The sequence below is a fragment of the Pseudomonas sp. SJZ078 genome (genome assembly GCF_007828255.1).
In the GTDB taxonomy this organism is placed as follows: domain Bacteria; phylum Pseudomonadota; class Gammaproteobacteria; order Pseudomonadales; family Pseudomonadaceae; genus Aquipseudomonas.
Genome location: NZ_VIUG01000003.1, coordinates 56,330 through 109,219, shown reverse-complemented (window position 1 = coordinate 109,219; position 52,890 = coordinate 56,330). Strand labels below are relative to the sequence as shown.

Here is a 52,890-nt window from a genome sequence, read left to right as displayed (position 1 = left end):
TTTCTCGTCTTCAGTGGCCAGGCTTTGCAGACGCCTGATGATGTCCAGGTAACGCAGGCGGACTGCCGATTCGGCCCCGGCTTTTTCCCCGTACAGGTGAAAGCGGGTCAGTTCCGGCAAGTCGTCCGCCACCCAGCCCGGCGCATCCTCACCGGGCTTTCGGTAGCGGAGATAAAACTGCACCTCGCTTCGGGCGCGGGTGGCGGAATCGGCCATCCGAGCCATCGCCGCCACAGCCGCCGCAACGTCCTCGGCATCCCAACCAGCCAGCGACTCCCCCCTTACCGCTGCCTCCAGCAACTCGGGATCAATCGGCCGACTGGTGGCAGGCACGGCCAGATCGGCCATCTCCTTGGCGCCGAAGCGATTGACCAGGATCAGTGCGGTAGGCAGCGAGAGGTTCATTTATCGGCTCCCTTTCCCGAACCACGCTTGGAGCGACCAGCAGGTTTATCAGCGTCCTGCTTATCGGTCGCTACAGCTCCTGAGTCAGTACCCGACGGCGAAGTACCTGGCGCAGCCTGCGACGGGCTCTGCGACGCTTCAGCACCGCTGGAGTTGTCGAGCGTTGTATCGCTTTCATCGTTGGGCGCCTCCGGGCTGACCTGTACGGGCTTGAGGTGTTGGCTGATCAGCGACAGCAACGCGTCCCCTGCGATGCAGATCACACCTTCAGCCGTAGGGTCTGCTGGTTCCAGTGCTCGGGCTTCGGCGACGATCTGGGCTGGTGCGGCCAGTTGCTGCTCTCGGAGAACGCTCAGCAATACGCTTGCGGCGTCGTACTGGTCGTTTGCGATGTCCAGCGCGTGCTCCAAGGAAGCGATGGTTTCGCCCATCTCCCTCAGCAGCGAGCCATTCTGATCAGCGCTGCTGAACTGCTCAGCCTGCTCGATCACAACCAGTTGGCGTTCCTTGCGGAATGCATCCAACTGCTCCTCGCTGAGCTGGCCATCTTCGTACCAGGTGCCTTTGGCGCGATGCGCGATGCCACCGCGACGAAAACCGTCCGTTACCGCCTTGATGAGTACGCCCATGACTTAGGCCCCTTCGCCGGTGGAGCCGAACGCCAGTTGCCAGAAACCGTAACCACCAGCGGCACGAGCCTCGGCCCCGAACTTGAACTTCTTGCGGTTGAATACGCCGTCGGATTCAGGGTCGGTCTGCTGAACGAAATCCGGTGCCTTGCGCTCCTGGTAGATGAATGGGCGCACCGGCTTGGTGGTATCCAGGACAAACCAGGCAGTACGCGAGAGCAGACGGGGTTCAACGACCACCTCGACGACACCCTTGTATGGGTTCTCTTCACCGTTTCCGAATTTCTCGGAGCTCACCAGTCTGCGAGCGGTATCTCGCAACGCTGGAGGCACCAACAGTACGTTGGGCAGGACATTGATCGGGCGACCATCTTCGTCCTTGACCTCCTGCATGGCAGTCAAAGCGGCGCCCAGGCTTGCTTCAGCAGCATCCAGCGAGGCTGCGGACAATGGCATCGTGCCCTTATTGCTGACGCTGCTACCCGCGACAGGATGATCAGTGTCGAAGAAATACTGGCCGTCGTAGCATGGGGTAATGAACGACTTGTTCACCAGTTCATAGACGATTTCGTCGGGTAGTTGCTTTGCGGAATGGCCAGCCATCTGCGCTTGCGGCTGGTAGATCCCCAACTGATCGTCTTCGATATGGTTGCGGTCCACCTCGACGGTCGCTTCGAAATCTTCGTTTTCGACCGAATAGGTGTAGGCCTTCAGGTTCTTGATGTGTTTCTCGCCGACCCAGCGGCGCATCTTCGGAAACGCCGACAGCCAGGCATAAAGGTTGCTGCCCGTACTCGACGGCACCTTCATTGCAATCTTGTCCCAGGTGCTTGGCGCAGCCGCGAAGGCATTGTTGAACAGGGTTTTCAGGGCGACGAACGCCGCCTGGATGGAAGCTTTATTAACCAGCATGCGCGATGCGCTCCTATATAGAGGGTTACTCGACCCAGACGCCGTCCGAGTCAATGCCTACAATCAGCCCCGAAGCCGAACGCGTTCCGCCGCCGTCAGTGGCACTGACAGTTGCGTCGTCGACGATGTAGGCGGTTTTGAACATCTGGGCCTGGGTGACGGTCCCGTCATTGGCCCACTTAAACGCGCTGCCTCGACTGATGAGGACTGTCTTGGCACCGTCAGCGCCCATGGAGTTGTCTACCGACTCTTCGGCGCGGCCGGCGTACTTCAGGCCGGTCGCGGTTTTGCCGGGGATCGCGAAGCCGGTTGCCGACACCGCCATCTGCGCTCCAGCGAAGATGCGCACTCCGGCACCAACGGCGATGGCGAGCATTTGGGTTTGCTGTCTTGGGGTATTGCGGTCAGCGGTCAAAGCCACGATCAGCCCTCACTCTTCAAGGATTTTGCGAACTCCACCGGATCAAGGCCTAACTGTTTGCAGACAGCTTGCTGCTCAGCATTCAGCGCAGTCGCGGTGGCTTCGGGTTGGCGATTGCCCAGGTTGGTCGGATCAGCCACCGATGGAGCGGCCTTCACGAACTCGCGAAAGCGATCCAGACCGGCCTGCTCAGAACAAGCCGCACGGTGATACTCGGCGGTCGCCGGGGTGATCTTCCCGGCAATGAGAGCAGCCTGAATTTCCGTTTCCACGACCTTTTCGTGACCTGCCTTTTGGTGGTCGGCCAGCGCCTTTTCAGCATTGGTCGCACGGTTGACCGCCAAGTCGTAGTCCGCACGCGGCATGAAGCGTGTGATATCCGCCTTCTCACTGTTTGCGGCCTGAGCGGTTTGTTTCAGATCAGCAGTGGCTGCAATGACCTGGTCTTCGGTGGCGGACTCGGGCAGGCCGAGCAGTGCCAACAGCGCAGCAGAGAATTTCACGTAGGTGAACTCCGTTAGTTGGCCCTCTTGATTGAGGGCGGTCAGGGTGAAGTTGGGTTTATTGGTCAGTCCTGCGCTGACCAAACGGACGATTTGTCCGGTGGCCTCGACGTAGTCAAAGACCGGGGAAAGGAAGCGGTATTGACGAGTGGCGACTTGAGCGTTGCCCTCCTGCGTCCAATCCACTTGGCCCCATAGCGCGCCGTCGCGGATCTCCAGTTGCTTGATCCAACCACTGGCAGGAGCCGGTTCGCCCTTTGGGGCGCGGTGTTGAGTTGCGTGCTCCCAATCAATGGGAAGATCGATGCCGCGCCCTACAAACGAGGACAGCACAAACTGCTGGGCATCGGTATCGAACAGCCAATCACGACCGTCGCGACCGGAGACGGTCGGGCCTGCCGGGATAAGTTCAACCCATTGCGGAGCCTGACCGTCAGTTACGGGCAGTACGGAAAGATCAGTATTGAGTGCGAGTAATGTCTTCATGCCGCTAGTGTCAGCGGCGACCCGTGGAGGGTGAGTTTAAGGTCGGCTTAAGGTGTCAGTGTCTGACGGAAACCGATTGGGGATTAGTGCGGGGGCGGCCATTCTATACCGCATTTCATAAACTTCGCTCGAACCATCAACCCCGAATGGTGCTGAGAGCAAATCTAACGCTCGTCTAACGCTACGCACGGACAACAGCCGCCCCGGTTGTACCGTAGAAGGCCCTCAAACGCCTCCTGAGCGCTTAGATTTGATCGGCCTCAAATGACCCCGCCAGGTAGTTCCCGACGATCTCAGCCACTTCCAGTTCGTCTTCGGCGGACAATCCAAGGTAGGGACGTGCTGGCATCTCGGTTGATCGCGCACCATGCGTGACCCACTGGGCAAAGTTGGATGCGCTCTTCTTCACGAAGCGATTGCCGACGCCGTCCTTGCCCGCCTTGAAGTAAACCTGCTGGGATCGGGCGGCGTGATGGATGGCTCCGCCGAACTGGTGGATGGCGCCATAGGGGCGGTCGGTGCCAAAGTCCAACTCGTTGTTGGATACCTGGTGCCGGAACGAGTCCTGCAACATCCCGCTTTCGCGCAGGATCTTTTCCTTGTTGCGCTTCTTTCGGGCCAGTGTCGACGGTGACAGTGGCGCCCAGGGCGAGCCGTCCGGCCCGACCTTGCGCCGAAACCTGTCATCGGTGGAAAGGTGCAGATATTCGGCAATGTCATTGAGTGGGGTGGTGACATCGCCCAGGCGCTCGATCAGCTCCAGCAGCGCCTTGCTCGCCTGGTCGGTCGTGGTGGTGACGGTTAGGATTGAACCTGCCATGGACGCCTCTACTTAGACCGGCGATAAAGACGGACGCCTACCCGTACACTGGCCAGCAGATCGTCCGCGCCCGTGCCTTCGTGGAACGTCGACGTCCAACCATCACTTCCCGCCTCAAATACGACAGCCTCTGGCTCGGCCTGTTCTGCCACGGCGAAGTGCGCGATATAGCGCTTGCGCAAGACTGCACGCTTCTGGTCCTCCAGCCAGTCGAGGCGGGCCCATATCTCGTCAGGTTCACGGATGGCGCGAGCCAACAGCAGCAGATCACCAGGTGGAAGGCGCAATTGGCCTTTAGCCCCCTCGAACAACTCGCGACCGATCACCAGCGGATCTCCCGCCAGATCACGGAACACCGCCGGAGCGTCGGCTTTGGCACCAAACGTCTTCAGGAAGCGCTCCACTTGCGCGGCTGGCTTGAGGCCTTGCGGCATGCGCTCGACCTCAGCAGCAGGCCTGGCGTCTGGCAGCGGGCGCACCGGAGTGCGGCTAGGCACGCCCGGCGCTGGTTCGACCTTTTGGCCTGGCTCCCGGATCTGAGGCACTGCACCGCTCAGCCTGGATTGACCAGGTGCATAGTCGAAGCCTGGATCGATGCCCACCGGCACCCTGACTGAGCGAGGGCCAAGCGGGCTGTTCATGCCCACCACCTTCTCCTCGTACTCAATGGCGGGGGCTGGGCCGACCTTCAGGCCCTGCCGTTCCACGTCGCGTTGGCTGACCATGAACTTCTTGCACTTGCAGCCCCAGCCGTTCTGCGGGCTGTGAGTGGACCACCACGGATCGTCCAGGGGCAACACGGTGCCATTCCAGGACAAGTGCATTGGTCGTGGATGGGCGCTGTCTCCGTGGCGATACAGCCCGTATGGCCTGGCCTTCCTTAACTCAGGGTCAGCCATCTGCGCCTCGCGGCCTGCGTTGTAGCTCTGGCGCAGGTTGGTCTCGTAAATTACGCGGGTACGCCAGCCACGGCCACCGTTGTACTGCCAGCCGTGCTTGGCGACGACCTGGTCAAAGTCCTTGCGGAACTGTTCCAGGGTGCCACCACCGGCTATGGCTTTTTCAACCGAGCCCCGCAGGTCTGTCAGCAAGTCCCGCTTGGATGCACCGGCCACGACAAAGGCCCAGTCGTGCTCTTCTTTATATACGTCCGCCCAAGCCCGTGTCGGCAGGCTGGTCTTGCCACGAAAGAAGTCGATCTGTTCCTGGAACGGGAGAGAGCCGTGGGAGACCGCCATTACAGCCCCCTCAGCACGTCATAGCGCCCGGCGAGGTTGGCCGCGACCAACCCGTCCGCCATGGCGTCGGCCAGGTCGGCACTGTTCATGGCTGGGTAGGCCTCGATCAATCGGTCCCGGAAATCCTCCAGGCTATCCGAGGCGTCCAGTAGCTGCTTGATTGCGTCGACCATGTCATCCATTCCGGCCGCTGCCTGACGTTCCAATGCTTGCACCTGGTTATCCACGATGTCCCGCGTGGACGGAGAGCCCGCAGCCGACTGCTCGCGGTTGGCTGCGGTGGCCAGCGCGGACGGCTGAGCGGCTTGAGCGGTGACGCCAAGGATCTCCGCGCCCTCGGCCGGGGCCGGAAGGTTCAGCCTGTCCCTGATCACCGATTGCTCGACGCGCAGGCCCAGCGGCACCAGATCCTTGAGCGCACTGACCAGGAGCTGGACGTTTTCCGGCTCCGGAACGTCGACGATCAAGCGCGGGTATGGCCGACCAGGTGCATAGTTGAGGTCGCAGTATGGGCGCACCAGGTGCCGGTTGAGCGTGTTGCTCAGGGCCTTTGCATCAGCGGTGAGCAAGTCCAGGCGCACCTCGTTGTGGACCTTGGCTTGTGCCAAACTTGCGCCGTCGTCGGCACTCATCGTCTGGCCGACCACCGCCTTGCTGACTTGCTTGTCCCACCACTCAGCCAATCCCTTGAAGAACTCGCCAGCCCCGGCGACGTTGGCTGCTGCCTGGAAGTCGATGCGCATGGAATCGGGGATCACGGCCGCAGCATCGCTGCCCAGGTTCGCCACGGCCGACAACAGCACGCCGATATCGTCGGCACTGGCACCAGGGCCGTAGCGACCGACGCGCATGGGAATGCCGTAGATGTCCGCAAAGCCCATCCAGTCCTTCCACGTCCAGGCCTTGCACATATAGGCAACGGTCGCCAGCCTGGCCAGGCCGCCACGGATGGGCAAACCTGAGCGGATGCGAGGCAGGTGCGTGATGAACTTGTACGGCGCGAGGGCGAGTCCGTACATAGGATCCGCCTCATCGAGCAGGCGCAGCTCACGCCCGGTGGCCTGGTCGAACTGGAAAAAGCGCTGGTCGCGTTGCTCATAGCGCTCCGGCATCCATTCCTTTCCGCTGCGATCCCAAATGATCTCCGATACGGCATAGCCCTTACCCAAGGCGTCGACCAGGTCCGCTTGCAGCTCCCCGAACTCCGGCTGGGTCACCAGCGCCGTGAGGGCTTCGGCCCGGCGCACATCTTCAGCGTCATCGCTGGCCGCTTCGATACGGACATTCAAGCCAGCGACTGCCAGCTTGCGGGTGCCCAGCACCGACGCATAGTGCAGATCCCGCTCTTCCATCTCTTCGGCAAGGGTCAGATAGTCATGAGCCTGGCCTTCGACAGCGCCCTGCAGGATGGAAGCAAGCCTTTCTGGAGTCAGTCCGCTGGCTACTGACGAATGCCAAACCTGCCGCACGCCGGTCAGCCTTGGGGCGGCCAGCTCTTGAGTAAGCTGGCCGAAGTCGATTGGTCGGCCGTGTTGATCCACGATGCGCGATTGAGCCATTACCAGATGCCTTTTCTGTTGCGCCAGTTACCACCCGATCCGACCTTATGGCCTGATTGGGCGCCGGGCTGGACGCGGTGATATTCGAATATTTCGGTTTCTTGGCGAGATGCGTAGTCGGCCAGGACGGCCGCTATACCGGCGTCACCGTGACGTTTATCGCCGCTTTTAGAGCCGTCGCCCTTTTCGGTGGTGCGCTTCTCCGGGATGCGGGCAACGCCTTTCACGATCCGGAAAGCCCGGATATCGCCGGTCACATCGCGGTCGGCCGGGATCTCGTCGAAAGTGCCGTCCTCAAGTGCTGCCTTGAATGGCGGCATGTTGTCGCGATACCAGCCCTCACTGAGCATGACCCGCTCAATGCGGTTGAATCCGTACCGCACGGCCGCGCTCTCAGCGAGCTGCGATCCGTTGCCCCTGGCATCCGGGGCGCCCTTGAGGAAGTTGGGCAGGCGGTCGACGATGTAGAACAGGATCTGCTCTTGCTGCTTGAACGGCACGTTTCGCAGTTCGACCAGGAAGGGCGTGCGCTTGCGTAGGTTCTGCTCTTTGACCAGCGGCCAGATCACCGAAAGATCGCCACTACGGGCGAAGTCGTGCCCGTAGTAGCTGTAAACGTCGGTCGGGATGTGGGAAAGGAGCGGCAGCAATTCGCGCTCGCACCACTCCAGCGACTCGGCCATGCGCAGATGCTCAGCGATAGTTTCATATCCTGGAGGGTATTTGAGCCGGACCACCGGCACATCCTTACTGGTCCGCTCCTCGATGAGCGCCATGCTCAGGTATGCGCCGCCACCCTGACTGGGGACGCAGTCCAGTTCTTCTTCGGCCGCATCGCCGTAGAAGTCATAAACATCCTGCATCCAAGCTTTCTCTTCCTCCGGGTCGTATGGGATGCCCTTGCGCAGACAGACGCGCTTGTAAAGCCCGTCCGCCACGGCCTCGCGGAAGGTGCAACGGAACAGCTCGCCCTTGCGTTTGCCTGCCCGGATCTCTTCGATCAGGTCATTGAACGGGTTTTCTGCGCCGTCGTGGGTACTGATCACATGCACTTCACCGCCCCAGATCAGCAGAGCGAGCGCCGCCTTGAGCAGTTGGGCCAGATCCGCGTGGAATCCGGCCTCATCAATGACCACCACGCCCTGTCGACCCCGCAGGTTACTCGGGCGGCTGGTCAGGGCCACGATCCGGTGCCCTGATGGGAAGGCGATGGCGTAGGTCTTAATGTGCTTGTCAGGATCGCTGTCCGGCCAAATGCCTTCCTCGATCTCCCCGGCAGCATAGTTGAAGGCCCGCGCCCAAAGGGCGCAAGCCTGGATGTACTCGACCGTCATGTCCTGGTTGTATCCCAGGTAATAGACGTTCTGGCCGCCCGCGGGCTTTTCGGATGCGCACACAAGGACGTTATCCGCAGCCTCAGCCCAGGTCAGGCCGATACGGCGGGATTTCTCACCGACCTTGAGCGGCGCCCTGATACCGATCCAGTTCTTTTGGTAGTCCAGGAGTACGGCCGGAGCGTCCAGGCCTGCGGTGTTGTCCAGGACAACAGGAATGCTCATGCTTTTTTCCTGCGGCCGAGATACCACGCCATCGTAAGGAAAATCGCCACATTAAGGTCGAGGGACAGGAGCTGATTAGCGTTGCTCTCGTTGGCTCCAAGCGCTGTCAGGCCTGCGCAAACTGCAAAGGAAAGGAAATAATTCATGAGGCCATCCCTAGAATCTCGCGGCGGATCTCGTCGACCGTCGCGGCGTTGAGCCCACCTTTCTTGGCGATTTTTTCCACCCGAGCGGCGGCCGCTTCTGCCTTCTCGCTGAATTCGGCCTGCCATTTTTTCTGAACCACGGAAGCGCGGCCCAGCTCTGCAACGGCCTTGGCCACCTTGGGTAGATCGATCTGGTCACCGTCGGACATGAGCAGCTTGAATAGATGTTCCTGGACGAGCCGCATCAGGGCCTCGTTGACGGCACCTTCTTCATCGGGGGCGGCCTGAACCACGGCACGGGCCTGCTCGCTGGCCATCTTCAGGGCGGACAGCTTGTCCTCAAACTCGGTGCCATACCGGTGCAGCGCCGATTTGCCGATGGAATAACCACGGCTTTCCAGCTCGCCGGACAGCAGCTCGTAACCGGAAAAGTTGTTCTCGACCAATGACTGATCAAGCCAAGCCTTCACTTCGGCCGGGAGTGCGGCCACCTTGCTACGGGGCGGCATGGATCACGACCAGTATTTTTCAGGGCGAGCAATGCCCGGATTGCAGGGGATGGTGTACTCGGCGATGTCGACGCCGTAATGGGTCAGCCCGCAGATCCACACACCATTCGGCTGTTTCACCAGGGTGACCAGCGAGCGGTCAGCCAGGTAGTCCAGTTCGCGACGCAGCTCCAGCGCCGTGGAGTCTGGATAAATGCCTTGGATGGTAGAGAGCACCACGGCTTCGTGGGGGTCGACTGGGCGACTGGTGTTCAGGGTCAGCAGGATGTACCAGCGCAGCGATTCGCGGCGGGTTTTGGCTGGGTCAATCATTGGCGCGCTCCTTTGAGTTGGACGTTTTCAAGCTTGAGCGCTAAGGCATCAAGCTTGGCTTCGATCACGGTCTGGTTGCGCACGTAGTCTTCTCGGCGCACGTAGTTCAGGGGCATCTCGCCGCGCAGACGCTCCAGGCCGATCTCGACTTGACGCAACCGTTCCGAATCCTTGGCTACGGCGTTGAAACGGTCATCCATGACGGCAAAACGTTGGTCCAGGCGTCGTTCGGTCTGGGCAAGCAGCAACTTCACCAGCCCGGCGAACATGGCCAGCAAGGTGATGCCGGAGCCGAGCAGTTGCCAGGCTGGTATCTCGATAGTCGGCATCATCGGCGCATCCGCTCCTGGCGATCCTGGCATTCCACACACAGCTCAACACCGGGGATGATCTGCCGTCGTGCCTCTGGAATATCCCCACCGCAGTCCTCGCAGTGCTCCGCAGACGGCCGATCAGATATTTTCTTTTGTTGTGCCAAATGCGCCGCTATGACCGCAGCGCGGTGCTCGTCTTCGCGCTTAGAGGCAATGTCAATTACGTCCATGAGTATTCCAGTCGATCAGGTGATTGAGTTGTGCGCGGCAGGCGGCGGCGCGCTCACCGTTGCGGGTGTGGTTGAACAACAGGGCTGCTTGGGTAAGTCCGGAATCCAGGCTGTCAGTGGCTCCGGCTCCTCCGGTCGACGCAGCAGCTCCGCTGGAGCCGGTGCTGGCTTGCATTGTTGTGGCACTGGCAATTCCAAGGGCGCTGTTCCACACCCGGACAAAGCCATTGGTAAAGACAGCAGGAGGCAACGGCTCAAGCTGCGCATCGAGCGCACGCCGGTAGCTGGTTGTGACATTGGCGATTTCCTTGTTGAGTTTTTCAGTGGTACGGCGCAGCACGTCCTTCTGGTCGGCCAGTTCTTTGGCCAAGCTGTTGCCTCGGTTGGTCTCCGCCAAGAGCCGATCCGATGCCGCTTCAGCCGCTTGCTTCGCCGCCAGGGCCTGACGTGCCACCTCGTCGGCGTGCATCGCCTTGAGGTCGCTGAGCGCCGCATTGCCTTCGGCCTGGGCTTTACCAAACCCGTCGCTGTAGCCATCCTGGTAGTTCATATGTGCCGTCCACTGGAACAAACCCGCGACGGCGGCTATCAGGGCCAGCGGAACAAGCGTCCTCACAAACGGATTCATGAACAACTCCCCTTGCCCCAACCGGCCTGGATGTAGATGGGCTCCCACTGACGCAGAATCAGCCGTGGGTATGCCCGGTTTTCCTTGAATGCCGCTGCTGAGCGCCCCGCGTTGAAGCGCTCAACCGAACCGAACCAAGTCAGCTTGTCGGCGCCCTTAGCCGAGGCCAGCTTGCGGTCACGGATCAGCCACCCGAGGCCGCCGTTGTAGGAAGAGAGGATCATGGCCGCCTGCTCGCAGGAGTCGGCGGCAGTAATCCGGCTGGCCAGCCAATGGTCGTAACTGACAAGTGCCTGCATCGACCAGGTGGGGTTATACGGCTCGTTCTTCCCCAAGACCTTGGGGAACGTTGCGGCCAGCCAGGCGGCGGTCGAGGGCATCACTTGGCCCAAGCCTTGCGCGCCGACAGGCGAGCGCGCATCGAACTTCCAGCGGCTTTCCTGGTGGATCTGGCCAGCAAACATAGCGACCGGTGCGTCCAGCCCCCACTCAGCCTGCGCGATACGGGTGAGGTCGCGCTGGTATCGCTCCGCCACGACGGGAATGTCAGCAAGCGCCATGATTGGCACCAGAGCCCCGATGACCAATCCGATCAGTAAGATTCGCCGCATGGTCAGAGCCCCAGTGTCAGACCGAGGATGCAGGCCATCACGACCAGGGCGCGGCGCAGGCCTGCCCAGGGTTGGTGGACTCGCATTACCTGGTTAGGGCGGGCATAGGGAAACAGTGCCCGGTCGATCCAGTAACCCAGCACACCGCCGCCCGTTACCAGACCGGCCTTGTACAGAACTACTGGGAGTTTGGTTGGCGCGATCAACGCCAGGACGATCAGCATCGCCAGGGTGATGACGATCCAGTTGGTCATGCGAGGCGCACGGGGGCGCCCACGTCCTTTTCGAAAGTTCATGCGCGAAACTCACTTGATGGTTTGATGGATGAACGCAACCCGGCCAGGTGCTGGGCGGCTACTTCGGGATTACCGCGAGAACGCTGGGGCTCGTGGTATGCGGCATACGCGATGGGTTTGGCTTTTGGTGTCGGTCGTAACTTCTCGCGCTGACGGACCGTCTCCGCATCGCGCTCTTCAGCGATGGAAACGTGCTTGAGTGCCAAGTCCAGCCAGTCCGATGGGCATGCCTGGATAGCGGCTTTGCGATCCTCCTGAGATGCAGTTGCATGAATCAGGGCGGCGTACGCACGGGGCGAAGTTGGCTTTGGCTGGGTAGACATGACGCGAATCCGTCTGCGAGAAGTACCCGGCTAGATTCGCGTTTGGGGAAGGGCTGGTGAGTTTCTTAAGCGCACAAGAAAAAGCCCGCTGTTGCGGGCTTAGTTGTTTCGTAGGTTCATGATGAATTTTATATCATCTTCAGAATTGCCTTCACGCCTGAGTTGGGCGGCGACCTCTTCATCAGTTAGAGACTCAGCGGAGTCCGTGCTCTCTGAATGAGTGGCGATCTGACGCTCGCATTCGCCGCCATCGGCAATCCAATTGCGATCTGCGTAATCGGTCTCAATTTTGGTTGGCGCTTTATTAGCGCATGCCCCGTTGATGTATCCAACGTCAGTGAGCATTTGACGACACGCGGAGTAATTGAGCCTGGCTTGAAACTTTGAGTGGTTGATTGGCTGCTCGCGTAGTCGAGCATCGACCATGCGCATGATATCTGACTGTTTCGCGTCATCGCGATCAAGACAAGATTTTTTCGTCTCAGGCCATAAAGCCCTAGCTAAGTTTTGGTTTGCCAGAGCTTCAATTCTTGCTTCGTCATCCGAAACCGCTTTCGCGGGAGCGGCTTGCAATTCGCCTAGAATGAGCAAGAGTCCCGCAAAAGCAACATACCGTTGAATCAATGGATCGTCCTTTCATCGAACCCAAATAAATCGGGCTCGTTGCGACGATGCAAGGCCCTTTGACGGGCGATGATGTCATAAATTGTCGGAGAGGCAAGCCGATACTTCCTGACCAGCTCCGACGGCTGGATGTTGTTGTCACGCCAGTCACGAAATATCGAGGCATCCCGCATGGCTTTCTTCAGCGCCTCACCGCGAGGCAAATAAACCACGCTCCCCCCCATCACGTCGCAAATCGCAAACACCACGAAGCGGGCGATTTCAGGGACATCAGGTCGCTCCCCTAACTTGGCGCGCAACTCAGCTTCGGCGATCTCAACCATTTCCTTAAGCGTGCCTTCCCAACGCAAGAGGACTGCGGGGTCCTCCATGTGTGCCAAGACTTTATTCGGGTCCAGGCTGTCCGAATCATCGGGGAACAGAGATTCGGTCATGATGCTTGAACCCCTCGGCGCTTGGCGTCGTACCCAAGAGCGGCAACTACACCCTGGAGTTGCTTTGGGTTCAGCCATTCTGTGCGCTCAACTTTGTACATCCGCTTGGCCATGCCATCGGCATAGGCCCAAGTGCGGCCAGCGGTAGTCAACAAAGCACTGATCTTGCTTATCAACTTCTCACGTTCCGGGCTCGCCTTTGGTGCAGCTCGGCCGGTGTTCTTCTTGGGCTTCCAGCCCAGCCGCTCAAACTCGCTGAGCACTGCGGCCATTTGTGCGGGCTTCAACCCCTTGGACGATTGTGCGCCTGTGACGCGCATAAGTAGTGCGCGGTAGGTGTCGTCATCAATCCCCAAGTCTTTTTTGGCGATATGGATCTTCGATAACTGCATGTTTCGTGTATTCATAGAGTTCATCCTCCCTGCTTAATATTGACGCCTATCCTGACCAGGAGGCGATTAGTGCAGGCGCGTGATTTCCTTGTTATTGGCGACCAGATGTTTTTTCAGAGAGGTAAAGCTCTTCCACGACCAGTCATACGTGTAGAACTTGATTGCTGCCAGCCGTGTTGCCTCCCGCTTTCCGCGCATTTTTCGGTAGAACTCAATGTCCTTTTTCGTATGGGGAGAACGAGTCACCTTGCGATAAAAACGGCGAGTTTCCTCATGCTCAGGCTCAGCGGTTCTGTTATCGCAGTTCAACCAGATACCTTTGATGTACCCGTTAACGTAGACCGTTGTACCCCAGCTCTTTTTTCCTGGCTCTGTGATCTGGACAATGTCGACTTCGAAGTCATCACACTTCAGCTTCATGGATCCGTATGGGCTATCCATCTGCTCTTTCAGCTCATCCCAGTCTGCCTGTTCCATTGTTATCCTCGGCTGCTCGTCAGTACCGGGCAACCACGCCCGGCAGACCGCCCCGGTTTCCCGAGACGGTTTCGCTTTAATGGAGGGTTGGTTTGAGAATCATCTTCTCGCGCATTGCCATGCAGATATCGCAGTCGCAGCCGCCAAGGTGACGCTCAGAGGTTTCAAGCGGTAGCCGGGCAATCAGCCTGGCTGACTGGACCATCGCAGTTGCGACGCGGCCAGCTTTGCTGCTGTGGATCTTTGCTTGGTTATCAACGGAGATGGAAACGCCATCGGTGCTGTCTTCTACAACGATTTGGAACTTGCTCATTCGCACTACTCGCTCGGTTCGGATGTTGGCTGGCAGATTTATTAGGGAAAGATCAGTGCAGGGTTGATGGCGTGCTATCCGCCACGAAGATGCTGGCGATATCCAACGGGATCGGCGCGTACTGATCCGATTCCCCGATACGCTCATAAACCCTGATATAGCTCTTCGAGCCCACCACCTGGACGGCCTCACCGATGGCAGTCATTGCCCGCTTCCAACGGGCATCCAGGATCTCCAGGCGACGCAGCGCGAGCACGCGACCGGTGCTGATCTCACCGGCCTTATCAGCACGAAAGGCCTCGTTAACCAGAACGCGCACCTCGCTACGTGCATCCTGAGTCCACTCTGCCGCACACTCGTCGATAAGCGCGCGAGCCGCTTTAAGACGCTCATCGAACTTGATGGAGTCCTGGACGGCATGGACAATTTTGTATTGCCCATCAAACGAGAACAGGGTGACGTTCCCTTTTTTGCCACCGATAGTCGCCTTGTACTGCTCCGCCGACATCTCTACGAATGCCTTGATGTCACCGAATGCGGCGACCTTGAACTTTGCCAGCGCGGTGGAGACTGCCTTCGCGCCCGCAACAAGTTCGCTTACCAACTGATCACGGGCCAAGTCGATTGGCTTGATCAGCACTTCCGGAACCAGGTGGCCCTTTGCGTCCTTCCGAAAACCTTCTGGGATGTTGTTCATTGCTGTTGTTCCATGTCTGTTGGTTTAGAGGCCCTGTCTTGCAGCTCCGCAAACGCTGCCATGGCCTGTTTTTTTGACTCTTCGATCTCGTTGTCCGACTTGAGGGCCGCATCTGGATTAGCCCGGCGCTTCATCCTCGCCATGAGCTGATCCAATGCTTCATTCCCCGTCCGGATCTGTTCTTCTGTCCGCTTCTGTTTGATGTAACGCTGTTCAACTGGCTGAGTCGGCAGCTCTCGCAGCAACAGGGCTGGAGGTGGCCAACGCTCACAATTGGCAAACAACGTTTCGAACGCTTTGGCGATGCGTGAGGCGTCCTGTTCTTCGTTCCACTCTCGCCCTTTGGTCATAGCCACAAGCCAGATGTCCGCTGTTTTGGTGGCGGCATCTGCCGCTGGAGCGCCATCGAGCCGTAGAGCGAGCAAGCCAGTTACACCCTTCGCGATTTCGCGCTTGAGCCAACCGTTACCCATTCGCCCAGTTCTCCAGTGCGTTGATCGCTGCTGCGGTCTGGCTTTGCGGACGCTGGCGCGCCGGTAAGGTGTGGCTCTCTGGGGCCAAAACCATCGCTCCACCAACCGCAGCGGGCTGATACTGGGTCATGACCTGGTACAGCCAGCCATGCCCCTTGAGCGGCGTTGTAAGCCTGCCGGACTCACGGGCTATCAATGCTTGATCGATAGCCCACAACCAACACTCCGGCGGAGCTTCGAACACCTGGCCGCTGCGCTCGATGCGCTGTGCCTGGACATCTGGCAACAGCTCTCCGAGCAGCTTCGCAACTCGATCCAATGTCAGCTCGCGGGCCTCGGGACGGAACAACCCGAGATAACGCACCAGGGCATTACCGAGAGGGCCGGACATCTTGAATGCAATCCCCAGTGCATCGCGGGCGCCGTCATGTGCAATGAGCGCGTCGAGCGAAAGTGTGGTGCCACAGTTCGGGCAACGGGTGCGCATCAGTGCACCCCCTGATAACGAATGCGAAGTACACCGCCACAGGCCGAGGCCATGGGGGCCGGATGGGTCTTGAACCAGGCGATCTGCGCGTCCGACCATTCGCCTTCCGCTTCGCTTTCAGGCATGGACCGGTGATACGCCTCTACCTGATCGCGAAACTGGCCAGCTTCCGCCGCTGTAGGGAAGGCAGCAATTTGGAAAGCACCACCTTCGAACTGACCATCCAGCACCTCGACAAGCCATACACCAGCCTTGCGGGAACCAAACGTTAGACTCTCAGTCGTATCTGCCGCAGATACGTCCGGAATTTGAGGATCAACCGAAAAATTGGACTCCAGCTCGCTCGCCCGGATCTGCGCAAAACCGCGCGAAGCGGCGAAGCCAATCACTCGTCCTTCGCTGCATAAGCGAAACATACGGCCGCTCTCATGGATCTGAATCCCAGGCTTAGTGGACGGTTGCATAGCCATCGCCTCCGCAGTTCGGGTTGTTTGGACATTGCTGGCACGCACGCCAGTGCTGCATCGCCATTGGGTTGTGCGTAGGCGCAGAGCGTTTATAGAAGCCTTGGCATTGCTCAACGGTCAAAGTGTCGCCAACGGCTACACACTCGATCCGACCCAGCACTTCCATCACACGACGCTCAACGCCAGCGGTGCTTGGGCTGGTGTACTTGTTTACAAGAATCAGGCTGACCGCTGTGCGACTCATCCCGATTCGCTCACCAGCCTTGGCGCGATTGGTTGCCGCAGCCTCGGCAGCAAGTAGGCGCACGAAGAGCGGCGGTTCGTCACCCCACCCGGAAATTTTTACTTGGCTCATTGCAGACCTCCAGATTCGCCCGGTGTTGCCAGCTCTAGCTGAGTGCGCTGCACCAGATCAGGGGACGGCTTGACTGTCGTCTTGCCACCATCAGTAAGCTTCAACCATTCGCCAAGCAGATCGCGGGTACGCAACAGCGCAACACCTGGTTCCACCAAGCTGCGATCAGCATCTATTGAGCCTGTAGTTTTGGCGTATACCAGCTTGTTCAAGTTCGGGTCATAGACTTGAAGCGAATCGAGCTTACGAATCTCAGGTGGGCGAGGCCCCGTGTGTTTGCCCGGAACAAGTTGGTAAGTCTCAGGGGTGTTCCTGTCGCACTCGGTCTTATCGAGATATCCAGCTTCGGCCAAAGCGTGGAGGTATTGGCGAACCCTGATAATTGTCATAGGAACGCCACCGGCAGATGCTGTATGCAACACGGTGTCAGCAGTGAAGGCTCCCTTGAGAATTCGAATGCTGCGCCAGATATTTTCAGTGATCAGGTGGAGATAGGTGCGCTCACCCTTCCTATTTAGCCGAGGATATTCAACGCCTTCGTCGCGCACTAATGAGTACACACGACTCTCTTTCCCGTCTGGCGATTCAACAAGCTGAATGATTCCAGCCTTTGCCAACACACTGAAAAAGTCGTTGATCTCTCTTGGCATCTGACCACTACGCCTGGCGATATCATTGATCGAGAACGCTGGGCCGAGTATACGAATGGCTTCCCAAATACGCTGACGTGGCTCTTTTCCACCAGTTACGACAAGGTGTGGTTTACGACCGACCATTTAGATAGACCTCCGGACAGGGGCTTCGCCAGTAAACCACCCGCGCTTGCCCCACGTAGCCAGGTCGACCCGGTCCCACATGTTTGCAGAGGCTTCGCATTGCACTTTGTACAGGTTCACTGCAACTCGGCGCAGGCATCCGCGAACGGATTGGCACAGGTCCTGAAGCAGATCCTCGCCAATTTCAAGATCCGGATAATTCGACTTCGACAGCTCAATGACATCTTCGACCGATGCCCGCTGGGCCGGTACCCACTCCACTACTCGATTGTGGAGACGTTCGAGTTTTGCCAAAGAAGTTGGCACGCGCTCTTCACCGATTAGGACGATTGTTCCCTGGCTTGCGTTGTAGAGGTCGGTGAGAATGTTCGCGATTGCTTTGTCCAGCATGTACTGAACATCGTCAACGATCAGTGGCCGCCTGGACCGTGACAGTTGTTCCGCGATCTGCTCCATCATTTCGCCGATGGTGCGACCCGGTGCAACAGCCATGTCTTTAAGGACTGCCATCAAGAAGCCTTTCTTGGACCAGGTTTCTCGACACTCAACGTAGTAAGCACGGTGCTGATTTGCAGCAAAGGACGCCGCGACAGATTTACCCAAGCCACTCGGTCCATACATCACGACCAGACCAGGCAGGCCCGCCGGACGAGCTTGCGCACGCTTTACCGCTCCTGCGAGTAGGCCAACATTGGTAAGGGCTACGATTTTAGTTACACTCATTGTGCTTCTCCTTTCTCTAGCGTGCGTCAACACGCTGGTCTCCAATAAACGCGGGCTCTCAACCCGCGTGTTTTTCAATACCTTCCATCAGCTCACGCTGATAAGTCAGATCCGGGTGGGTGGAATAGCTCTTCCACCAACGCGCTTCAAAATCATCAAGTTCTTCGCCAGATGCTTGGCGCGTATCCAGCTTCTTCCAAAGTCGATAACGCGCTACGTCGTTATCTGGAATCTCAAAGCTTGGCCGTTGCGCGACTACTTCCCTGGCATATTCCAGAGCCGCTGCTCGCTCGTCTTGTTGCAGGGCCGCTGAGGGTGCGGTGGAAGGAGCGATCATTTCCACGTGATGCCCTGTAAGCACTTCCAGCTTGTCTACGGCACGCTTGAACTGGCCTTTTTCACGCTTCTCACGTGCCTGCTCGACCATTGTTCTCGGCATGTAGTCCGTGGTGTTTCCATCAAGCTGGGCGGCACCGATCAGTTCCCCGTCTAACGTGTACGCCCAGATCTGGCTAGCATCTCTAACGTCGTAGGCAATACGTATTTCTTGATCATGAAAGGCCGTTAGATCGGGGGCGAAATAGGTGTTACCTGACCAGGCAATTTCGCCCCGTCGAGATTTCCTGATGACCTGCGGCCGCATCAGTGAATCCACCAACGAGCTAGGTGCGACGATTGGTTCCCATCCTTCAGATATCGCGGCCTGCCATGCTTCATTCGGGGTCATGTGGCGTAATACGCCAGTCTCAGGGTCGCGAAACTTGGAAAGCCCACGGTGCGGTGTGCTGTTGTAGGCGGCGATTTCGTGTTCCATGCCTGACATGAATTCGGCAAACGTCGGCAAGACCTGGCTTTTCCCCATCTCGCGTAGCTCTTTACGGCCGATACGATGCACACGGGTCCCCGCGTGTTTGTCCATATCCGCCCCGATATAGCTGGTTAGTTTCTTTGCTGCGCGTACCCAAATGGTTTGGTGCCCCCGCTCAGAAAGACCGCGGGCCTGACTGTTGTAGGGAAGCGAATGGGTCATCGTTCCGCCGATGCGATCTACGACCTCTCGCACGGTGTCGTTGGCAAAGCCGGACCCGTTGTCGACATAGAAAATGGCGAACATGCACTCACGAATAGCGTCGCGCAGCGCGTCTAGCACGCCGATGGCGGATTCGGATTCTCCGACCGAAACGCCAACAACTTTTCGGGTTGCCACGTCGAGTACCGTTGTGATTTCAGGGCGGTACGGTTTGCCTGTTAAAGGATTGATTACCTCGGCATCGAACTTATGACCGTCCGCTGTGTACACATCTCCAGGAAACAGGTTTTTCGTAGATCGCCGCCGGAACGATTGCAGGGATTTCAACTCCTGGGGGCTCATACGCCCAGCGTTCAAGGCGTCTGGAGATAGTTTTTTCAAGAACCGCTTTACAGCGTGGATACTTGGTACGGTCCCGCCGTACACGCTGGCAAACTCCATATAACTCGCCGCCACGCTTGGCTTTGTTGGACGCTGGTAGCACCGAAGAAACTCTTTAGCCCACTCGGGAATCGCGAGATTTGGTCGCTGCCTCAACGGAGCCAATCCACTCTCACCGTGAGCCTTATACGCAGCTATCCACCGTTTCAGCGTCCGTTCGGATAGGCCTCGATCTCCAGTCTTGCGGTCATTAGCAAGGTCCACACGCTCCATCAGATAGGGACTCAATGCGCAGTCGCGTGCCTGTTTGACCAAAATGTCTATTGCGCGGCTCTGAGACACGGCGACGGACATACGCTCGATCTCACGAACGAAGCAAAGCCGAGCAACCATCACCGCTTTTTGTGTGTCGTTCAGCCGGTCGCTCACTTTGACGGCTTGCGAGGTATTGACCGCTGGAAGGCTCTCTTTTGGTGCCGCTGCATCTCCACTTACCGAAAGAGCAAGCAGCGCCGTCTGGGTTTCTACAGGCAATTGGCTGAACGAGTATTCCACCGCCTTGCTGCCCAATCGGCGCTGTCCTTCCCAGCCCATACGCTCTGCGAGCTTCCTGACTCCAGGCACTGTTCCCGGTAGGCCTGGCAGGCCCGCCAATTCTTGAAGCGTATAGAAACTACGCATCTCGGTTACCCTGTTTGGTTTTACTGTTACCAACCGGACTAGATCCGGTATGCTTTCGATATACCGAATTCGCTTCCGCACGATTCGGGCGTTGGCGGATTGGTGATCCGTCAGCGTTCCACCGCTCGGGCCACAGTTGCTCAGGCTTCAGGCCCAAAGCGTCGGCAATCGCACGCTCCACCCTTGGATAGGGGCGCTGCTTGGCGTTGCGGATGGCTCGCTCGTTCAGATCGTGATCTCTCGCAAGATCGGCAAAGCAGGTGCCGCGTACACGGAGTTGGAATTTGATCCACTCCCACCGGCTTTCCAGATCAAGAGGTATGTCGAAGGTTTTCATTCAATAACCATCATCTAGGGTGGTTTTTTTCGGCTTTCTAACGGCCGGTTTAGGACAATATATCCCGTATACGGGAACCGGTAAACCGAATTCGGGAGTTTTTATTCCTGTTTTCGAGATGCATTAACCCACATTCGGATAAACCCTTTTGAAATCAGGCAGTTACGGCGAAAAAAATAACGTCCCCAGTGGAGCGGATGCAGTTTCTTTTCCGAATTCGGGAATAAAAACTCGCATAGAGCAGGTCGCCAGCCTTTTTGATTCCCGAAAACAGGCTGCGGAGTCTGCGAATGTGGCGTTGTCCTCCCTAATGCGATGGATTTCAGGCGAAGGTATGCCTGCGTTCAACTCGCTGGCCCTTCTGGCATCGGCTAAGGGGGTTTCACTGGATTGGATTGCTTCGGGCAAGGGGCATATGTTTGCAGGCGTACAGCCCCAACAGAGCGCAGAGGACCTGGAGGACATATATGCGTACGTTCCGCTCTATGACGCCAGGATAAGTCAGGGCCATGGGGCGTGGACCGAGGGTGCTCGGGTCCTGACAATGTTGGCATTCACGAAATACAGCCTAAGAAAGAAAGGACTTGTTCCAGCCAACCTGGCTGCGGTGCGTGTAGACGGTGATTCAAACGAACCGGTTATGAAGGATGGGGATACTGTGATGGTGGATCTGTCACGTAACCACATTCAGGGTGACGGCTTCTATGTAATTCGCCTTGATGACTTGCTATACGCCAAGCGTTTACAGCGCCAGTTGGACGGTGGGGTGACGGTGATCAGCGCTAACTCGGCGTATCATCCTATCCACGTTCCAGGCGAGCACCTCGACAGACTGCACATCGTTGGCCGGGTGGTTTGGTCGGGCGGCTGGATGATTTGAACCGCCTATGCCAAAAAGCCCGCACATCGGGGCTTTTTCTCCTTGCAGCTTCTTTTCTCTCAGTGCGCATGCTTTGGCACTGTTTCTTTAGCCAAGCCCTTATTTTCCCGGCTCGGCCCGTTTCTTCCTGGTTCTTCCCACCTGTTTCTTTTAGTGCCAATCACATAACCCCCTCACACATCTGCATCCGCGGTGCCGTTCTCGTTGACTACGCTGCTTATCGAGCCGGATAGCCGTCCAGGGAGCGGTCCAGCATGACCTTGGCCAGATCAATCATGTGCACCACCGAGAATGCCAGGTCGCGGTTCGAACCCTGCAGCCGGTTGGCGGACTCGTGGGCGGTCGCTGCCGCGCAGCGCAGCAGGTCGCACGCATGGACAAGGGCTTCCTCGCCATTGATATTGCGGTTTACGTCGAAAAAGCGGTGTTCCTGTTCATCTGAAACACCTGGTTTCAAGTAATAGTCAAGGGCCCGTTGGGCCGCCGGGCAATCCTGGAGCGAGGGGAACGGGGGGGTGAAAGGGCGGCCGGGCTCGTCTTTGTTGAAGGTATCCATGGTGTCGAGGTTCTCCGTAGTGGGCTGAAATCCTCGATCCAGAATAGTACGCATCGTAATTGTGACGACAATTTAAATACTACAATATGTGTTTTGATGGTCGGAGTCATCCACGTATCGTGCCGCTCATGGATAAATGGATAGAGTTGGTCAAGGCCAAAATGAAGGAGCTGCGCGTCACGCAAGTGGTGCTCGCAGAACGTCTGGGAATGTCACAGGGCGGCGTCGGCCATTGGCTGACCAAGCGCCGGCAGCCCAGTGTCGAAGACATGAACCGGGTCCTGCAGGAATTGGGGATGGAGTTCCTCGAAGTGGCGATGGTGATCCGCGAGCCGGATACGTCGACCGAAGAGGGCATGACCCTGGCGCAGAAGTACAACCCGTACTTCCGTTACCCGGTGAGTGACTGGCACGACGTCGGCGAGATCCGCGAAGTCGATCCTGAGCACTACAGCCAGGCGCGTTATGAGTTGACGGATTACCACGCTCAAGGCGATGCGTTCTGGCTGGTGGTGATGGGCGACGCGATGACCGCGCCGACCGGGCTGAGCATTCCCGAAGGCATGTCGATCCTGGTGGACCCGGCTATCGAGGCGGTGCCCGGCAAGCTGGTGGTCGCCCAGTTGCCGGGCAGCAGCGACGCGACCTTTCGCAAATTGATCGAAGAGAGCGGGCAGCAGTACCTGGTTCCGCTCAATCCGACTTACCCGAAAACCTTGTACACCGAGCAATGCCGCATCATCGGTGTGGTGGTACAGGCCACCATCAGGTTCTGACCGGATCGGCCCTTGGACGGGCCGATGCCTATTCTTCGAATGCCACCAGTGCGCAGCCCTCGCTGACCATTTCCCCTTCCTGGCAATACAGCGCCTTGATCACACCGGTCTTGGGCGCACGAATACTGTGCTCCATTTTCATTGCCTCCAGAACCACCAGTTGTGTCCCAGCCTCTACCGTCTGGCCGGGGCTCACCAGCACTCGCACGATGCTGCCGTTCATGGGCGCGGTCAGGCCGCCCTGATGGCTGTGGCTGGCTTCGGCGGCGGCCAGCGGGTCGTATGCCTCGACGCGATGCAGTTCGCCCTGCCATTGCAGATACAGGCTGTCGCCCTGGCGAATGGCCCGGTGGCTGCGACGCAGGCCGTTGTGTCCGATCACCAGGTGCTCGCCGCGAAGTTCGGCGGCTGCGGCCTGGACGTCCAGTGTTATCGCTCGATCCTGGCCTTCGCAGCTCAAATGCAACGTGGTTTCCCTTGGCAGTCCCAAGCGCAGGCCGGAGGTCGCGGACCACGGGGAAGCAGCGTCGTCGGGGCGTACCCGCGGCGGCAGACCCAAAGCGAAGCCCTGGGCGGCTGCGGACCAGAAGTTGTCATCCAGTTCACCAGGTTCTGGCAGCAATTGCGCTTGGTAACGTGGGATAAATCCGGTGTCCAGCTCCGCTGCGGCGAAGGCCGGGTGGGCGATGATGCGACGCAGGAAGCCGATGTTGGTCTTCAACCCACCGATGGCAAACTCGTCGAGCATGCTCAACAGCCGCAACCGCGCCTGTTCTCGGTCCTCGCCCCAGGCAATCAGCTTGCCGAGCATCGGGTCGTAGAAGGGCGAGATCTCATCGCCTTCCTCGACGCCGCTGTCGACCCGTCGTCCCGGTCCTTCGGACGATTCGCGGTACAGCGCCAGGCGCCCGGTGGCCGGCAGGAAGTCGTTGGCCGGGTCCTCGGCATACAGCCGAACTTCAATGGCGTGGCCCCGCAGTGGGACTTGTTCCTGGGTGATCGGCAGCGGCTCGCCTTGGGCAACGCGAATCTGCCACGCCACCAGGTCCAATCCGGTGATCGCTTCGGTGACCGGGTGCTCGACCTGCAACCGGGTGTTCATTTCCATGAAGAAAAATTCGCCCCGCGAATCCAGCAGGAACTCCACCGTGCCGGCGCCGACGTAGCCAATCGCCTGGGCCGCGCGCACAGCGGCCTCGCCCATTGCCCGGCGCAGTTCCGCAGTCAGGCCTGGGGCGGGAGCCTCTTCAACGACTTTCTGGTGACGGCGCTGAATCGAACAATCGCGTTCGTTGAGGTACAAGCAGTTTCCGTGCTGGTCGGCGAACACCTGAATCTCAACGTGACGTGGTTTGAGCAGGTATTTCTCAACCAGCATCCGCGAGTCGCCGAACGACGATTGCGCCTCACGCTGCGCCGAGGCGAGGGCTTCGGCCAGTTGGCTGACGTCTTCGACGACTTTCATGCCCTTGCCGCCACCCCCGGCGGTGGCCTTGAGCAGCACCGGGTAACCGATGCGCTCGGCGGCGGCACGGAATGTCTCCAGATCCTGGGCTTCGCCATGGTAACCGGGTACAAGAGGCACGCCGGCGGTTTCCATCAGGGCCTTGGCCGCGGATTTGCTGCCCATGGCATCAATGGCCGAGGCGGGCGGGCCGAGGAAAATCAATCCGGCGTTTTCGATGGCCCGGGCGAACCCGGCATTCTCCGAAAGAAAACCGTAGCCGGGATGAATGGCCTGGGCACCACTGGCCTGGGCGGCAGCGATCAGCTTGTCGATTTGCAGGTAGCTGTCGGCCGCTTTGCTGCCGCCCAGGTCGACCCGGATGTCGGCTTCACGGCTATGGCGGGCGTCGCGGTCGGTGGCGCTGTGCACCGCCACCGTGGTCAGGCCCATGGCCTTGGCGGTACGCATCACGCGGCAGGCGATTTCACCGCGATTGGCCACCAGCACGGTGGTGAGAACAGGGGCGCTCATCGACGGGGCTCCTCATGTTTGGATGGGGCAGGTTTCGATCCGGCCTGCCAGTTCGGCGGCCGTTTCTGCAGAAAGGCCCGCAGGCCTTCCTGCCCCTCCGGGCTGACGCGGATGCGGGCGATGGCATTCTCGGTGTAGCGTCGCAGCGCCGGGGTCAGGGCGCCGTTGCCGACTTCGCGCAGCAGCTCTTTGCTGGCACGCATGGCCGCCGGGCTGTTGAGCAACAGGTTATCGATCCATTGTTCGACCTGATCGTTCAGCGTCTCGGGCGGGTAACTTTCCGACAGCAAACCGATCTCTTTCGCACGTTGTCCGCCGAAACGTTCAGCGGTGAGGGCGTAACGCCGAGCGGCCCGTTCGCCAATGGCCTGCACCACGAACGGGCTGATCACCGCCGGCGCCAGGCCGATGCGCACTTCCGACAGGCAAAACTGCGCGTCATCGGCACCAATGGCCATGTCGCAGGCACTGATCAACCCCAGCGCGCCGCCAAACGCCGCGCCTTGGACGACGGCCAGCGTCGGAATTTTCAACTTGGCGAGGTTGTACATCAGTTCCGCCAGTTCCCGGGCGTCATCAAGGTTGGTGTGGTAGTCGAGCTCGGCCGACTGTTGCATCCAGGCCAGGTCGGCGCCGGCGCTGAAGTGTTTGCCACGGCCGCGGATCAGCAGGAAGCGCACGCTTTGATCGCTGCTGACCTGGTCCAGCGCGAGAATCAGCTCGCGAATCATTTCGGCGTTGAACGCATTGTTTTTCGACTCGCGGCTCAACCACAGGGTGGCAACGCCGCGCGGGTCGGTCAGCAGTTCGAGGGTGTTAAAGTGGTCCATGGGCATTCCCCGGTTACATCCGGAACACGCCGAAGCGGCTCGGTTCAATAGGTGCGTTCAGTGACGCGGACAAGGCCAGACCCACTATGTCGCGGGTCTGGGCCGGATCGATGACGCCGTCGTCCCACAGCCTGGCGCTGGAATAGTAGGGGTGGCCCTGTTCTTCGTACTGATCGAGGATCGGTTGCTTGATCTCGGTTTCCTGGGCGGCGCTGAACGGATGACCGCTGCGTTCAGCCTGTTCGCGCTTGACCTGCACCAGCACACCGGCGGCCTGCTCGGCGCCCATCACACCAATCCGCGCATTCGGCCACATCCACAGGAAACGTGGGTCGTAGGCCCGTCCACACATGCCGTAGTTACCCGCGCCGAAACTGCCGCCAATGATCACCGTGAATTTCGGCACCCGGGCGCAGGCCACCGCGGTGACCAGTTTCGCGCCGTGCTTGGCGATGCCGCCGGCTTCGTATTTCTGTCCGACCATGAAGCCGGTGATGTTTTGCAGGAACAGCAACGGGATACCGCGCTGGCAGGCCAGTTCGATGAAGTGCGCGCCCTTTTGCGCGGCTTCGGCGAACAGGATGCCGTTGTTTGCCAGGATCGCGACGGGGTAACCGTGCAGATGGGCAAAGCCGCACACCAGTGTGGTGCCGAACAATGCCTTGAATTCATCGAACACCGAACCGTCCACCAGGCGCGCGATCACCTCCCGCACGTCGAAAGGCTGCTTGGCATCGGCCGGTACCACCCCGTACAACTCGTCGCTCGCATACAGTGGGGCGATGGGTGTGCGTGTCTGCACTTCACCGAGCTTGCGCCAGTTGAGGGTGGCGATGCTGCGGCGGGCCAGGGCGAGGGCATGTTCGTCGTTGTCGGCGTAATGGTCGGCCACGCCGGAAATCTTGCAATGCACATCGGCACCGCCCAGGTCCTCGGCGCTGACCACTTCGCCCGTGGCGGCTTTGACCAGCGGTGGGCCGGCGAGGAAGATGGTTGCCTGTTCGCGGACCATGATCGCTTCATCGGCCATCGCTGGAACGTAAGCTCCCCCGGCCGTGCACGAACCCATGACCACCGCCAGTTGCGGGATGCCCTGAGCGCTCATGTTGGCTTGGTTGAAGAAGATCCGGCCGAAGTGCTCCCGGTCTGGAAACACCTCGTCCTGGCGCGGCAGGTTGGCGCCGCCGGAATCCACCAGGTAAATGCAGGGCAGGCGATTCTGCTGGGCGATGGTCTGGGCGCGCAGGTGTTTCTTCACGGTCAGCGGGTAATAGGAGCCCCCTTTGACCGTCGCGTCGTTGGCGACAATCATGCATTCGACGCCTTCCACACGACCGATGCCAGCGATCACTCCTGCGGCGGGAACGTCTTCGCCATAAACCTCGTAGGCCGCTAGCGGGCTGATCTCCAGAAAGGGTGAACCGGGGTCCAGCAACCGGTTGATGCGCTCCCGCGGCAGTAACTTGCCCCGGGAAGTATGGCGCTCCTGGGCCTTGGGACCACCGCCCTGTCGGACTTGCGCGAGCAGGGTGCGCAAGGCCTCGACCTGTTCGAGCATGGCGTCGCGGTTGGCGATGAACTCCGTCGAGCGTGGGTTGAGCTGAGTGTGCAGAATCATGGCTACTCCGTAGCAGCTTTGAGCTTCAAGCTACAAGCGACAAGTAAAAGCGCGGCGCTCTTGCCGCTTGAAGCTTGCCGCTAACGACATTCATTTCGTCTCGTTGAACAGTTCGCGCCCGATCAGCATCCGACGGATCTCACTGGTGCCAGCACCAATTTCGTACAACTTGGCGTCACGTAGCAGACGTCCGGCCGGAAACTCGTTGATGTAACCATTGCCGCCCAGGATCTGGATGGCATCGAGGGCCATCTGCGTGGCACGCTCGGCGGTGTAGAGGATCACCCCGGCGGCGTCCTTGCGGGCGGTTTCGCCGCGCTCGCAGGCCTGGGCCACCGCATACAGGTAGGCGCGGCTGGCATTGAGCTGGGTGTACATGTCGGCCACCTTGCCCTGGATCAGCTGGAATTCGCCGATGCTCTGGCCGAACTGCTTGCGGTCGTGGATATAGGGCACGATCAGGTCCATGCACGCTTGCATGATCCCGGTGGGACCGCCGGACAACACCACACGTTCGTAGTCCAGGCCACTCATCAACACCCTGACGCCGCCGTTGAGCACACCGAGGATGTTCTCTTCCGGCACTTCGACGTCGTCGAAGAACAATTCGCAGGTGTTGGAGCCGCGCATGCCGAGCTTGTCGAACTTGTTGCTGCGGCTGAAGCCTTTCCAGTCGCGCTCGACGATAAAGGCGGTGATGCCGTGGGGACCTTTTTCCAGGTCGGTCTTGGCGTAGATCACGTAGGTATTGGCGTCGGGGCCGTTGGTGATCCAGGTCTTGTTGCCGTTGAGCACGTAACGGTCGCCGCGCTTGTCGGCCCGCAGCTTCATGGAGACCACGTCGGAACCGGCGTTCGGCTCGCTCATGGCGAGGGCGCCGATATGTTCGCCGCTGATCAGCTTCGGCAGGTATTTGGATTTCTGCTCGTGGTTGCCGTTGCGGTTGATCTGGTTGACGCAGAGGTTGGAATGGGCGCCATAGGAGAGGGCGACCGAGGCCGAACCGCGGCTGATTTCCTCCATCGCCACCACGTGTGCCAGGTAGCCCAGGCCGGCGCCGCCATATGCTTCTGGTACCGTGATGCCCAGCAGGCCCATGTCGCCGAATTTGCGCCACATGTCGGCGGGGAACAGATTGTCGACGTCGATCTGCGCCGCCCGTGGCGCCAACTCGGCCTTGACGAAGGCTTGCACCTGGTCGCGCAACATGTCGATGGTTTCACCGAGGGCAAAATTCAGGGATGGGTAGCTCATGGGACACCTTTGGCTTTTTTATCGGGTGTGGAGAGGGGCGGGGTAGCGCTCTCACCTTTACGTTAACGTAAGCGTGCAATAAATGGCTGTCAATCACCTTTACGTTAACGTCAACTTGGTCCAGAGTAGATGCGACCCTGTGGGAGCCGAGCTTGCTCGCAATGAACGATAACGCCATCTCCCGGCAGTGAACCGAGGCGCCTTCATCGCGAGCATGCTCGGCTTCCACAGGGCTTTGTTTCACAGGTTCAAGCGTAGCAACCCACTAATAAAGACAAGAGGGGGCGTCATGGATCAACCCGGTTCGCATTCGCAGCTCAGCTACACCCTCGGCTCCCAGGCCAAGGTCTTGTTGACGCAGACCATCGGCCAGGCTTTCGACCAGACGGTGGCCCGTTACCCCGATAACGAGGCGTTGGTGGTTCGCCATCAAGCGCTGCGCTATACCTGGCGGCTACTGGCTGAAGCGGTCGATCTGCACGCCCGGGCCTTACTGGCGTTGGGCCTGAAAACCGGTGACCGTCTCGGCGTGTGGGCCCCCAATTGCGCCCAGTGGTGCATCAGCCAGTTCGCCAGCGCGAAGATCGGCGTGATCCTGGTCAACATCAACCCGGCCTACCGCAGCTCCGAGCTGGAATATGTGCTCAAGCAGTCCGGGTGTCAGTGGTTGGTGTGCGCTGGGGCGTTCAAGACCTCGGACTATCACGCCATGGTGCAAACCCTCGTGCCGGAGCTGGCGCAGCAGCCGATCGGCCAGCTGAACTGCGAACGCTTGCCCGACCTGCGGGGCGTGATCAGTCTCGATCCCCAGCCACCGTCAGGGTTTCTACCCTGGTCGCAATTGGCGGACCTGGGCCCGGCGATTTCGCCTGAAGAGCTGGCCGAACGCGGGGCCAGCCTGCAGGTCGAGCAGCCGGTGAACATCCAATACACTTCAGGCACCACGGGATTTCCCAAAGGTGCGACCCTCAGCCACCGCAACATTCTCAACAACGGTTACATGGTGGGCGAAAGCCTCGGGCTCAGCGCCAATGACCGGCTGGTGATCCCGGTGCCGCTCTACCATTGCTTCGGCATGGTCATGGGGAACCTGGGATGCATGACCCACGGCAGTACCATGATCTACCCCAACGACGCTTTTGACCCCTTGTTGACCCTGCGCGCCGTGGCTGAGGAAAAAGCCACTGCACTGTACGGCGTACCAACCATGTTCATCGCCATGCTGGATCAACCGCAGCGGCACGACTTCGACCTGTCCAGCCTGCGAACCGGCATCATGGCCGGCTCCACTTGCCCGATCGAAGTGATGCGGCGGGTGATCAACGAAATGCACATGAGCGAGGTGCAGATTGCTTATGGCATGACGGAGACCAGTCCGGTGTCGCTGCAGACCGGTCCTTCAGATGAGTTGGAGTTGCGCGTCACCACCGTCGGCCGTACCCAGCCGCAACTGGAAAGCAAAATTGTCGATGAGGCCGGCGACATGGTCCCCCGTGGCACCATCGGCGAGCTGTGCACCCGTGGCTACAGCGTGATGCTCGGTTACTGGAACAACCCCGAGGGCACCGCCGAGGCCATCGACCGGGACTGCTGGATGCACACCGGCGACCTGGCAACCATGGACGAGCAGGGTTACGTCTGCATTGTCGGACGCAACAAGGACATGATCATCCGAGGAGGTGAGAATATTTACCCCCGTGAGTTGGAAGAGTTCTTCTTCACTCACCCGGCGGTGGCCGATGTGCAGGTGATCGGCATCCCCTGTTCGCGCTATGGCGAAGAGATCGTCGCCTGGATCAAGTTCCATCCGGGACACAGTGTGACCGAACAGGAATTGCAGGCCTGGTGCAAGACACGCATTGCCCACTACAAGACGCCACGTCACTTCAAGTTCGTCGAGGAATTCCCGATGACGGTGACCGGCAAGATCCAGAAATTCCGCATGCGTGAAATCAGCATCGAAGAATTGCGCGATAAAAATGCCTAGCCACAAATCCTGTGGGAGCGGGCTAGCTCGCGAAAGCGGTGATACAGTCGACATAATCGTCAACTGACCCACCGCCTTCGCGAGCAAGCCCGCTCCCACAAAAAACCTAACACCAGACAGCACAAAGGGGAGCCGAAGCTCCCCTTTAATTTTGTCGTCGCGTGCTCTTTTTTTATTATTGAGGGGCGGCCTGTTGTTGTTTTTGGTAGCCGTGACCCTTTACCGCTGTTTCTGGCGATCCCCATCCGGGATCAAGAGCAAACGTATTTTTTTGAACGCTGATCTGCTTTTTCGCCTAGCGATCCAACCGATTCGGGGCCTACCTGAAGGTAGTTTTATTGTTCTCTGCCCGGTTGCGGGTTGCTCCTGGAAGCACCCTGAAAAGCACATCTTCTCCAAAAAAATCTGTTAGCTGCGTCTCTGCCGTGTTGTTTTTGTTATGTCAGAGTCGTTTCGTCTTGTTTTTATTGGGTTTGCCGCTTTTTTTATTCTTGTTATGCCTGAGAGATAGCAGGTGCCGTGCCAACTTTTAAAAACCTTTATAAATCAGTAGCTTGAGTTTTTTTGGTAAGCAGGAGAGCGCGGTAGATCTGACAAATTGTTTCCGTGTTACTCGTTTCACAGCCGCTGCGGTAACACCTCATTGGGCACTGCGTGCCTTGGCGACGCGCGAACCGGTCGGGCGCCCAAGCACATCACAGATCTGCCGACCCGCGACGATCAGCGCGTCCAGATCGACGCCGGTTTCAATGCCCAGGCCGTTGAGCAGGTACAGCACGTCTTCGGTGGCGACGTTACCGCTGGCACCCTTGGCGTACGGGCAGCCGCCGAGGCCGGCGATGGAACTGTCGAACACGGCGATGCCTTCGAGCAGGCTGGCGTACAGGTTCGCCATGGCCTGGCCGTAGGTATCGTGGAAATGACCGGCGAGTTTGTCCCGGGGAACATCTGCCGAAACCACTTCGAACAGCTTGCGCGTGGCGCCGGCGGTGCCTGTGCCGATGGTGTCGCCCAGGGACACCTCGTAACAGCCCATTGCGTACAGCTCGCGAGCGACCCACGCCACTTGCTCAGGCTTGACGGCGCCTTCGTAAGGACAGCCCAGCACACAGGACACGTAGCCGCGCACACTGACGCCGTTGTGCTTGGCGGCCTCCATGATCGGTGCGAAGCGCTCCAGGCTTTCCTTGATGGAACAGTTGATGTTGCGCTGGGAGAACGCTTCGGACGCGGCGGCGAACACCGCCACTTCCTTCACGCCGGCCGCCAGCGCGTCTTCGAACCCTCGCAGGTTCGGCGCCAGGGCGCCATAAGTGACACCGGGCTTGCGCTGGATCTGCGCGAACACCTCGGCGGAACCAGCCATCTGCGGCACCCACTTGGGCGAGACAAAGCTGCCGACTTCGATGTAACCCAGGCCAGCGGCACTCAGCGCATCCACCAGGCGCACCTTGTCGGTGACGCTGATGGGTTGCGCTTCATTCTGCAGACCGTCGCGGGGGCCGACTTCGATCAGGCGTACAAAGGAGGGAAGGGACATGGAGATAGACCTGTAGTTATGGCTCACCGAACCCAGTGTGGGAGCGGGCTTGCTCCGGGCGGCGATCCGACGAAAGCGGTGTGTCAGTCGGTGAATGAGTCGAGATAAGTCCGCATTCGCGAGCAAGCCCGCTCCCACACTGGATCCGCGTTGTTATTGAACGGTGTTTTCACTCTTGAGCGTCTGCTCCAACGCCTGGATACAGCGTTCTTCGGCGGTGTCGAGCTCCAGCTTCATCTGTTCGATGTCCAGCAGTTGCTGTTCGAGCTGCTCCCGGCGCTCGGTGATTTTCGCCAGCATGCTGTGCAGTTGTTTCTGGTTACCGCTGGAGGGGTCGTAGAGCTCGATCAGCTCGCGGCACTCGGCCAGGGAAAAACCGATGCGCTTGCCCCGCAGGATCAGCTTCAGGCTGACCTTGTCCCGCGGTGAGTAGATGCGCTCCTGGCCTCGTCGTTCCGGACTCAGCAGGCCTTGCTCTTCATAAAAACGGATGGCCCGGGTGGTGATGTCCAGCTCCCGGGCGAGGTCGGAGATGCTATAGGTCTGACGGCTCATGGACGCGCTCGAAACGATAGGGGCTGGCGCTAAGCTAATGTCAGGTTGACGTTCACGTCAAGCAATGAAACCGGCGGGAGCGAGCCTGTTCGCTCCCACCGTTGATCCCCTACGCGTGCTCAAGCTTCTTCTCATGAGCCGTCACCTGCTGGCACAACTCGATCATCTGCTCGCGCATCCAGCGGTTGGCCGGGTCCTGGTCGGTGCTTTCGTGCCAATAGAGATGGGTTTCCACCGGCGGTACATCGTTGACCGGCAATTGGAAGGCGTGCAGGTCGTGACGACGGGAGAAGCGTTCCGGGACGGTCATGACCATGTCGGTCTGTTGCAGCACCTGGGAGGCCATCAAGTAATGCTGGGAGCGCAGGGCGATCTTGCGCTGGATGCCCATCTTGCCCAGGGCCAGGTCGACATAGCCCAGCCCGTTGCGACGGCTGGAGATATGCACGTGGGTCTGGGCGAGGTAGTCATCGAGGCTGATTTTTTCCTTGCCCGCCAAGGGATGGCCCTTGCGCATGGCACAAACGTAACGGTCTTCCATGAGTTTGACGTGGCGCACCTGCGGGTCGGTATTGAGCGGGGCGTCGACGGCGAAGTCGAGCCGGCCGGCGGCCAGTTCCTTGGTGGTCTCACGACGCTTGGACAAAAAACTCTCGATGGCCACGGTCGGCGCCAGGCGGCGAAGGCGCTGGAACAGGGGCGGCAGGATCACGCCTTCGGTGAGGTCGGTCATGCTGATGCGGTAGGTCTTGACCGCCTGCAGCGGATTGAAAATCCGGCTTTCCTGCACCGACACCCGCAGCAGCGACAATGCATTGCGGACCGGGCCGATGATGTTCTGGGCCATGGGCGTGGGCACCATGCCCTGGGCGGTGCGCACGAACAGCGGGTCGTTGAAGGTTTCCCGCAGGCGCGCCAGGGCGTTGGACACGGCCGGCTGAGTGATACCGACGATCTGCCCGGCGCGGGTCAGGTTGGCTTCGGTGTAGATCGCATCGAAGACGATGAAGAGATTGAGGTCGACCTTGCTCAGATTCATGGCGCTGCACTCTTGTTTTTAGACGGTTTCTCGGGCGTGTCGTGAGGTGTCGGATGGCGATGGAATCAGTGAACCATATATCGGTGATGAATGTTAATACACGCCGAGAATAGGTTAGGTAAATTTTCGTAGCTGAACTAGCATCGCTTTCATGATCTGAAATCAACCTCTGCCAAAAGGTGTTGCCCATGGATTTTGCCTATTCCCCCAAGGTTCAGGAATTGCGTGAACGCGTCACGGCGTTCATGGATGCCTATGTCTATCCGGCCGAAGCGGTGTTCGAGCGGCAAGTGGCCGAAGGTGATCGCTGGCAGCCCACAGCCATCATGGAAGAACTCAAGGCCAAGGCAAAAGCCGAAGGGCTGTGGAATCTGTTCCTGCCCGAGTCCGAACTGGGTGCTGGCCTGACCAACCTGGAGTACGCACCGCTGGCAGAGATCATGGGCCGTTCGTTATTGGGGCCGGAGCCGTTCAACTGCTCGGCACCGGACACCGGCAACATGGAAGTACTGGTGCGTTACGCCAATGAAGAGCAAAAGCAACGCTGGTTGGAACCGCTGCTGCGAGGCGAGATCCGCTCGGCCTTCGCCATGACCGAACCGGACGTAGCCTCTTCGGACGCTACCAACATGGCCGCCCGCGCCGAGCGCGAGGGCGACCAATGGGTGATCAACGGCAAGAAGTGGTGGACCTCGGGGGCCTGTGACCCGCGTTGCAAGATCCTGATCTTCATGGGGCTGAGCAACCCCGACGCGCCGCGCCATGCCCAGCATTCGATGATCCTGGTGCCGGTGGACACCCCTGGGGTCAAGATCGTGCGGCCGCTGCCGGTATTCGGTTACGACGATGCGCCCCACGGTCACGCCGAAGTGTTGTTCGATAACGTGCGGGTGCCGTACGAAAACGTCTTGTTAGGTGAAGGACGCGGTTTTGAAATTGCCCAGGGCCGCCTAGGCCCGGGCCGTATCCATCACTGCATGCGTTCCATCGGCATGGCCGAGCGGGCATTGGAGTTGATGTGCAAGCGTGCCGTCAGTCGCACCGCTTTCGGTAAACCGCTGGCGCGCCTGGGTGGCAACGTCGACAAGATCGCCGACTCGCGGATGGAAATCGACATGGCCCGCCTGCTGACCCTGAAAGCGGCTTATATGATGGACACCGTTGGCAACAAGGTCGCGAAAAGTGAAATCGCCCAGATCAAGGTGGTCGCGCCGAATGTGGCCCTGAAGGTCATCGACCGTGCCATCCAGATCCACGGTGGTGCCGGGGTGTCCAACGATTTCCCGCTGGCCTACATGTACGCCATGCAGCGCACCCTGCGCCTGGCCGACGGCCCGGATGAAGTGCACCGTGCGGCCATTGGCAAGTTCGAGATCGGCAAGTATGTGCCCAGGGAGATGCTGCGCAGCGAGCGCTGAGCACTAATCACCGCATATCCCCCTGTGGGAGCGAGCCCACAATGGGATATGCGGTGAACACACATTTCGCAGTTACTCCTTGACGCTCATGTACTCCTCGGCCCAACGGATATATTCCTCGGGTTGGGTGTAGGTGTGGGTCAGTTCGGTGGCGCTGAGGTCCGAGGCCTGGGTGAAGATCTGCCGTTGCTCGCGCAGGCTGTCGTAAGTAGCCTTGATCGCGGCGAAGTAGGCGCCGTGACCATCGATGGTGACCCGCACACCTAGCTCGGCCAGGCGTTTGTCGTCGCGCAGCAGCGGGTTGCCATAAGTGACGAGCATCAACGGCACCGTCAGGTTTTCGCTGATCTTCTCCAGGTGGTCGAAGTCCTGCACGCCCACCATGCAGATCCCGTCCGCGCCGGCACGTTCGTATTGCTGGGTACGGCTGATGATTTCCTGCACCGGCAGGATCCCGGCATTGGTGCGGGCGATGATCGCCATTTCCGGGTCGACCCGGGCTTCCAGCGCTGCACGGATTTTGCCGACGCCTTCGGCCACGCCGATCAGGTCGGTGGATTTGCGGCCGAACTGGGCCGGCAGCAGGGTATCTTCGATGGTCAGGGCTGCCACGCCGGCGCGTTCGAGTTCGATGATGGTGCGCATCACGTTCAGGGCGTTGCCATAGCCATGGTCGGCATCAGCGATCACCGGCAGTTGGGCTACGCGGCCGATGCGGGTGGCCTGTTCGGCAAACTCGCTGAGGGTAATCAGCGCAAAGTCCGGTGCGCCCAATACTTGCAACGACGCAACCGAGCCTCCCAGAATTCCCACTTCAAAACCCAGATCGGCAGCAATGCGCGCCGACATCGGATCAAACACCGATGCCGTGTGGTAGCAGGTCTGGGAAGCCAGGAGTTGGCGGAAGTTACGGCGCAAATCTTGATGGGAAAGCCTGGACATATGAGTTCCACCAATGGAATGGAAGGGCTTGAGCAAAAATGTCAACGCCGAAAGAACCAAAGGCTATCACGTGGCAAGCGTAAAGATGATGACGAATGCGCATGGGCCATGTTCGCCGCGCATCGAAAAAGGCCGCAGGCCTGGGAGGTCTGCGGCCCGGTAGGGAGCGATCATCCGGGACCTGTTCAGTCCTGGGTCGGCACGCTCCAGATTTGCTTGATCTCATGGATGTTTCCAACGTTGAAGCGCGTCGGGAACCCCGGGATGGTGCATTGGATCTCGCTGGTAAGTTGCATGGCGGTATCGACCACATTGGCCGCCGCACGCAACAAGGGGGTTTCATCCCAGTTTTTCATCGGATTATTCACGGTTTCTTCCTTCTTTTGGTTATTGGGCAGCGAACGACTGCCCAGCGGGGAGCAATGACATCATCTGTGTAAACAGTGCTGTTTCTTGCGCAGCAATGCCGGGATAAAGCGGCATGTAATGTTCATCAAAACACCAGGCTTCGTCAGCGTGGTTCGAATGTTCAGGATGAATAAGCAGACTCAATGACGCGGACATCGATTGGGGGGCGATCTGCTTGTGGATTTCCCGCAGAGGCGGCATATATAAAACTTTGCCAGGCGACAATTTGATGGTACGTGGTTTCCCCAGTCGGGGAATCTTGCCTGCTTGCAGTGGCAGGTCGTCCAGTATTTCGCGGATGATTGTCGTGTAACCATCGCCACTGTAGCCGACGGTATACATTTCGAAGTCGTGACTGTGATTCAGGTTATAGATAAAAGTCTCGCGTTCATCATGCAGGTTGACCGGCGACCAGAACCCCAGGCGCAGCGTGAACAGGTCATTGCTGTGCAGTACAAATGCATAGGCGTTGTAGAGGCTGTTACGGGTATTGAAACCATTCTCCTGAATCGAGGCATAAAGATGCTCGCTTAATAGAAAACGGTTTGAGGCCAACTGACGCAGGTCGTCCATGATGCAATTCTTGTCCCGCTGCAAATCATGGGTATGTAAGCGGGCGATGAATGTTTCCAGATTCATGCTGCTTTCTCCAATGGCGAAAGCAGGTTATCCAGACGTGGGTTCTTGAGTTTTCTTAACAGCGGGACATAGTTCAGTGCCTTGTGCGGGTCGGCTTGATAGAGCAGCTGAAAAGCCTTCCACGCCACTGCCGGGTGATAGTGATAGATCAGCTCTTCGGCAACCTTCGAGCCTCCGGGGTCGCCGAGTGTTTCGAGCAATTCCAGGCTCACCAGGAACCGGGCGGCGCTTTCGTCGTGAGGCAACCAGGCTATTTTCTGCAGCGAGACGCGATCGAACACGCTGATGTCGGCACTTCTGTCCAGCAAGTTGATTCGACCCGTTATTCGCGCTGCTTCGAGCTCTGTCGGAGCGTAGTCGAATAATGTTCGACTGCCGTCGATGATGAGCGGGTTTTCCTGGTCAACGATAACCCTGTCGAGTTGTTCGAGTTGCTGCTCGTGGCGCGTATAGAGTTGCACCTCGAACGGTTGATCCAGGGCAAATAAAATACTTTGCCCGGGGACCGAATAGAACGGTGAAAGTGCGCTGTCTGGGGTGTGGGTCCTGATGCTGATATTGCCGATGCTGGTGCAATGCAATAGCAAGGTTCCAGTGTGTGGATTGGAAATGTTCATGATGGTCGCACGCCGGGACTGTGCCTTGGTAAACGACGGTTGGCTATTCAAGTGGCTGACCAGTTGGTTGACCTGCGCGGTCATATCTAATGTTTTTATTTCTTCCGCTATGTGTTCTGGCGAAAAATTTTCGCTAATTAGATTTTTGATCATGAACGTTTTCGCAGCAGTGGGTCGATGCGCGAAAGTATGAATTTTGTATGGGGGAGGGGCAACTAAGGAATTGTCGACAAGTATTGCCAGTGAACTAAGCTGTTTCTGTCGAGTTGCCCGGGACGGGGTAGCGAGTCCTGCCGGTGGGTGGCCAGTTATCCCTACGCAACAGGTGGCTCACGTGTACTCGCTACGCCGCCACGGCCTGCCGTCCCTGACTGAGCAGCGGCACGGCGCGCACTGTGTCACCTGGCTGGACTTGCAGGCGTTTGGCAGTGAGACGGTCGACGATCAGGCTGTGGCCGTCGTGATGGCCCCGGGCGCTGGTGACGCGGCAGTTTTCCAGGCGCCGGTTGTGGATCAGCCAGACGGGTGCCTGTTCGTTCGGTGAGCCGACGGCCAGGACCAGTGACTGGCTGTCGCGGATGCTGCGGATATTCGAGACCGGCGCTTCGATCACCGGGCCGCCGTCGAAAATATCGATGTAGCCCTTATGACTGAAACCCTCGGCACCGAGAATCCTCAGGGCCGGTTCGGTGTTCGGGTGGGCCCTGCCGATCACGGCCTGGGCCTGCTGGGTGAGCAGGCAGGTGTACAGCGGCTGGCGCGGCATCAACTCGGCAATGAATGACTTGTTGCCCATGCCGGATAACTGATCGGCGTAGGCGAAGTCTTTCTGGAAAAAGTGTCGTCCCAGGCTGTCCCAGAACGGCGAGCAACCGTGCTCATCGGCGTGACCGCGCAACTCTGCGATCAGTTTTTCCCCGAACAACTGGGAGAACTCCGCAACGAACAACAGACGTGCCAGGGATAACAGCCGCCCGTTATGACCGTGGCGCTGGGCGGGGTGCAGGAACAACGAGCAGATTTCCGATTGCCCGGTCATCTCGTTATTGAGGAACAGGGTCGGGATCTGCCGCTGGATGCCCAGCTCCGGCGCAGAACTGACCGTGACCCCGACCCGATAGTTGTACCACGGCTCACGCAGGCCCACCGCGCCGGTCAGGGCGCTGATACCGACCACTTGCCGGTCATCGTCCTCGAGTACGAACAGGTAATCGGCGTCGGCCCGTTCGACCTGTCCGGCAAAGGTGCGCTGGGCCCAGCGTATGCGATGGGCCAGGCGTTCTTCATTGGCCGGCAGGCTGGTGAATCCCGGGCCTGCGCAGCGGGCAAGGTCCAGCAATGAGGGCAGGTCGGTGATGGCGACCGGGCGGACAATCATGATGCAGCTCCTTCGTCGTGTCGGCCTGGGAAACGACTTTGCATGACGTTCATAAGGCAACCACCCGGATCTGTTGCCCATCAGTGATGTTCAACGCTGCGAGCATTCCGGGTGTCAGGGTTACCGTTCCTTCGGGGCCGACATCCAGCTCAGCCACAATCGCCCGATAGTTTCCAAGGCTGTCGTTGCTCACCAGATAGCGACCACGGGCATCAATCTGCGGGCTCTGTCGAGCCGAAGCCATACGACTTTCGGCGATGGAGCGGATGTTCGCGATGCGGGCATGCAGCGTCGGTCCGCCATCGAAGAGGTCCACGTAGCTGTTGGTTTCGAAGCCCTCGCGCGCCAGGATGTCGAAGGCTTCCTGGCCGTCAGGATGTACCTGGCCGATGCAGGCCTGGGCCGCAGGCGGCAGCATGGGGACATAAATGGGGTATTGGGGCATCAGCTCGGCAAGGAAAGTACGGTTCTGCAGGCCGCACAAGCGCTCGGCTTCGGCGTAGGGCAAGTCGAAAAAATGCTGGCCGATGGCATCCCAGAACGGTGATTGGCCGTCTTCGCTGCTGAAACCGACGATTTCCGTGATGACCGAATCGGCGAAGCGTTGCGGGTGAGCGGCGATGAACATCAGCCGGGCCCGGGACAGCAGCTCCGACTCGGGTGTACGCACCCGTTCGGCGTCGATGTGGAAACCACGCAGCAGGGTCTGGCCATTGAGGTCCTGGCACAGCGACAGCGCCGGCACGCCGTGGCGGATGTTCAGTTCCCGGGAGGCGCTGGAAAACGGTCGGTTGCGCAGGCTATAGAACGGTTCGTTGCAACCGGTGCTGGCGAGAATCTCCGAACAGCCCACCAGGCGCCCGGACACCAGGTCTTGCAACACGAAAAAGTAATTCTCCCCGCCCGGGCTCTGTACGTCGGCATCGAACGAAGCGCACGAGTCGAGAATTTTTTCCCGCAGGCACTCGGTATCGTCCGGAAGCGAGGTGACCCCCACCAGGCTGTCACGGGCCAGCTGCTGCAGTTGTTGCAGGTCGCTTAACTGAACTGGACGTAAGGCCAGCATGGATTGCACTCCTGTTCCAGGGGCCCGGTGGTTCACCGGGCTTGACGATCACTGTCGATGTCCACGCCTTGTAACGGTTACAACTACAGTGGCGGCTGGCCGCCCCCTGCGACCAGCTCCGGATTTCATTGTCCCGCCGGGTCGGGCAGGGCGGTGTGGCTGCCGAACTTGTTGAGCGCGCACAGGTAGACCAGGCCCGCCGCAATCCAGACCAGGCCCAGCTTCTGCGCATCCACGCCCATGTTGTACATGATGGCGGCGACGATGCCGAAGCCGATCAGCGGGCAGATCAGGTGACGGATCAGCTGACCGGAGCGCTGGCGGCGCCAGTAGTGATTGATTACGGTGATGTGCAACAGCATGAAGCCGCTCAAGGCGCCGAAGTTGACCAGGGAGGTCAGGGTGTCCACGGCATTGATGAACAGGTAGCAGATCAGCAGTGACAGCACGGCCACCAGATAGATGCTCATGTAGGGCGTGTTGTGTTTCGGATGAACCTTGGCCAGCACCTTGGGCAGCTTGCCGTCCCGAGCCATGCCGAACAGCAGGCGCGACACCGCGGCCTGGGAGGTGATCGCCACCGCCACGCCCCAAGCCAGCGCCGTGGCGACAGCGGTCAGGGTGGCCAGCCAGCTGCCCGCCGCCAGTTCTGCGATTTCATAGAAAGCGGTGTCGGCGGACTTGAAGCCCATGCCGGCCGCCAGGTCCGTGGCAATCCAGGTCTGCACCACGAAAATCGCCCCCATGACCAACAAGGTCATCAACGCCGCCTTACCGATGCTGCGTCCCGGATCTCCCTTGATTTCTTCGGCCAGAGTGGAGATGGCGTCGAACCCGAGGAACGACAACACGGCGATCGACACGGCTTGCATCAGCAGGGCAAAGTTGAAGTGCTCCGGGCTGTACAGCGGCGCCAGGGTCATCTGGCCGTTACCTGCGCCACCGTGCAGGGCATTCCAGGCGTAGAACAGGAAAATCCCCAGCACTACCAGTTGGGCCAGGAGGAAAATGATGTTCATCCGCGCGGTGAAGGTGATACCCCGCAGGTTGACGAAGGTCGCGCTCACCAGGAACGCCAGGATGAAACCGACCTTGGGAATGTCCGGATACAGGTGATTCAGTGCCATGGCGGCGTAGACATAGAGCAGCGGCGGGATCAGCAGGTAATCCAGCAACATCAACCAGCCGGCAATGAACCCTACGTGTGGGTTGAGGCCCCTTTGTGCGTAGGAATAGACGGAACCGGCCACCGGGAAGGCTTGGGCCATGCTGCCGTAGCTCAGCGCGGTGAACAGCATCGCCACCATGCCGATGATATAAGCCAGCGGCACCATCCCCGGGGCTTCGGCGTTCACATAGCCATACACGCCAAACGGTGCGATGGGGATCATGAAAATCATCCCATACACCACCAGGTCCGTCAGCGACAGGCTGCGCTTCAATTCCTGTTTGTAGCCAAATGCCTCGATACTCACAAGCCGTTCTCCTTTCAGCTAATCGTTGATGTTGTTTTTCTATTGTTTGTTGCTGCCCGTTACAGCAACGGCGCCAGGTAGGCGCTCCAGGTGCGCACCGCCTCGGGGCTGCGCAGCAGGTCGTTGCGCACCTCAATCAACACCGAGTCCAGGCCGCGACTATCGCCGTGGACCGGAACCGTCATGTCGCTCAACGGGTTGATCCGGTAGGGCTGGTTGCCCGCCACCCGCAGCGAATGCCGGCCCAGCCCATCGACGATGCGCTGGGCGTAGTCCACGGCTTCGCCGAACAGCACGCCTGCTTCCAGTGCGCGTGGCTGGCCGTAGAACACGGGGGTGAAACTGTGGATGCCCACCACCCGCGTCGGTCGGTTGTCGGCCAGGCGCTGGTCGATCAGCGACCGCAACCGGTCATGGAACGGGTGGAACAGACACTGCTGGCGGTATTGCCGGGTGGCTTCGTCCAGGGACTGGTTGCCCGGGACCTGGTAGATCTCGCTCTGGGGCGGGATGCTGTCCGGCACGTGGAGCGGGCGATTCAAGTCGATCAGCAGGCGCGAATAGGTGGCCGCCAGCAAGGTCGCGCCGAGCGTTTCGGACAAGCGTTCGGCCAGGGCGAGGGCGCCAATGTCCCAGGCAATGTGTTCATGGGCCGCCGTCTCGTCCAGGCCCAGGTCATTCAGTGCGGTAGGGATGAAGCGGCTGGCGTGCTCGCACACCAATATCAATGGGTGCTCGGCGTTCTCCCGGATCAGCCGGTAGGGCGGTTCGGTGTAAAGCCCCGACTCGGCGCACTCAATAGATTCGCGCATAGTGCTCACATCGCTCGGCAGGTGACAGCGCCTGGGTCAAGGCCAGTTCCTGAGCCTTCAAGGCGAAGTAGGTTTCGACCAGTGGACCGGGCAGCGCCTCCAACAGAGCCCCGCTGTGACGCAGGCAATCCAGTGCCTGGGCCAGGGTGGTCGGCAGGGCGATAATGCCACGAGTCCGGCGTTCTTCCTCATTCAAATCGTCAGGTATTTCATCGGTGACGGCATTGAGCGCCAACCGTTGTTCGATGCCCAGTCGTCCGGCGATCAGCAAGGCCGCCATCGCCAGGTGCGGTGAGGCGGTGGCATCCATGGCCCGGAACTCCAGGTTGTACTGGTTCGCCAGCGGCTTGCCACCCAGGCTCACGATCGGGCAGATGCGCAGCGCCGCTTCGCGGTTGCGCTGTCCCAGGCAAGCGTAGGATGCGCTCCAGTGATGGGGTTGCAGGCGTTCGTAGGAAACCGGCGTCGGCGCCGTCAGCGCGCACAGCGCCGGCAGATGCTGCAGGACACCGGCGGCCCAATGCCGGCCGAGGCTGGACAGGCCGTTGTCGCTCGCGCTGTCGTAGAGCACTGGATCGCCGTCCAGGTCTTGCAGGCTCAGGTGCAGGTGCACGCCGTTGCACACGGCCTCGGCCGAGGTCTTGGCCGCGAAGCTCGCCTCCAGGCCCATTTGCCGGGCGATTTCGCGGGTGATTTCGCGTACGTTCACCGCGCGGTCGGCGGCGGCGACGCCCAGGGTCGGGCGGCAAGTGATTTCATACTGTTGCTTGCCGTATTCGGGCAGGAACATTTCCGGTTCGACACCCCCGGCCCGCAGAGCGCTGAGCAGCCACCCGGCGAATCCGGCCTGCTGGCGCTGGGCCTGGAGGCTGAAGGCCAGGCGATCGGGTTGGGGCCGGGGGGATTTGAGATTGAACTCATGCTCGAATGCGGCGAAGACCTGCAAGCCCAGTTCGCTGCGATAGCGTTCCACTTCGTCATGCAGCAGCGTGCGCGGGCAGGCGCCCCAGGGCCGGCCGTCGGTCTCGCGCACGTCACAGTGGATGAAATCCAGCGCCGGGGCCTCGGGGTCGGGACCGTTGCCGATGGTGACCCGGCTGGACAGGTCCGGTACCAGTCGCAGGTCGCCATATGCGCCCCAGGGATTGGCCGAAGCAATGATGTCCTGGGGTGTCAGCGCGCTGTTGGCCGGCACCCAGCCACAGCCGGCAGTGACGTAGTGGGGAAGTTCATCGCTGGGAAACGAGCGTCCGCGGGTCACGCCGATCAGGTCGGTGCTCACCAGCGTGGTGACGGGCAGCGGAGTGAGCGTTACGGCTTCGAGGCGGCTCATGGCTGCATCTCCTGCAAGCGCCCGAGCACGGTATCGGTGTCGGTGATCCAGCAATAACCCTTGATGGCATTCAAGCAGGCCAGGTGGCGCTGTTCGGTGTAAGTGGCACAGGCATCCTCCACCAGCGTGACCAGATAACCGCGGTCGGCAGCGTCGCGCACGGCCATGTCGACACACTGGTCGGTGACGATGCCGGCGACGATCAGGTGCCGGACCTGCAGGTTGCGCAACACGTAGTCAATATTGGTGGAATTGAAGACCCCCGAAGAGGTCTTGGGCAACACGATCTCGTTTTCCAGCGGCGCCAGTTCGGCGATGATCTGCGCCTGCGGGCTACCCTTGGGCAAGTGCATGTCCGACAGCTTATGGTCCAGGGAACGGTCGCGGCCATCGGCGGTGAGGCTTTCGATGTGGGTGTGCAAGACGTTTTGTCGGGCTGCACGCACCCCGTCGAGCAGGCTTTGCTGGTTGGGAATCACACGCTGGCGGGCGCGGCGGATGAAATAGTCGGCCTCGGGAGTGTCCAGATGAGCATCGAACTGCGGCTCCAGCCAGGCCCGCTGCATGTCGACCAGCAACAATGCGGTGTGGTCGCGGGTGAACGGCAGATCCCGGGGGGAGCGGTGAGGGAGCGAGAACATCCTTATTTTTCCTCCAACAGGTGCGTGTCGAATTCAGTGCGCAAGCCGTCGATACCCTCCAGGCGTTCGGCCAGGCCAGGACATTGCAATGTCAGGCAGGCGATCAGGGCTTCGACCTGGGCCAGCGCCGGTACCAGGCTATCGAAGGCCGAAACTGATTCCACCGGCGCGCTGATGATCAGGTCGGCCAGTTCGCGCAATGGCGAAGCATAAATGTCGCTGAACAACACGACCCGGGCATGGCGTTGCTTGGCCGCACTGGCGACACGAAGGGCCTGGGCCTGGTAGCGACGATAATCGAAGATCAGCACCACATCCTGACGTTGCACATCGAACAGGCGGTCCGGCAGTTGGGCGTTATCTTCGAGAGCAAAACAGCCGGCCCGCAGCAGGCGCAGATGATTGAGCAGGTAGTGGGCGAGGAAGCTGCTGAAGCGTCCGCCGAAACAATGTACCTGGTGCCGGGTCTCGAGCAACCACTGTACGAGAATGCGCACGTCTTCGGGCTGGGTCAGAACCTGGGTTTCCAGCAGGCTGCGCTGGCTGGCCACCAGGTACTGGCTCCAGGTGTCGCCTTGCTGCAATTTGATCCGAGGTTGCAACATCGTGCGGGGGGAGCGCAGGCGGTGGTCCATGTCGACCAGCAGCGCATCCTGGAACTCGGCATAGCCGCCGAATCCGAGTTTCTTTACCAGGCGCACGATGGTTGGGTCGCTCACGCCGGCGTGTTCGGCCAGGCGCGACATCGGGCCGAGGCCGTTGCGCGGATAATGATCGAGCAGAGCACGTACGACCTTGCGTTCCGACGGCGTCAAGATCAGGCCGGGATCGGTAATAAGGTCCCTGAGAGGCGGCATCCGTGCTCCTTGCTGGATGGGTGTTGAATTTCTTTCATAACTGCTGAAAACAGTATTTATGTAGCCAGTGCTACATGTCTAGTGGTTTTTACGTTTCGTTTAAAATGCTCGAAATTGGTGCGAAAGTCCTGTAGGGCGGGGAGTTGGGAAGAATGAAGTGGGTATGTCAGCCAATGCTTTTTTCTGTGTCAGATATAACGACTTTTTGTCTCGGATATTTGATTTCAGATAAGGTGCCGTACACCAAAGACTCCAGTATCCGCCCTCCGCTAGTGTGAGCGTCCCGCGTGCAAGCCACCCGTCTGACTTTGATCAGCCATGCCCGAACCGTCGCCCAGAAGCAGGCGCGTTTCGCGCTGGATGAATCACTCGACGCTGACTGGCTGGCCAGGCGCCCGGAGGCTGGCCACAGGTATCGAAACGTTCGGCACATCCTCTGTGGGCCTGAGTTGCGCACGCGCCAGACCGCCGCATTGTTCGGTGACGAAGTCCGGGTGGTCCAGGCCCTGGCCGATTGTGATATGGGGCGGTGGCGTGGATTGTCCATCGAGGCGCTGCTCCAGGCCGAACCGGAACACCTGCAAGCCTGGTTCGATGATTCCCATGCGATTCCCCATGGCGGCGAGTCCATCGACCGCCTGTGTCGTCGTGTCGGGGAATGGCTGGCAAGCCTGGAAAGTGAACCGGGACACCTGTTGGCCATCACTCACCCGTTCGTGATCCGGGCGGCCCTGATGAACGTCTTGCAATGCCCGGCGAGCAGCTTCAGCCGGATCGACATCGAACCGTTGTCTTCCCTGGAGTTGCGTTTCAACGGGGTATGGCGCTTGCGCGCCCAGGAGTCATGGACATGAAGAAGCTTTCAGTTATAGGTATCGGCGCCGGCGATCCGGATTACTTGACGATGCAAGCGGTAAAGGCCCTGAATCGGGTGGATGTGTTCTTTCTCATGGACAAGGGGCCCGCCAAGCACACACTGCTGGATCTGCGGCGCGGCATCTGCGCGCGCTATATCGTCGACCGCCCTTATCGTTTTGTCGAAGCCTGTAGTCCTGAGCGTCAACGCGGCGACCCGGACTACGCCAGCAGTGTCGAAGATCTGAATCGCGCGAAGCAGGCGACGTTTGAAAGGTTGATTGATGAAGAGTTGTCCGACGGGGAGTGCGGCGGTTTTCTGGTGTGGGGCGATCCGTCGTTGTACGACAGCACGGTTCGCATCCTGCAGACCCTTCTCGAGACGGGGCGCTGCGACTTCGAGTTTGAAGTGATCCCAGGCATCACCAGCGTCCAGGCCCTGGCGGCGCAGCACAAAGTACCGTTGAACACCATTGGCGGCGCGTTGGAGATCACTACGGGACGGCGGTTGGCGGCGGGGCAGGTGGGGGACGCGGCAAGCGTGGTGGTGATGCTCGACGCCGAGGATGCATACCGCCAGGTGAGCGATCTCGATACGCATATCTATTGGGGCGCCTACGTCGGGACACCGGACGAGCTGCTCATCGCCGGGCGGTTGGGGGATGTGGCCGATGACATCGAGCGCACCCGCAAGGCGGCGCGGCAGGCGAACGGGTGGATCATGGATACTTATTTGCTGCGTAAGCATTGAGGGTTGCGAATCAAGCCTATGGCGAGGGAGCGCTTTTGCCACAGGGGGCGTGTCCTGAGACAACTCTGTACATTCACCCGCGCCCAAACCGCTCCCTATACACCGACGGCGCCAACCCCACCACGCTGCGGAACGCCACGCGAAAGCTTTCCACCGAGCGATAGCCGCACAGCTGGGCGATGTTGTCGGTGTTGTCCCTGGTGCTTTCCAGCAGCTCTCGGGCGCGCGCCAGGCGTTCATGCTGCAGCCAGGCCTTGGGCGACAGGCCGCAGGCCTGGGTAAAGCGGCGCAGGAATGTCCGTTCGCTCATGGCCGCCTGGCTGGCGAGCTCGCGCACGCCGAGGGGCTCGTGCAGGTGTTCACGGGCCCATTGCATGACCCCGGACAGATCACCGCGTGGGGTGCGGCTGACCGGTGATGGGATGAACTGCGCCTGGCCGCCGGTGCGCTGCGTCGGCATCACCAATCGGCGCGCCACGGCGTTGGCGACCTGGGCACCGAAATCCCGCGTCACGAGGTGCAAGCAGGCATCGATGCCGGCGGCGCTGCCGGCCGAGGTGATGACTTGGCCTGAGTCCACGTACAGCACATCCGGATCGACCAGGATGGCCGGAAAGCTTTCGGCCAGTTCATCGGTGTAGCGCCAGTGGGTCGTGGCCCCCAGTCCGTCCAGTAACCCGGCAGCCGCCAACACGAATGCCCCGGAGCAGATCGACAGCAGGCGTGCGCCACGGGCATGGGCTTTGCGCAGTGCTTTGAGCAAGTCTTCTGATGGTGGCTCGTTGCGGCTGCGCCAGCCGGGGATCACGATGGTCCGTGCCGTATCCAGCAGCTCCATGCCGCCATCGGCCAGTACCTGGAAGCCGCCCATGGCGCGCAACGGGCCGTCATCGACGGCGACGATCCGGTGTTCGTACCAAGGGAAGTCGAATTCGGGTCGGGCCAGCCCGAAAATTTCGACGGCGACGCCGAATTCGAACGTGCATAAGCCGTCATAGGCAAGGACCGCGACCAGGCCGGGGGAAGGCTGCATTTGGCGGAAAATTCCCACTGAGTGTCTTGTGCGTCACTTTAGCGGTTAGCATAGGCCGGATAAAGTCTCCTTACGCCCTCATCCCCCTTGGAGTACCCACCATGCCCAGTCCGGTTAGCGAAGTGCCTGCTGCTCCGTCCGACGTTGCTCTACAGCATTTCAGCCGTCGTCTGACGTTCGAAACAGATTGTTCCGACGTTCATGCCAGCCAACAGGCCGGCGACGTTGACTTTGTTCTGGTGGATGTCCGCGGGCCCCTGGCTTATGAACGCGGTCATGTACCAGGCGCGATCAATATTCCGACGCGCTCGCTCACTGCCCAGTCGCTGGCCGCATATCCGAAAACCACACTGTTCGTGGTTTATTGTGCCGGGCCACACTGCAACGGTGCGAACAAGGCAGCGGTCCGTCTGGCAACCCTGGGCTATCCGGTCAAGGAAATGATCGGCGGCGTCATGGGCTGGCTCGATGAAGGCTTTCGCCTGACCGGTCTGGTGGAGCGTGTGGCGGACACGGCAGCCAGCTGCGACTGTTGAGTTTTTGCAGCAGTCGATACTCACTGTGGCAAGGGAGCAAGCTCCCTCGCCAGAGGCACTGCTACCTGTCAGGTTATTCGCAAACTTCATGGACATCAGGCACGGCTGATTATTTTTATAACTATTTGTCGCCTCAACACAATTCGCCCTCGGAGTGCCCCTCTAGACTCCCGGCCACTTCGGTTTTTGCCAACCGAACGCTGCCTACGATCTGCCAATAAAAAACCTGCGCACTCAGGAGCAAAAATGAAGAAGCTAGCAATGTTCGGTGCCCTGGCACTGTCCGTGTTGTCCTTGTCGGCCGTGGCCGCTGACGCCAAGCCGATCCGCCTCGGGATCGAAGCCGGTTACCCACCGTTCTCGATGAAAACCGCTGACGGCAAACTGGCCGGCTTCGATGTCGATATCGGTGATGCGTTATGTGAACAGATGAAGGTCAAGTGTGTCTGGGTCGAGCAGGAGTTCGATGGCCTGATCCCGGCGCTGAAAGTGAAGAAGATCGACGCGATCCTGTCGTCGATGACCATCACTGACGACCGCAAGAAGAGCGTCGATTTCACCATCAAGTACTACCACACCCCGGCACGCTTCGTGATGAAGGAAGGTTCCGGGATCAAGGACCCGCTGACCGAACTCAAGGGTAAGAAGGTCGGTGTGCTGCGAGCCAGCACCCATGATCGTTTCGCTACCGAAGTGCTGGTACCGGCGGGCATCAACCTGGTGCGCTACAGTTCCCAGCAGGAAGCCAACCTGGACATGGTCGCCGGCCGTCTCGACGCCATGCTGGCCGATTCGGTCAACCTCGACGATGGCTTCCTGAAAACCGATGCCGGCAAAGGCTTCGCGTTCGTGGGCCCGGCCTATGACGATCCGAAGTACTTCGGTGGTGGTGCCGGCATTGCCGTGGGCAAGGGTAATCAGGCCCTGGCCGAGAAATTCAACGCCGCCATTACCGAAATCCGCGCCAACGGCACGTACAAGAAGGTGCAGGACAAGTACTTCGCCTTCGACATCTACGGGCACTGATCGTTGAAACCAAGGTGGCCCTCCGTTGACCCGGTCGGCCACCTTTTTCATGGGGGATTGTTTTACCCTGTGCCCCGGGCGCCTTCGTATCTGGAGATTTCATGCAACGCATCGACCATACCCTGCCATGGAGCCACCTCGGCACCGAACGTCGGCTCAGTGTGTTTCGTTATGGCCATGGCCCACGCAAGGTCTACATCCAGGCCAGCCTGCACGCCGATGAGTTGCCGGGCATGCGCACGGCGTGGGAGCTGAAGCAGCGGCTCAACGCTCTCGAGGCCCAAGGCATGCTCAAGGGGGTGATCGAGCTGGTGCCGGTGGCCAATCCCATCGGCCTGGATCAGCATCTGCAAAGCGCCCACATGGGGCGTTTCGAGTTGGGCAGCGGCAAGAACTTCAACCGCTCCTTCGTAGAACTCAGCGCCCCGGTGGCGCAACGTGTCGGCCAGCGGCTGGGAGACGATCCGGCGGCCAATATCACCTTGATCCGCCAGACCATGCTTCAGGTGCTGGACGAGTTGCCCGCACCCCCTTCGCAGCTCGAAGCCTTGCATCGCCTCCTGCTGCGCCATGCCTGCGATGCCGATATCACCCTCGACCTGCACTGCGATTTCGAGGCAGCGATTCACCTGTACGCCTTGCCGCAACAGTGGCCGCAGTGGCGCTCCCTGGCCGCGCGGTTGAAAGCTGGCGTGGCATTGCTGTGCGAGGATTCCGGTGGCAGTTCGTTCGACGAATCCTGCTCCACCCCCTGGTTGCGTCTGGCCAGGGCTTTTCCCGAAGCGGCGATCCCACCGGCCAACCTGGCGACCACCCTGGAATTGGGGAGTATGGGCGACACGCGGGTGGACCAGGCCCAGGCCAACTGCGAGGCTATCCTCGGGTTTCTTGCCGAGCAGGGTTTCATCGGCGGTGACTGGCCGTCCGTGCCCGCCCAATGCTGTGAAGGTTTTCCGTTCGAGGGCACCGAGTACTTGTTCGCACCGCACCATGGCGTGGTGAGCTTCCTGCGCGAAGCGGGCGAATGGGTGGAGCAGGGCGATCCCTTGTTCGAAGTGGTCGACCCGTTGAATGACCGGGTCACGACGGTACGGGCCGGCACCAGCGGCGTGCTGTTCGCCCTGGACCGTGGGCGTTATACCGAGCCGGGCATCTGGCAGGCGAAAGTGGCGGGACGTGAACCGATACGCACCGGGAAATTGACCAACGACTGAAAAGTGCTGTCTACCTCACCGTACGGCCCTCGCCATGGGGCTCTCGAATGATGGAGGAAGATCAATGTTCAAAGCGTTCGCCCTGTTCCTGTTGCTGGTCTCGTCCGGGTTGCAAGCCCAGCCCTCGCTGCACACGGACTTGCCGCTCAGTTATCTGGCCCAGGCCGACGAGCAGGCCAGGGACCGGCCGCTGGTGATATTCCTGCATGGTTCCGGCAGCAACGAACAGGACCTGTTCGAACTCAAGGACGAGTTGCCCAGGCATTACAACTACCTCTCGGTGCGGGCGCCGAAGAGCATGGAACCGGGCCATTACCAGTGGTTTGCGAAGAAGGGCGAGGGCGCCTATGACGGTGATACCTCGGACTTGAAGGCCAGTGGCCAGATGCTGCTGGATTTCATCGAGAAGGCCCGGGCCAAATACCCGACGGACGCCAGCCGGGTCTATCTGGTGGGCTTCAGCCAGGGTGCGATGATGAGTTACGAAGTCGCCCTGCGACACCCCGAAGCGGTCGGTGGAGTCGCCGCGATGGGCGGGCGGGTCCTGTCGGTGCTGCAAGCCGAACTGACCCCCGACGAATCGCGGCGGTCGCTGGCGGTGTTCATCGGCCACGGCACGGCCGACCCGATCATTCCCTACCACGACGGCACCGAGGCCGACACGTTGCTGAAGACCCTGGCCCTGGAGCCGGAATTCCATGCCTATCCGGGCGTCGGGCATACCATCAGTGCCTTGGAAGTGCAGGACCTGCGGGCCTGGCTGGAGCGGCTCAACCCCTAGCGGTTTCGGTTGAAGCGTCGGCACATCCAACATCGATGCAGGCAAATTCACCGCCTTCGCGAGCAAGCCCGCTCCCACAGCTTGGTTCCGGGCGTTCACACGATTCATGCCCACCACGAAACCTGTGGGAGCGGGCTTGCTCGCGAATAAAGCAACGCGGTGCCCGCGCCCAGGCCATCACTTGCCGCTGGCGATCTGTTTCACCAGCGCTTCATGTCCGTTCTTGTCACTGGCCCGGGAGATGATCTGTACCACGGCGACACGTGTGCCGGAGGCTCCCAGCAACGTGGTGTCGAGGGTCGGCCCGCCGCCCTGGGTGGCGCTGGTGTCGAGTTGACGCAGGCCCAGTCCACTGCCTTTGAGGGTCAGGCTTTTTTCGCTGAGGATCCTGGCGTCCGGTAGGGCTTTGCTTCGCTGGGCGGCGAAGCCGGCCATGGTGGTGTCGAGAAACGCAGCATCGTCATCCTTGACCTTCGCACCATTGACGATGGTGTTTTCAGCCGTGATCACCACGGTCCTGCTGGTCGCATTGCTATACAGGGTCCCCGTCGCCCCTGCCGTGCCCTGGGCGGCATCGCCGGCAGGCAGTGCCGTCGCAGTGAAACCCTTGGGCAAGGTAAAGACAAATTTGCCGTCCAGCATTGATACCTTCTGGGCCGGTAGATCACCGGAGGTTTTGGCCGGGGCCGAATGGGCTGGTACGACAGCCAGACTGGCGATGGCTGTCAGCAACAGGGCAGCGGTGTGTTTTATCAGCAATGACATTGAAACTCTCGGCTTGGAGGGCGTATGGGGAGGCCGATCATCCCACGGGCATCCCGCCGGACTCCAGCGCTGCGCAAGCTTCCCAACGCGTCAGTCAGGCTCGACATCCAGCTGCAGGCTGTCATCGGCCAGGCGCTCGGTGCGCCGGACGATCCCGCTGATCCGCCGCCCCTCGGCAGTGAACACCACGATCTGGGCTTTCTCCAGATCATCCGGCAGTGGGGGGCGGATATGCAGCGCGAACCACGGCGGCTCACCGTCATCGAGGCGTTTGACATCGAACCGGCAGTCGATGCTTTTGGTTTCCCGGCCGAACAGCGTGTCGAGGCCGTAATCCAGCTGGGTGTTGTCGGCAGTGGCGGAGGAAAGGGACATCGGCAGTCTCCTGTTGAGCATCGGGTGGATGTTCAAGTGATTCTCGTGATGAACGAAAATTCCATCGCCAATGCCCCTGATCAGAATTGATAACCTACCCCGGCATAGTAGCCCCAGCCATCGGAGCGGGCGCGGAAATTTCCGTCGCCGAAGTTCAGTTCACTGCCATCTTCCCAGTTACCGCCGTTGTGGAAGTAGCGGCCCACCAGGGTGAAGCGCAGGTGAGTGAAGGAATACAGCAAAACGTTGGTGGCGACCGTGGCGTTGGCGGTGCGTGCCGGATTGTCCTTGTGCAGGTCGGAGCCGAAATCGAAGTTGGTGAAGCCGATGTAGGTCAGGGACGCACCATTGCTGAACCGGCTGATCGGCACGATGTACTTGAGTTGAGCGCGGTAGCCGTCCCAGGA

General features: G+C 59.8%; 65 protein-coding genes and 1 other RNA gene (2 of these 66 only partly in view). 10 read left to right on the top strand and 56 right to left on the bottom strand.

Annotated features, from left to right (window positions below):
• The 33 genes from FBY02_RS04190 to FBY02_RS04035 all read right to left on the bottom strand — a co-directional run.
• Positions 1–405 carry the 5' portion of a phage protein Gp36 family protein gene (locus FBY02_RS04190; protein ID WP_144923784.1) on the bottom strand. It extends 87 nt beyond the left edge of the window, so the window shows 405 of its 492 coding nt (coding positions 1–405); its start codon is at positions 403–405; its stop codon lies beyond the left edge, outside the window.
• Positions 402–1,034 carry an HI1506-related protein gene (locus FBY02_RS04185; protein ID WP_144923781.1) on the bottom strand — a complete coding sequence of 211 codons (633 nt, stop codon included), beginning with the start codon at positions 1,032–1,034 and terminating at the stop codon, positions 402–404. Before FBY02_RS04185 ends, FBY02_RS04190 begins: the two co-directional genes overlap by 4 nt.
• 3 nt (positions 1,035–1,037) lie before the next feature.
• On the bottom strand, positions 1,038–1,946 hold the full coding sequence (locus FBY02_RS04180; protein WP_144923779.1) for a Mu-like prophage major head subunit gpT family protein: 909 nt from the start codon (positions 1,944–1,946) through the stop codon (positions 1,038–1,040).
• 25 nt (positions 1,947–1,971) lie between these two features.
• Positions 1,972–2,322, bottom strand: a complete 351-nt coding sequence (locus tag FBY02_RS04175) for a hypothetical protein (RefSeq protein ID WP_256662469.1) — start codon at positions 2,320–2,322, stop codon at positions 1,972–1,974.
• Between the two features lie 47 nt (positions 2,323–2,369).
• Positions 2,370–3,356, bottom strand: coding sequence for a phage protease (locus tag FBY02_RS04170; protein ID WP_144923774.1), 987 nt, complete (start codon positions 3,354–3,356; stop codon positions 2,370–2,372).
• Between the two features lie 244 nt (positions 3,357–3,600).
• Positions 3,601–4,176 carry a phage virion morphogenesis protein gene (locus FBY02_RS04165; RefSeq protein WP_144923771.1) on the bottom strand — a complete coding sequence of 192 codons (576 nt, stop codon included), beginning with the start codon at positions 4,174–4,176 and terminating at the stop codon, positions 3,601–3,603.
• Between the two features lie 8 nt (positions 4,177–4,184).
• Complete coding sequence (locus FBY02_RS04160) at positions 4,185–5,414, bottom strand: PBECR2 nuclease fold domain-containing protein (RefSeq protein ID WP_144923768.1); 1,230 nt, start codon at positions 5,412–5,414, stop codon at positions 4,185–4,187.
• Positions 5,414–6,973 carry a DUF935 domain-containing protein gene (locus FBY02_RS04155; RefSeq protein ID WP_144923765.1) on the bottom strand — a complete coding sequence of 520 codons (1,560 nt, stop codon included), beginning with the start codon at positions 6,971–6,973 and terminating at the stop codon, positions 5,414–5,416. Before FBY02_RS04155 ends, FBY02_RS04160 begins: the two co-directional genes overlap by 1 nt.
• On the bottom strand, positions 6,973–8,532 hold the full coding sequence (locus FBY02_RS04150) for a hypothetical protein (protein ID WP_144923763.1): 1,560 nt from the start codon (positions 8,530–8,532) through the stop codon (positions 6,973–6,975). The genes FBY02_RS04155 and FBY02_RS04150 overlap by 1 nt, the downstream gene beginning before the upstream one ends.
• On the bottom strand, positions 8,529–8,678 hold the full coding sequence (locus FBY02_RS28045) for a hypothetical protein (protein WP_178115349.1): 150 nt from the start codon (positions 8,676–8,678) through the stop codon (positions 8,529–8,531). The genes FBY02_RS04150 and FBY02_RS28045 overlap by 4 nt, the downstream gene beginning before the upstream one ends.
• Positions 8,675–9,187, bottom strand: coding sequence for a DUF3486 family protein (locus tag FBY02_RS04145; protein WP_144923760.1), 513 nt, complete (start codon positions 9,185–9,187; stop codon positions 8,675–8,677). Before FBY02_RS04145 ends, FBY02_RS28045 begins: the two co-directional genes overlap by 4 nt.
• Positions 9,188–9,190: 3 nt before the next feature.
• Complete coding sequence (locus tag FBY02_RS04140; RefSeq protein WP_055134826.1) at positions 9,191–9,499, bottom strand: hypothetical protein; 309 nt, start codon at positions 9,497–9,499, stop codon at positions 9,191–9,193.
• Positions 9,496–9,831 carry a hypothetical protein gene (locus FBY02_RS04135; RefSeq protein ID WP_256662468.1) on the bottom strand — a complete coding sequence of 112 codons (336 nt, stop codon included), beginning with the start codon at positions 9,829–9,831 and terminating at the stop codon, positions 9,496–9,498. The genes FBY02_RS04140 and FBY02_RS04135 overlap by 4 nt, the downstream gene beginning before the upstream one ends.
• Positions 9,828–10,043: a TraR/DksA family transcriptional regulator gene (locus tag FBY02_RS04130; protein ID WP_144923756.1), complete on the bottom strand. Its 216-nt coding sequence runs from the start codon at positions 10,041–10,043 to the stop codon at positions 9,828–9,830. The genes FBY02_RS04135 and FBY02_RS04130 overlap by 4 nt, the downstream gene beginning before the upstream one ends.
• A complete protein-coding gene (locus tag FBY02_RS04125) occupies positions 10,030–10,671 on the bottom strand; it encodes a DNA-packaging protein (RefSeq protein WP_144923753.1) in 642 nt (213 codons plus the stop codon). Before FBY02_RS04125 ends, FBY02_RS04130 begins: the two co-directional genes overlap by 14 nt.
• Positions 10,668–11,282: a transglycosylase SLT domain-containing protein gene (locus FBY02_RS04120; RefSeq protein ID WP_055134823.1), complete on the bottom strand. Its 615-nt coding sequence runs from the start codon at positions 11,280–11,282 to the stop codon at positions 10,668–10,670. The genes FBY02_RS04125 and FBY02_RS04120 overlap by 4 nt, the downstream gene beginning before the upstream one ends.
• Positions 11,283–11,284: 2 nt before the next feature.
• Entirely contained in the window at positions 11,285–11,536 is a 252-nt protein-coding gene (locus FBY02_RS04115) for a putative holin (protein WP_055134822.1), read from the bottom strand.
• A gap of 38 nt (positions 11,537–11,574) precedes the next feature.
• Complete coding sequence (locus tag FBY02_RS04110; protein WP_144923750.1) at positions 11,575–11,901, bottom strand: hypothetical protein; 327 nt, start codon at positions 11,899–11,901, stop codon at positions 11,575–11,577.
• Between the two features lie 99 nt (positions 11,902–12,000).
• Positions 12,001–12,525, bottom strand: a complete 525-nt coding sequence (locus FBY02_RS04105) for a hypothetical protein (protein WP_144923747.1) — start codon at positions 12,523–12,525, stop codon at positions 12,001–12,003.
• On the bottom strand, positions 12,522–12,959 hold the full coding sequence (locus FBY02_RS04100; protein ID WP_144923744.1) for a Mor transcription activator family protein: 438 nt from the start codon (positions 12,957–12,959) through the stop codon (positions 12,522–12,524). The genes FBY02_RS04105 and FBY02_RS04100 overlap by 4 nt, the downstream gene beginning before the upstream one ends.
• Positions 12,956–13,366: a gp16 family protein gene (locus tag FBY02_RS04095; RefSeq protein WP_144923741.1), complete on the bottom strand. Its 411-nt coding sequence runs from the start codon at positions 13,364–13,366 to the stop codon at positions 12,956–12,958. Before FBY02_RS04095 ends, FBY02_RS04100 begins: the two co-directional genes overlap by 4 nt.
• A 51-nt stretch (positions 13,367–13,417) precedes the next feature.
• The gene (locus tag FBY02_RS04090; protein WP_144923738.1) at positions 13,418–13,828 is read right to left on the bottom strand and encodes a hypothetical protein; all 411 of its coding nucleotides are present in this window, start codon (positions 13,826–13,828) and stop codon (positions 13,418–13,420) included.
• 6 nt (positions 13,829–13,834) lie between these two features.
• Positions 13,835–13,905: hammerhead ribozyme type II (locus FBY02_RS04085), an RNA gene on the bottom strand.
• A complete protein-coding gene (locus FBY02_RS04080; RefSeq protein ID WP_144923734.1) occupies positions 13,905–14,141 on the bottom strand; it encodes a hypothetical protein in 237 nt (78 codons plus the stop codon). Before FBY02_RS04080 ends, FBY02_RS04085 begins: the two co-directional genes overlap by 1 nt.
• Before the next feature lie 52 nt (positions 14,142–14,193).
• Positions 14,194–14,838, bottom strand: coding sequence for a DUF3164 family protein (locus FBY02_RS04075; protein WP_144923731.1), 645 nt, complete (start codon positions 14,836–14,838; stop codon positions 14,194–14,196).
• Positions 14,835–15,311 carry a hypothetical protein gene (locus FBY02_RS04070; RefSeq protein WP_144923728.1) on the bottom strand — a complete coding sequence of 159 codons (477 nt, stop codon included), beginning with the start codon at positions 15,309–15,311 and terminating at the stop codon, positions 14,835–14,837. The genes FBY02_RS04075 and FBY02_RS04070 overlap by 4 nt, the downstream gene beginning before the upstream one ends.
• Positions 15,304–15,798, bottom strand: a complete 495-nt coding sequence (locus FBY02_RS04065) for a hypothetical protein (RefSeq protein WP_055134814.1) — start codon at positions 15,796–15,798, stop codon at positions 15,304–15,306. The genes FBY02_RS04070 and FBY02_RS04065 overlap by 8 nt, the downstream gene beginning before the upstream one ends.
• Complete coding sequence (locus FBY02_RS04060; RefSeq protein ID WP_144923725.1) at positions 15,798–16,262, bottom strand: hypothetical protein; 465 nt, start codon at positions 16,260–16,262, stop codon at positions 15,798–15,800. The genes FBY02_RS04065 and FBY02_RS04060 overlap by 1 nt, the downstream gene beginning before the upstream one ends.
• Positions 16,246–16,620: a hypothetical protein gene (locus tag FBY02_RS04055; protein WP_144923722.1), complete on the bottom strand. Its 375-nt coding sequence runs from the start codon at positions 16,618–16,620 to the stop codon at positions 16,246–16,248. The genes FBY02_RS04060 and FBY02_RS04055 overlap by 17 nt, the downstream gene beginning before the upstream one ends.
• The gene (locus FBY02_RS04050) at positions 16,617–17,396 is read right to left on the bottom strand and encodes a hypothetical protein (RefSeq protein ID WP_055134811.1); all 780 of its coding nucleotides are present in this window, start codon (positions 17,394–17,396) and stop codon (positions 16,617–16,619) included. The genes FBY02_RS04055 and FBY02_RS04050 overlap by 4 nt, the downstream gene beginning before the upstream one ends.
• Positions 17,397–18,119, bottom strand: coding sequence for an AAA family ATPase (locus tag FBY02_RS04045; protein WP_144923719.1), 723 nt, complete (start codon positions 18,117–18,119; stop codon positions 17,397–17,399). It abuts the gene before it with no gap.
• A 58-nt stretch (positions 18,120–18,177) separates the two neighbouring features.
• Positions 18,178–20,211, bottom strand: coding sequence for a DNA-binding protein (locus FBY02_RS04040; RefSeq protein WP_144923716.1), 2,034 nt, complete (start codon positions 20,209–20,211; stop codon positions 18,178–18,180).
• Positions 20,204–20,548, bottom strand: coding sequence for a helix-turn-helix domain-containing protein (locus FBY02_RS04035; protein ID WP_055134808.1), 345 nt, complete (start codon positions 20,546–20,548; stop codon positions 20,204–20,206). The genes FBY02_RS04040 and FBY02_RS04035 overlap by 8 nt, the downstream gene beginning before the upstream one ends.
• Positions 20,549–20,696: 148 nt before the next feature.
• Here FBY02_RS04035 and FBY02_RS04030 point away from each other — a divergent pair, with 148 nt between their 5' ends.
• On the top strand, positions 20,697–21,428 hold the full coding sequence (locus tag FBY02_RS04030; protein ID WP_144923713.1) for a helix-turn-helix transcriptional regulator: 732 nt from the start codon (positions 20,697–20,699) through the stop codon (positions 21,426–21,428).
• A gap of 217 nt (positions 21,429–21,645) precedes the next feature.
• On the opposite strand, the gene FBY02_RS04025 is transcribed toward FBY02_RS04030, so the two are convergent.
• Positions 21,646–21,984, bottom strand: coding sequence for a DUF6124 family protein (locus FBY02_RS04025; RefSeq protein WP_144923710.1), 339 nt, complete (start codon positions 21,982–21,984; stop codon positions 21,646–21,648).
• A 128-nt stretch (positions 21,985–22,112) separates the two neighbouring features.
• Between FBY02_RS04025 and FBY02_RS04020 the strand changes: the two genes are divergently transcribed.
• Complete coding sequence (locus FBY02_RS04020) at positions 22,113–22,760, top strand: LexA family transcriptional regulator (protein WP_144923707.1); 648 nt, start codon at positions 22,113–22,115, stop codon at positions 22,758–22,760.
• A 28-nt stretch (positions 22,761–22,788) separates the two neighbouring features.
• Here the strand turns inward: FBY02_RS04020 and FBY02_RS04015 are convergent, their stop codons facing one another.
• The 4 genes from FBY02_RS04015 to FBY02_RS04000 all read right to left on the bottom strand — a co-directional run bounded on the left by FBY02_RS04015 (position 22,789) and on the right by FBY02_RS04000 (position 28,440).
• Positions 22,789–24,738: an acetyl/propionyl/methylcrotonyl-CoA carboxylase subunit alpha gene (locus tag FBY02_RS04015; RefSeq protein WP_144923704.1), complete on the bottom strand. Its 1,950-nt coding sequence runs from the start codon at positions 24,736–24,738 to the stop codon at positions 22,789–22,791.
• The gene (locus tag FBY02_RS04010; protein WP_144923701.1) at positions 24,735–25,568 is read right to left on the bottom strand and encodes a gamma-carboxygeranoyl-CoA hydratase; all 834 of its coding nucleotides are present in this window, start codon (positions 25,566–25,568) and stop codon (positions 24,735–24,737) included. Before FBY02_RS04010 ends, FBY02_RS04015 begins: the two co-directional genes overlap by 4 nt.
• Positions 25,569–25,581: 13 nt before the next feature.
• Positions 25,582–27,186, bottom strand: coding sequence for a carboxyl transferase domain-containing protein (locus FBY02_RS04005; protein ID WP_144923698.1), 1,605 nt, complete (start codon positions 27,184–27,186; stop codon positions 25,582–25,584).
• Between the two features lie 90 nt (positions 27,187–27,276).
• The gene (locus tag FBY02_RS04000) at positions 27,277–28,440 is read right to left on the bottom strand and encodes an isovaleryl-CoA dehydrogenase (RefSeq protein WP_144923695.1); all 1,164 of its coding nucleotides are present in this window, start codon (positions 28,438–28,440) and stop codon (positions 27,277–27,279) included.
• A 289-nt stretch (positions 28,441–28,729) separates the two neighbouring features.
• Between FBY02_RS04000 and FBY02_RS03995 the strand changes: the two genes are divergently transcribed.
• Positions 28,730–30,427, top strand: coding sequence for an AMP-binding protein (locus FBY02_RS03995; RefSeq protein ID WP_144923692.1), 1,698 nt, complete (start codon positions 28,730–28,732; stop codon positions 30,425–30,427).
• A gap of 640 nt (positions 30,428–31,067) precedes the next feature.
• On the opposite strand, the gene FBY02_RS03990 is transcribed toward FBY02_RS03995, so the two are convergent.
• The 3 genes from FBY02_RS03990 to FBY02_RS03980 form a co-directional block, all read right to left on the bottom strand.
• Positions 31,068–31,967, bottom strand: a complete 900-nt coding sequence (locus FBY02_RS03990) for a hydroxymethylglutaryl-CoA lyase (protein WP_144923689.1) — start codon at positions 31,965–31,967, stop codon at positions 31,068–31,070.
• A 153-nt stretch (positions 31,968–32,120) separates the two neighbouring features.
• On the bottom strand, positions 32,121–32,522 hold the full coding sequence (locus FBY02_RS03985) for a MerR family DNA-binding transcriptional regulator (protein WP_144923686.1): 402 nt from the start codon (positions 32,520–32,522) through the stop codon (positions 32,121–32,123).
• A 109-nt stretch (positions 32,523–32,631) separates the two neighbouring features.
• A complete protein-coding gene (locus tag FBY02_RS03980) occupies positions 32,632–33,561 on the bottom strand; it encodes a LysR family transcriptional regulator (RefSeq protein ID WP_047703722.1) in 930 nt (309 codons plus the stop codon).
• Between the two features lie 188 nt (positions 33,562–33,749).
• Here FBY02_RS03980 and FBY02_RS03975 point away from each other — a divergent pair, with 188 nt between their 5' ends.
• The gene (locus FBY02_RS03975) at positions 33,750–34,979 is read left to right on the top strand and encodes an acyl-CoA dehydrogenase (RefSeq protein ID WP_144923683.1); all 1,230 of its coding nucleotides are present in this window, start codon (positions 33,750–33,752) and stop codon (positions 34,977–34,979) included.
• Between the two features lie 72 nt (positions 34,980–35,051).
• Here the strand turns inward: FBY02_RS03975 and FBY02_RS03970 are convergent, their stop codons facing one another.
• The 11 genes from FBY02_RS03970 to FBY02_RS03920 form a co-directional block, all read right to left on the bottom strand.
• Positions 35,052–35,921: an oxaloacetate decarboxylase gene (locus tag FBY02_RS03970; RefSeq protein WP_144923680.1), complete on the bottom strand. Its 870-nt coding sequence runs from the start codon at positions 35,919–35,921 to the stop codon at positions 35,052–35,054.
• Positions 35,922–36,106: 185 nt separating this feature from the next.
• Entirely contained in the window at positions 36,107–36,289 is a 183-nt protein-coding gene (locus tag FBY02_RS03965; protein ID WP_144923677.1) for a hypothetical protein, read from the bottom strand.
• A 19-nt stretch (positions 36,290–36,308) separates the two neighbouring features.
• Positions 36,309–36,968: a transposase gene (locus FBY02_RS03960; protein WP_144923674.1), complete on the bottom strand. Its 660-nt coding sequence runs from the start codon at positions 36,966–36,968 to the stop codon at positions 36,309–36,311.
• Entirely contained in the window at positions 36,965–37,738 is a 774-nt protein-coding gene (locus FBY02_RS03955; RefSeq protein WP_178111859.1) for a hypothetical protein, read from the bottom strand. Before FBY02_RS03955 ends, FBY02_RS03960 begins: the two co-directional genes overlap by 4 nt.
• Positions 37,739–37,928: 190 nt before the next feature.
• The gene (gene astA / locus FBY02_RS03950; protein ID WP_144923671.1) at positions 37,929–38,963 is read right to left on the bottom strand and encodes an arginine N-succinyltransferase; all 1,035 of its coding nucleotides are present in this window, start codon (positions 38,961–38,963) and stop codon (positions 37,929–37,931) included.
• Positions 38,964–39,012: 49 nt separating this feature from the next.
• Positions 39,013–40,029, bottom strand: a complete 1,017-nt coding sequence (locus FBY02_RS03945; RefSeq protein WP_144923668.1) for an arginine N-succinyltransferase — start codon at positions 40,027–40,029, stop codon at positions 39,013–39,015.
• A 125-nt stretch (positions 40,030–40,154) separates the two neighbouring features.
• The gene (locus FBY02_RS03940) at positions 40,155–41,504 is read right to left on the bottom strand and encodes an APC family permease (protein WP_144923665.1); all 1,350 of its coding nucleotides are present in this window, start codon (positions 41,502–41,504) and stop codon (positions 40,155–40,157) included.
• 59 nt (positions 41,505–41,563) lie between these two features.
• Positions 41,564–42,316 carry an N-formylglutamate amidohydrolase gene (locus tag FBY02_RS03935; protein ID WP_144923662.1) on the bottom strand — a complete coding sequence of 251 codons (753 nt, stop codon included), beginning with the start codon at positions 42,314–42,316 and terminating at the stop codon, positions 41,564–41,566.
• Positions 42,300–43,649 carry a glutamine synthetase family protein gene (locus tag FBY02_RS03930; protein ID WP_144923659.1) on the bottom strand — a complete coding sequence of 450 codons (1,350 nt, stop codon included), beginning with the start codon at positions 43,647–43,649 and terminating at the stop codon, positions 42,300–42,302. Before FBY02_RS03930 ends, FBY02_RS03935 begins: the two co-directional genes overlap by 17 nt.
• On the bottom strand, positions 43,646–44,290 hold the full coding sequence (locus FBY02_RS03925; protein WP_144923656.1) for an isochorismatase family cysteine hydrolase: 645 nt from the start codon (positions 44,288–44,290) through the stop codon (positions 43,646–43,648). The genes FBY02_RS03930 and FBY02_RS03925 overlap by 4 nt, the downstream gene beginning before the upstream one ends.
• A gap of 2 nt (positions 44,291–44,292) precedes the next feature.
• Positions 44,293–45,147, bottom strand: a complete 855-nt coding sequence (locus tag FBY02_RS03920; RefSeq protein ID WP_144923653.1) for a MurR/RpiR family transcriptional regulator — start codon at positions 45,145–45,147, stop codon at positions 44,293–44,295.
• Positions 45,148–45,434: 287 nt separating this feature from the next.
• Here FBY02_RS03920 and FBY02_RS03915 point away from each other — a divergent pair, with 287 nt between their 5' ends.
• Positions 45,435–46,001: a histidine phosphatase family protein gene (locus FBY02_RS03915; RefSeq protein WP_144923650.1), complete on the top strand. Its 567-nt coding sequence runs from the start codon at positions 45,435–45,437 to the stop codon at positions 45,999–46,001.
• Complete coding sequence (gene cobF / locus FBY02_RS03910; RefSeq protein ID WP_144923647.1) at positions 45,998–46,753, top strand: precorrin-6A synthase (deacetylating); 756 nt, start codon at positions 45,998–46,000, stop codon at positions 46,751–46,753. The genes FBY02_RS03915 and cobF overlap by 4 nt, the downstream gene beginning before the upstream one ends.
• Before the next feature lie 73 nt (positions 46,754–46,826).
• Here the strand turns inward: cobF and ftrA are convergent, their stop codons facing one another.
• A complete protein-coding gene (gene ftrA, locus FBY02_RS03905; RefSeq protein WP_144923644.1) occupies positions 46,827–47,786 on the bottom strand; it encodes a transcriptional regulator FtrA in 960 nt (319 codons plus the stop codon).
• Positions 47,787–47,887: 101 nt separating this feature from the next.
• Between ftrA and FBY02_RS03900 the strand changes: the two genes are divergently transcribed.
• From FBY02_RS03900 to FBY02_RS03885, 4 genes are all read left to right on the top strand, one after another.
• Positions 47,888–48,322, top strand: a complete 435-nt coding sequence (locus FBY02_RS03900) for a rhodanese-like domain-containing protein (RefSeq protein WP_144923639.1) — start codon at positions 47,888–47,890, stop codon at positions 48,320–48,322.
• Positions 48,323–48,568: 246 nt separating this feature from the next.
• Entirely contained in the window at positions 48,569–49,348 is a 780-nt protein-coding gene (locus FBY02_RS03895) for an ABC transporter substrate-binding protein (RefSeq protein WP_047703706.1), read from the top strand.
• A gap of 101 nt (positions 49,349–49,449) precedes the next feature.
• Positions 49,450–50,562 carry a M14 family metallopeptidase gene (locus tag FBY02_RS03890; RefSeq protein ID WP_144923636.1) on the top strand — a complete coding sequence of 371 codons (1,113 nt, stop codon included), beginning with the start codon at positions 49,450–49,452 and terminating at the stop codon, positions 50,560–50,562.
• Positions 50,563–50,626: 64 nt separating this feature from the next.
• Complete coding sequence (locus tag FBY02_RS03885; protein WP_144923633.1) at positions 50,627–51,343, top strand: alpha/beta hydrolase; 717 nt, start codon at positions 50,627–50,629, stop codon at positions 51,341–51,343.
• 177 nt (positions 51,344–51,520) lie between these two features.
• On the opposite strand, the gene FBY02_RS03880 is transcribed toward FBY02_RS03885, so the two are convergent.
• From FBY02_RS03880 to FBY02_RS03870, 3 genes are all read right to left on the bottom strand, one after another.
• Positions 51,521–52,108 (bottom strand): hypothetical protein, encoded by a 588-nt coding sequence (locus tag FBY02_RS03880; RefSeq protein WP_144923630.1) that lies wholly within the window; start codon positions 52,106–52,108, stop codon positions 51,521–51,523.
• 90 nt (positions 52,109–52,198) lie between these two features.
• The gene (locus FBY02_RS03875) at positions 52,199–52,483 is read right to left on the bottom strand and encodes a hypothetical protein (RefSeq protein ID WP_144923627.1); all 285 of its coding nucleotides are present in this window, start codon (positions 52,481–52,483) and stop codon (positions 52,199–52,201) included.
• Positions 52,484–52,563: 80 nt separating this feature from the next.
• A protein-coding gene (locus FBY02_RS03870) for a nucleoside-specific channel-forming protein Tsx (RefSeq protein ID WP_144923624.1) crosses the window boundary here: on the bottom strand, positions 52,564–52,890 show its 3' portion. Its footprint extends 621 nt past the window's final position; the window shows 327 of its 948 coding nt (coding positions 622–948); its start codon lies off the right edge, out of view; its stop codon occupies positions 52,564–52,566.

Excerpts from the sequence above, each read along its gene's own strand:
- FBY02_RS04185 (WP_144923781.1), bottom strand. The coding sequence starts at position 1,034 with ATGGGCGTACTCATCAAGGCGGTAACGGACGGTTTTCGTCGCGGTGGC.
- FBY02_RS04180 (WP_144923779.1), bottom strand. The coding sequence starts at position 1,946 with ATGCTGGTTAATAAAGCTTCCATCCAGGCGGCGTTCGTCGCCCTGAAA.
- FBY02_RS04175 (WP_256662469.1), bottom strand. The coding sequence starts at position 2,322 with ATGCTCGCCATCGCCGTTGGTGCCGGAGTGCGCATCTTCGCTGGAGCG.
- FBY02_RS04170 (WP_144923774.1), bottom strand. The coding sequence starts at position 3,356 with ATGAAGACATTACTCGCACTCAATACTGATCTTTCCGTACTGCCCGTA.
- FBY02_RS04165 (WP_144923771.1), bottom strand. The coding sequence starts at position 4,176 with ATGGCAGGTTCAATCCTAACCGTCACCACCACGACCGACCAGGCGAGC.
- FBY02_RS04160 (WP_144923768.1), bottom strand. The coding sequence starts at position 5,414 with ATGGCGGTCTCCCACGGCTCTCTCCCGTTCCAGGAACAGATCGACTTC.
- FBY02_RS04155 (WP_144923765.1), bottom strand. The coding sequence starts at position 6,973 with ATGGCTCAATCGCGCATCGTGGATCAACACGGCCGACCAATCGACTTC.
- FBY02_RS04150 (WP_144923763.1), bottom strand. The coding sequence starts at position 8,532 with ATGAGCATTCCTGTTGTCCTGGACAACACCGCAGGCCTGGACGCTCCG.
- FBY02_RS28045 (WP_178115349.1), bottom strand. The coding sequence starts at position 8,678 with ATGAATTATTTCCTTTCCTTTGCAGTTTGCGCAGGCCTGACAGCGCTT.
- FBY02_RS04145 (WP_144923760.1), bottom strand. The coding sequence starts at position 9,187 with ATGCCGCCCCGTAGCAAGGTGGCCGCACTCCCGGCCGAAGTGAAGGCT.
- FBY02_RS04140 (WP_055134826.1), bottom strand. The coding sequence starts at position 9,499 with ATGATTGACCCAGCCAAAACCCGCCGCGAATCGCTGCGCTGGTACATC.
- FBY02_RS04135 (WP_256662468.1), bottom strand. The coding sequence starts at position 9,831 with ATGATGCCGACTATCGAGATACCAGCCTGGCAACTGCTCGGCTCCGGC.
- FBY02_RS04130 (WP_144923756.1), bottom strand. The coding sequence starts at position 10,043 with ATGGACGTAATTGACATTGCCTCTAAGCGCGAAGACGAGCACCGCGCT.
- FBY02_RS04125 (WP_144923753.1), bottom strand. The coding sequence starts at position 10,671 with ATGAATCCGTTTGTGAGGACGCTTGTTCCGCTGGCCCTGATAGCCGCC.
- FBY02_RS04120 (WP_055134823.1), bottom strand. The coding sequence starts at position 11,282 with ATGCGGCGAATCTTACTGATCGGATTGGTCATCGGGGCTCTGGTGCCA.
- FBY02_RS04115 (WP_055134822.1), bottom strand. The coding sequence starts at position 11,536 with ATGACCAACTGGATCGTCATCACCCTGGCGATGCTGATCGTCCTGGCG.
- FBY02_RS04110 (WP_144923750.1), bottom strand. The coding sequence starts at position 11,901 with ATGTCTACCCAGCCAAAGCCAACTTCGCCCCGTGCGTACGCCGCCCTG.
- FBY02_RS04100 (WP_144923744.1), bottom strand. The coding sequence starts at position 12,959 with ATGACCGAATCTCTGTTCCCCGATGATTCGGACAGCCTGGACCCGAAT.
- FBY02_RS04095 (WP_144923741.1), bottom strand. The coding sequence starts at position 13,366 with ATGAATACACGAAACATGCAGTTATCGAAGATCCATATCGCCAAAAAA.
- FBY02_RS04090 (WP_144923738.1), bottom strand. The coding sequence starts at position 13,828 with ATGGAACAGGCAGACTGGGATGAGCTGAAAGAGCAGATGGATAGCCCA.
- FBY02_RS04080 (WP_144923734.1), bottom strand. The coding sequence starts at position 14,141 with ATGAGCAAGTTCCAAATCGTTGTAGAAGACAGCACCGATGGCGTTTCC.
- FBY02_RS04075 (WP_144923731.1), bottom strand. The coding sequence starts at position 14,838 with ATGAACAACATCCCAGAAGGTTTTCGGAAGGACGCAAAGGGCCACCTG.
- FBY02_RS04070 (WP_144923728.1), bottom strand. The coding sequence starts at position 15,311 with ATGGGTAACGGTTGGCTCAAGCGCGAAATCGCGAAGGGTGTAACTGGC.
- FBY02_RS04065 (WP_055134814.1), bottom strand. The coding sequence starts at position 15,798 with ATGCGCACCCGTTGCCCGAACTGTGGCACCACACTTTCGCTCGACGCG.
- FBY02_RS04060 (WP_144923725.1), bottom strand. The coding sequence starts at position 16,262 with ATGCAACCGTCCACTAAGCCTGGGATTCAGATCCATGAGAGCGGCCGT.
- FBY02_RS04055 (WP_144923722.1), bottom strand. The coding sequence starts at position 16,620 with ATGAGCCAAGTAAAAATTTCCGGGTGGGGTGACGAACCGCCGCTCTTC.
- FBY02_RS04050 (WP_055134811.1), bottom strand. The coding sequence starts at position 17,396 with ATGGTCGGTCGTAAACCACACCTTGTCGTAACTGGTGGAAAAGAGCCA.
- FBY02_RS04045 (WP_144923719.1), bottom strand. The coding sequence starts at position 18,119 with ATGAGTGTAACTAAAATCGTAGCCCTTACCAATGTTGGCCTACTCGCA.
- FBY02_RS04040 (WP_144923716.1), bottom strand. The coding sequence starts at position 20,211 with ATGCGTAGTTTCTATACGCTTCAAGAATTGGCGGGCCTGCCAGGCCTA.
- FBY02_RS04035 (WP_055134808.1), bottom strand. The coding sequence starts at position 20,548 with ATGAAAACCTTCGACATACCTCTTGATCTGGAAAGCCGGTGGGAGTGG.
- FBY02_RS04025 (WP_144923710.1), bottom strand. The coding sequence starts at position 21,984 with ATGGATACCTTCAACAAAGACGAGCCCGGCCGCCCTTTCACCCCCCCG.
- FBY02_RS04020 (WP_144923707.1), top strand. The coding sequence starts at position 22,113 with ATGGATAAATGGATAGAGTTGGTCAAGGCCAAAATGAAGGAGCTGCGC.
- FBY02_RS04015 (WP_144923704.1), bottom strand. The coding sequence starts at position 24,738 with ATGAGCGCCCCTGTTCTCACCACCGTGCTGGTGGCCAATCGCGGTGAA.
- FBY02_RS04010 (WP_144923701.1), bottom strand. The coding sequence starts at position 25,568 with ATGGACCACTTTAACACCCTCGAACTGCTGACCGACCCGCGCGGCGTT.
- FBY02_RS04005 (WP_144923698.1), bottom strand. The coding sequence starts at position 27,186 with ATGATTCTGCACACTCAGCTCAACCCACGCTCGACGGAGTTCATCGCC.
- FBY02_RS04000 (WP_144923695.1), bottom strand. The coding sequence starts at position 28,440 with ATGAGCTACCCATCCCTGAATTTTGCCCTCGGTGAAACCATCGACATG.
- FBY02_RS03995 (WP_144923692.1), top strand. The coding sequence starts at position 28,730 with ATGGATCAACCCGGTTCGCATTCGCAGCTCAGCTACACCCTCGGCTCC.
- FBY02_RS03990 (WP_144923689.1), bottom strand. The coding sequence starts at position 31,967 with ATGTCCCTTCCCTCCTTTGTACGCCTGATCGAAGTCGGCCCCCGCGAC.
- FBY02_RS03985 (WP_144923686.1), bottom strand. The coding sequence starts at position 32,522 with ATGAGCCGTCAGACCTATAGCATCTCCGACCTCGCCCGGGAGCTGGAC.
- FBY02_RS03980 (WP_047703722.1), bottom strand. The coding sequence starts at position 33,561 with ATGAATCTGAGCAAGGTCGACCTCAATCTCTTCATCGTCTTCGATGCG.
- FBY02_RS03975 (WP_144923683.1), top strand. The coding sequence starts at position 33,750 with ATGGATTTTGCCTATTCCCCCAAGGTTCAGGAATTGCGTGAACGCGTC.
- FBY02_RS03970 (WP_144923680.1), bottom strand. The coding sequence starts at position 35,921 with ATGTCCAGGCTTTCCCATCAAGATTTGCGCCGTAACTTCCGCCAACTC.
- FBY02_RS03960 (WP_144923674.1), bottom strand. The coding sequence starts at position 36,968 with ATGAATCTGGAAACATTCATCGCCCGCTTACATACCCATGATTTGCAG.
- FBY02_RS03955 (WP_178111859.1), bottom strand. The coding sequence starts at position 37,738 with ATGATCAAAAATCTAATTAGCGAAAATTTTTCGCCAGAACACATAGCG.
- astA (WP_144923671.1), bottom strand. The coding sequence starts at position 38,963 with ATGATTGTCCGCCCGGTCGCCATCACCGACCTGCCCTCATTGCTGGAC.
- FBY02_RS03945 (WP_144923668.1), bottom strand. The coding sequence starts at position 40,029 with ATGCTGGCCTTACGTCCAGTTCAGTTAAGCGACCTGCAACAACTGCAG.
- FBY02_RS03935 (WP_144923662.1), bottom strand. The coding sequence starts at position 42,316 with ATGCGCGAATCTATTGAGTGCGCCGAGTCGGGGCTTTACACCGAACCG.
- FBY02_RS03930 (WP_144923659.1), bottom strand. The coding sequence starts at position 43,649 with ATGAGCCGCCTCGAAGCCGTAACGCTCACTCCGCTGCCCGTCACCACG.
- FBY02_RS03925 (WP_144923656.1), bottom strand. The coding sequence starts at position 44,290 with ATGTTCTCGCTCCCTCACCGCTCCCCCCGGGATCTGCCGTTCACCCGC.
- FBY02_RS03920 (WP_144923653.1), bottom strand. The coding sequence starts at position 45,147 with ATGCCGCCTCTCAGGGACCTTATTACCGATCCCGGCCTGATCTTGACG.
- cobF (WP_144923647.1), top strand. The coding sequence starts at position 45,998 with ATGAAGAAGCTTTCAGTTATAGGTATCGGCGCCGGCGATCCGGATTAC.
- ftrA (WP_144923644.1), bottom strand. The coding sequence starts at position 47,786 with ATGCAGCCTTCCCCCGGCCTGGTCGCGGTCCTTGCCTATGACGGCTTA.
- FBY02_RS03900 (WP_144923639.1), top strand. The coding sequence starts at position 47,888 with ATGCCCAGTCCGGTTAGCGAAGTGCCTGCTGCTCCGTCCGACGTTGCT.
- FBY02_RS03895 (WP_047703706.1), top strand. The coding sequence starts at position 48,569 with ATGAAGAAGCTAGCAATGTTCGGTGCCCTGGCACTGTCCGTGTTGTCC.
- FBY02_RS03890 (WP_144923636.1), top strand. The coding sequence starts at position 49,450 with ATGCAACGCATCGACCATACCCTGCCATGGAGCCACCTCGGCACCGAA.
- FBY02_RS03885 (WP_144923633.1), top strand. The coding sequence starts at position 50,627 with ATGTTCAAAGCGTTCGCCCTGTTCCTGTTGCTGGTCTCGTCCGGGTTG.
- FBY02_RS03880 (WP_144923630.1), bottom strand. The coding sequence starts at position 52,108 with ATGTCATTGCTGATAAAACACACCGCTGCCCTGTTGCTGACAGCCATC.
- FBY02_RS03875 (WP_144923627.1), bottom strand. The coding sequence starts at position 52,483 with ATGTCCCTTTCCTCCGCCACTGCCGACAACACCCAGCTGGATTACGGC.